Origin of the sequence: Hymenobacter sp. NBH84 (assembly GCF_014217645.1) — a bacterium.
Taxonomy (GTDB): Bacteria; Bacteroidota; Bacteroidia; order Cytophagales; family Hymenobacteraceae; genus Hymenobacter; species Hymenobacter profundi.
This window is the reverse complement of record NZ_CP043644.1, coordinates 47,501-105,171: the sequence shown is the minus strand read 5'-3', so window position 1 is coordinate 105,171 and position 57,671 is coordinate 47,501. Positions and strand designations below refer to the sequence as shown.

Sequence of the window (57,671 nt, the reverse complement as noted above, 5' to 3'; positions counted from 1 at the left end):
TTGCCCGAAATTCTCTTTTCTAACTCTACCTTACTCAATGCTTTCTCAACGCATTTCTTTGAGTCTGGCCCTGGCGGCCGGCTTTCTGGGCCTCGCCTCCTGCAACAAGGGCGGTGGCGATTTTCAGAAAACCAAGTCTGGTATCGAATACAAAATCTTCAAGAAGGTAGGCAACAAGTACGAGCCCCGCGAAGTAGCCGTCACCGGCGACCCTACCTACAAAGAGCGCATCGGCAAGATTATGGGCTTGCACATTGAGTACCGCACAGCGAAAGACTCGCTGCTGATGAGCTCGCGCGTGCAGCGCATGGGCATCCCCGCGCCGTTCCCACTGGACTCGGTGCAGCAGAAAGGTGCGGAGGCCGAAGCCTTTGCCATGCTCCAGCCCGGCGACTCGGCCGTGTTCAAGTTCAACGCTGACACGCTGGCTATGAAGAACTCGGGCCGTCCGGCGCCGCCCTTCATCAAGAAGCAGGGCAACACCATCACCATGCTGGTGAAAGCTGAGAAGGTACAAACCCGCGACGAGGCTATGGCCGACCAGCAGAAGCAAATGATGGACGCGCAGGTGAAAATGCAGGCACACGCCAAGGAGCAGCTGAAAAAGGATGATGTGATTCTACAGGAATACATCAAGAAAAACAACCTGACTGCCCAGCGCGATACTTCAGGCGTGTACTATATCATCACGCAAGCCGGCACCGGCGCCAAGCCCAAGACAGGCCAAACCGTTTCGGTGCAATACAAAGGCACCTTGCTCAATGGCAAAGAGTTCGACTCTTCTGCTAAGGGCAACGGCGGTAAGCCAATTGAGTTCCCGCTGGGGGTAGGCCAGGTGATTCCGGGCTGGGACAAGGGCATTGCCCTGCTACCCAAGGGCTCGAAGGCCGTACTGCTGATTCCTTCGTCGCTGGCCTATGGGCAGCGCGGCGCGGGTGCCGACATTCCCGCCGATGCGCCTCTGCGCTTCGATGTAGAGTTGGTAGACGTGAAGCAACAATAGGTAAATAACCGCCGCTGGATGCAACCCGGCGGCGGTTATTTTTCTCTTACTGGTATGATGAATACTTTTTCTTTCTTCCGCGCCTCGCGCTTTGTACTCGGTTTGCTGGTATTGCTACTGAGCGTTTCGTCCTGCCTCAACAACGACAGCAACGACGATTATCTTGAGGACTTGAAACGCCAAGCTGCCCAAGCTAAAATAGACGACGAAGCTACCATTCAGAAGTACTTAGCCGACAATAAGATCACGAAGTTTGATAAACGCGCTTCGGGTATGTATTTCGTGCAGGACAGCACTGCCCTAGGTACTGGCGATATGCCGAAAGCTGGTCAAACTGTTTCGGTGCGCTACACCGGCTATTATTTCACTACCCCCCCCAAGGCATTTGATGCCTCTGGCGCTACACCTTTTCCTTTCACGTTGGGCATCGGCCAAGTAATTGCGGGCTGGGACGAAGGCATTGCACTGATGCGCAAGGGAGGCAAGGCTACCTTACTTATTCCGTCAGAATTGGCATACGGTGTATTTGGTCGCTCTACTATTCCGCCGAATACACCGCTACGCTTCGAAGTAGAACTGATCGACATTAAATAAGCTAAGCGGCTACCTTTTACTTTTTTTCTGATGATACGACCTTTCCTGCATCGCCTGTTTCTCTGCGCTTCGTTGCTGGTAGCTGCTGGCAGCGCTACGGTACTTTCTGGCTGTAACAACACGCCTAGCTACCTTAAGCAATACGAAGACCACCGCGAGCAGCAAAAAACCTTGGACGATGCTTCGATTATGAAGTATCTCACGGACAACAACATCAAAAACTTCACTCGTACTGAATCGGGCTTGTATCTGGTGCCCGTTACAGACGCTCCCGCGGGCACTGAGTTGATTAAGGAAGGTCAGCGGGTGGAGACGCAATACATTGGCCGGTATCTCGAAAATGGCGTAGTGGGCACTAAGTTCGATAGCTCCTACGACAACCGCACGCCCTGCCAGTGCTTCCAGGTAGTAGCTGGAGCCGGCAACGTAATCAAGGGCTGGGATGAAGCCTTGCTGCTTATGAAGCCCGGCGACCGGAAGCAACTATTGATTCCTTCCTACCTGGCCTATGGCTCTCAGTTATCGGGCGACCAACTCTCGAACGTTGGCAACGACCAGGTGCTGTATTTCGACATGATCGTGACCAAGCGCATCAACTAACAACGCATGATGGTCTATCGTTGGCGGGGTTTCTGGTTGTGCTTGAGTCTGCTTTTCAGCACTCTCACTGTTGTAGCACAAACTCCACCAGCTGATACCGTGCAAACCGCTAGCGGCTTGCGCTACTTGGTAGCAACGCCCGGCACTGGCCCTACCCCCCAGCCCGGCGATAAGCTGGTAGTGGAATATTCCGGCTTCCTGCCCAGTGGCAAGGTGTTCGATTCGTCGGCAGTAGATGGGCATCCGTTGCGCCTGCGAGTAGGGCGCGGCGAGGTCATTAAAGGCTGGGACGAGGTGCTCTTGCTCCTCCCCGCCGGCACCCGCGCCCGCGTCTGGATTCCGGCCGCGCTGGCCTACGGCGCGAAAGGCGCCCGCGACCCCGACGACGACAGCCGCTACCTGATTCCACCCAACACCGACTTAGTCTTTGACCTAACCGTGGTGAAGGTGCGGTAAGTAAAGTCTGTCATCCTGAGCAAAGCGAAGGACCTTTTCATGTTAGAACGAGTCGTTGTGACGAAAATCGTTCTAACATGAGAAGGTCCTTCGCTTTGCTCAGGATGACAGACTTATTTTTTACTCATTCACCATCTCACAACTTCGCCACTACTCCGCCAGCACTTCCGATAGCACGGCTAGAGAACGGACATCACCCAGGTGTTCGATGTGGAGCTGGTAGTAACGAATAAGCAGATTGAGCAGCTCGCGGCGCACCCGGCCATTGGGCACTGTGGCGTGGGTAGGGTCGTGCAATAGCTCGTCGAAATACTGGTCAAACTCCTGGAAGCGCAGCACGGTAGGCGTGCTGGTGCCGCTACCCGTAGCAGGCACCGCCGAGGCGAAGGCAACCTGCGTGGTTATCTCCTGTCCCGATTCTATCCCAAACCCTAAGTAGGAAGCCAGGCGCAGCAGGAAAATCAAGGCAAAGTTTTCGTAGCCCGTTTGCTGCTGATCGAAGGCCAACAAGGCGTCGTGCAGGAAATGAAACAGTGGCTCATTTTCTTCCTCTTCCTGCACCACCCGTCCTACAATTTCCGACAGCACCAACACCACGCTACTCTTCTGCACATCAAACGGAATGCTGCGGTAGGACTCAGCGCAACGGTACTCCGAGAGGCGCGTTAGGCCGCCCTGCCGCGAGGTGTAGGCCACCAGATCCAGCAGCGTAAACGGCTGAAACAGCGCAATACGCCCGGGAGGTTTAGCCTTGCGCACCCCATTCACCACGTACGACTGCAACCCCAGCCGCTCGGTATACACCCGGGCAATGATAGACGTTTCGCGGTAACGCATGTAGTTAAGAACAATACCGCGGGTTTTGATGAGCATGATTTCACTTAAAAGAGTAAGAGTAGCTCACGTCCTTCAACTAGGAAGAGCGCAAGCTTTTGATATCTGCTTTAACATCCTTTGGAATAGACTAATTCCTAATTCTCTACTACCGCAATTTTGCTGATGCAGCCGTTTTTGCCATCGGCGTCGGAGGAAAGAACCAGGTACACGCCGGACTGCACGCGGCGGTTGTTGCTATCCAATAGATTCCAGGTGACGGTGCCGCCGTTGGCGCGGGTTTGGTAGACAAGGGCGCCGGTGACGTCCGTTATTTTCACAATGGCATCGTTTACCAAGCCCGAAATCCCTACCTCACCCGTGAAGCTGGTGCGAACGGGATTAGGGGTCACCTTCACACAGTCAGGCTTGCCTTCCGTGACGGTGGCCGAGCCGCGGTACGTCACCAGGCCCGCATCGGTGGCCACGAACACCTCGCCAGTGCGGTCGTTCACTGATACGTCGTTGATGCGGTTGGAGGGTAGCGGGCTGTTGTCGGTGGTGAAGTGCAGCAGCGCCTCGTCGGCATCGGCATTGAACAGCCACAGACCATTATCGGCCGTGCCGAACCACTTGCGGTTGGCCCCATCTGTGGCGATGCACAGCACGGTTTGGCCGCGTAAAATGGCAAAGCCGGTATCCGATTCGCCCTTACGCAGGAATGGCACCCGAAAAGTTGCGCTGGGGTCGAAGGCTTGGCTGGGGTCGTCGAATACGGCCACGCCCACTTCGCCACTGCTGCCGCTGGCTACCCAGATGGCACCTCGTCGGTCCTTCACTACATCGTAGAGATTGATGAGACCCGGCGTAGAGTTATCGGGGGCGGTAGCACTCGTGAAATAGCGCACGGCGCCGGTAGCGGGGTCGTAGGCCACTAGGCCCTGTCCGCCCTGGCGGGCCTGCGTGGCCCAGGCCACGTTGTCGTCGTCGAGAGCGAGGCGGTCGAGGTTTTCGGAGCCGGAGAAGTAGGGCAGCGTCCGCCAGGTATTGCTGGTAGGGCTAAAGACGAACAGGCCCGAATTGTTGGTGCGCTGGTGGCGGTTTACCACCCACACGTCGCCGTTGCCGTCCAAGGCCACGTCTGTGATGCGAGCATAGTTCGGATTACTGATGGCACTCAGCAGCGGGCTGTTGCCGTTGGCAGGGTTGAACAGCCGAAAATTACCCGCGCCCTTCCATTCCAGCAGTCCCTGCCCATAGCTACCCACGAAGAGCGTGCCGTCGGCGGTGCGCACACCGTGGGTCAAGTCTTTGGGATTGGGATATTGCGTAGGGTCGGGTAGGGTGGTTGATGTGATATTGGCCCAGCGGCCATCATGATATTCATAAAAACCAGCGTACAGGTCGCTTTGCAGGTAGCGGTCCTGGTAGCCGCCGCTGAACACATCGGTGATGCCGCTACGAGCATCGCTATACACGCCAAAGCTGAGGGAGCTGGCCGGGGCGTTATTTACAAAGCTCTCCGCCTGCTGCCCATCGGCCGCAAGGCGGACGAGGCCATTGCGATAATCAGCCACGTAGTAGGCGCCATCCCGCGCCCGCAAAGCCGCCCGTGGGCTTTGAACAGGCGCGGCAGCGAGCGGCCGAACCTGTCCGGCAGCAGTCAGCACGCTCACTTTTTGGTTATCGGTGATGATCAACCCAGCTGCCGAAGGGGTGAGTTGGTTGAAGGTGCCAGCGCTGGTGCCGGGTACCGCCTGCCAGGTTTGGCTAGCAGGTAGGAAGCGGTAGAGCTGGTCACCGTTGACGCCCGCGTACACGGTGCCGGCTTGCGTAGCCAGTGTGCGGTATGGGTCGCCGGCGCGCGCGGGTAGGACGATGGCCCAGGCACGAGAATCGAGCAGGTTGGCGGCCAGCGAGCCGCGCAGGATGCCGCCCGATGTGGCGGCCAACAAGTAGCCATCGGCCACGGTGGTAGCATACACTTGCACGGCAGCCCCGCCAGCACCAATAGTGGTGTAGGTTTCGCGCACTTCCAGCCGCGCCATATCCAGCACCAGCAGCCCAAAGCTACACGATAGATAGGCCATCCGGTTGTTGAAAGAGATGCCGTAAATGGCTTTAATACCCGTGATTTGCTTACGCAGGATATCCGTCAGGTTCTGGATGGAGCCGTCGGCTTGCAGCACGTCGAGGTTGCCGTTGGCGTAGGCCACCAGTGTCTGGCGCGTCAGAGAATCGTAAGCCACGGTTTGCACGCCTACATCGTGTAGGCCGTCGCGACGCGAGAGCAGAGCCGTAGTATTCAGCTCTTTATCGTAATAAAAAAAGGCGTCTTCGGCGGCTACATACACGCGGTTGCCAGCATCGGCCAGGGCCTTGGCGCGGTTGCTGGGTAGGTGCAGTTGCCAATCGCCATAGCCCACGCCCGACTGCGCCCAGGCAGACGGCAGGGGTAACAGGCCCGTAAGCAGAAGCAGTACACAGCACAGGGTGGGTAGGAGGTGGCGCATGCGGAACAAGGTACATACTACGCCTTTAGCTTGTAGCTATTGGCTGTGGGCTTTTCGATTGGTCAGCCGGCTTCTACCTACCCCTTAGCTTTCCTGTCGGGCAGCTGGGCGGGTGGTGGGCACTTTCTCCTGCATTCCGGCTTGAAAACACGGCCGGCAGCGTGCTTCGTACGAATCGGTTTCGCCGAGCAGCACCTGCGCCTCGGATGCCGCAATACGAAACGAGTAGGCGGCCACCTCGCCGCAGCACACGCACACGGCGTTTACTTTGGTCACGAACTCGGCCACCGCCATCAGGGCCGGCATGGGGCCGAAGGGCTTGCCAGTATAGTCCATGTCGAGGCCAGCCACGATGACACGGGTGCCCTGGTTGGCCAACTGATTACACACATCAACCAGCGAGTGGTCGAAAAACTGTGCTTCATCGATGCCCACCACGTCGCAGCCGCTAGCGAGCAGCAGTATTTCTTCGGGCAGTTGCACGGGGGTGGAGCGGATGCTGGTGGCGTTGTGCGACACCACATCGTGCTCGTGGTAGCGGGTATCGAGGGCGGGCTTGAAGATTTCGACCCGCTGGCGGGCAATTTTGGCGCGATTGAGCCGGCGGATCAACTCCTCGGTCTTACCCGAAAACATAGAGCCCGCCACCACTTCAATCCAGCCCCGATGCGGCGCTTCGCGGCCATTGCCAACGCGAGGTTCGATGAACACAGTCGATGCGTGAATGAATGAGTGAATAAGAGAATTTGCCTGGAGGCAAACGGTCAAATTTACAACTTTGGCCGGCAGGCGGCAACAACGTTGTTTTTGCAGTTGAGGGGGTGAGTGAGGTTGTGGGAGTGAGGGTAGGAAGTAAGAAGTTTGTCATCCTGAGCGGAGCGAAGGACCTTATCACGGTGGAACGAGTCGTTGATAGGATGGTCGTTCAACTGGCATAAGGTCCTTCGCTCCGCTCAGGATGACAAACCTCTTACTTCCTATCCTCACTCCCACAACCTCACACCCTCCTACCTCCTACCCCCACACCCACCTACCCTTCTCCATACTGCACGTGCGGCAGCTTGGTGGCTTCGGGCACGCGGCCTGCCACTTCGCCGGTGGGTAGGCGGGTCTGGCAGGTGAGACGCTCGTGGCTGAGCAGACGGCCAGCACGGCGGTAGCGCAATTCTACATCGGTAGGCGGCGTTAGTAGTTCCAAGCCCGTTATAACCTGAATGCGGCAGCTGGTGCACCGCCCACGGCCCCCGCAGGCGTGCATCCAGTCGTGGCCGGCGGCGTGCAGGGCCGCTAGCAACGTAGCGTCGGCTGGCACCGGCACGGCCGCACCAAATAGATTTTGCACAGTCAGAATGGGCATCTTTCCCTAAATTGCCATTGAATAAGGCTTTCAATGAAGGACAAATATAGCTCCGCGAAACGCGAACAATACGGCCGCCGCCTGGCGGCACACCTGTGCAACCAGCACTTCCTTGCCCAGCCCGACGCTACTCTGGACGGTCCCGCTGTGCTGAAATTTACACCCCTCCGGCAGGTCAATCTGTTTGTGGTGCAGCAATTACTAGGGCAGTGGACGCAGGAAATGGCCCGGCTGCGCAGCCCCTACTTCGATTTCGAGGCCGCCGACGTGCGGCAGGCCCTCACGCAGTTCATGAACACCCTGTCGCGGCGCATTAAGCTGAACCGGGCCACGTTTGAGCCGCTGCTGGCTACGGCCGTGGCCGATACGCTGGGCATCGCCACCGACCCGGAGCAAATTTTCGAAGGTAAAATCCTGGGCACCAGTCCCAGCGTGACCGTGGAGCAGCTCCACGACGCGCTGCGCTACATTGATGTAGACAAAGCGTGGTTTCAAACGTTTATCGACTCGCTGGTGAAGGGCGCACCCCTGGAGCGCACCTTTGTGCTAGAGCGATTTCAGCAGTATCAGCAAGCCAACCACGCCCGCCAACGGCCCCTGGAAAAGCTAGTGGAAGAGCTAAGCAACCTGCTACCCCTCACCGCTGCTGATCTGCGCGAGGATGGCCCAGTGGCTGAGGCTCCACCTCGCCCGGCCCCTACCCCACCGCCGGTTATGGCCGCACCGACACCACCGCCGGTTATGGCCGCGCCGACACCACCGCCCGCCTTACCACCGGTAGCACCAGCGCCCCCTACCCCGGTGCCGGCATCTACGCCAGAGGTTCCGGCCGCGCGTCTCTACGAAAAGCTCAAGAGCGAACATACGTCTGCGCCAAGCCTAAGCACAACGCTACGCACCGAGCGCCACGCGGCAACGCTAGCCGAAAAGCCAACGCGCGTGGAATCGTTGCGGGAAGCCATTTCCATCAACCAACGATTCAGCTTTATCAACGAGCTGTTCAACGGGGAGAACATGGAGTATCACGCCGCCATTCAGCACCTCGACACCCTACCCGACGCCGACGCGGCCAAACGCTACGTGACCGATACGCTGGCTAAATCGCACGACTGGACCCGCAAGGAAGAGCACGTAGGGCGCCTGCTCAAGCTGATTGACCGCAAGTTTGCCTAAGCCACAGCCCTGCCTCGCACCCCTACCTTAGGCACGAGGCAGGGCTACGGACGGACGGTAGCATCAGGAACAGCTTTCGGCTGCCCAGCGTTGCGCCAACTACCAGCAGCGGAAACACAGGCACGGCAAAACGAGCAGCGCCCAAAGGCCCCGTGAGGAAGGCAACGTAGAGTAGTATACCAGCGGCACTCAGCCGTACAAAGAGCGCGTACTGCCTTTGAAAGAGGAAAAGGCCGAATGTCAGCAGGCGCACCACGTTCCCAACGGCTACGAGTAGCAGTGCCGACAAGAGCCCTAGGGGTAGGCGCCAGATGTAGCGCGCCATCCCTTTGTAGCCATAGGCGGTGTATTGCCCCAGCAAGCCCCTACCCTCTTGGCCGGGCAGTTTAAAGAAATGAACGAGGTCGAAGCGGCCGGGGTCCAGAAAGCAGTTCACCATGCCTGTTAGGTGAATACGAGCGTAGGTGACAGGATATTTCCACAGGACGGCCATGCTCCGGGCTCGAATATGCTGTTGCTGCTGCGCAAAGGTTGCGTAGCAACGATGCGCTTCAGCCTCGACGGTATCAATAAAATGATCGGCCACGACAGCTCCTTCGGTACGGCGCAGCACGCCTTCCGTATTGTAATGCAGCAGATTGATGGTGGCAATACTGGAAAAATGAAACAGGCCCGTGCGTTGGTAATTCCAGCCTTGGTAGAGCAACGCCACTGCCAGTGGCAGTGCAGCGACTACCGCTACTGGTAGCCGTCGCCAACGCAACGCTGCCCAACTGCCTACTAGCAATACCACAATACTGAAAGGGTAGAATACTGGCTTCACCAACATAGCAGCCGTAGCAGTTGCCGCCACTGCCAGCGCGTAACGCATTTGTTGGGTTTCCCAGGCCGCCACGGCGCTCAGCCATAGCAGCACCACGCACGTCTGCAACAGCATCTCGCTCATCAGCACGTTGGCATAAATAAGCTGAGCAGGATATGTACACACGCCTAGCAACAGAAACCCCCACTGCGCCGGGAGCAGTCGAAACCGGTGCAGCCAGCGCGCCAGCAACCCCAGGTTGAGCAAGCTCAGAAGGTTCTGAACTACCAACGCCACGAAGGGGAAACGGGCGCTAGGCGTGTCCAACGCAAGCAAAAACAAAGGGTAGCCTGGTGGCCGGATGGTATATTCCTGCGGCTTTTTTGCGCCCGTGGCAGGTAGAGGCCGCGCATAAAACTCGCCCGCTTCCCTGATATTAACAGCCTCCGTTCTATAGCGGTCCGTATCGGGGAAGAAGTACGTGCGCTGGTGCAACTGCACACCGAAGAACACCATGTGCCACGCTACCAAACCCACCCAAAACCAAGTAGGTACCTGGCTGCGCGCCGATATGGAATGAGAAAGCGCGCGCCGGAACATCATGGGGTAGAAGTTGCAGTTGCCCTATCGAACCAAATCCTGCTTGCGGTAGGCATCAATGGCCAGCAGGATAAACAGTAGGGTAGTAAATGACCAGAGCGAGGAGCCGCCGTAGCTGAAAAAACGGCAATGGAATTCCTACCACCGGCGCCAGCCCAATGGTCATGCCGATGTTCACGGCGAAGTGGAAGAAGATGATGCTGGCTACACAGTAGCCGTAAGTGCGCCCAAACACCGATTTCTGCCGTTCTGCTACGTACACAATGCGCCACAGCAAGGCCATGAACAGCGCAATGGTGACCACGGAGCCCAGCCAGCCCCACTCCTCGCCCACAGTGCAGAAAATGAAGTCGGTGCTTTGCTCAGGTACGAAGTCAAACTTGGTTTGGGTGCCTTGCAGGAAGCCCTTGCCCACTACCCCACCCGAGCCAATGGCAATTTTGGACTGCGTCACGTTCCAGCCTACCCCCAGTGGGTCAGCCGAGGGGTTGATGAGGATTTCGATGCGCTTGCGCTGGTGCTCCTGCAAAACGCTATTAAAGAAGAAATCGACTCCAAATACCATCCCAATCACCACCAGCCACACACCAATAGAGAGTGGTAAATGGTGGCGTAGCAAGCGGTTGTTGAATACCAACACCAGCACCAGTAGCACGGTAAAAAAACCAATCAGCCAGAGCTTGGGTACCAGCAGCGCCAAAATTAAGATAGCCCCGCCGGCTGCCAGCAACAGCAGAATAAGCGGCGACATACCCTCGCGGAAGTACGCCAGCAGAAAGGCCCCGAACACCAGCGCTTGCCCGGTCTCGTTGGCCGCAATGATGAGCAACGGGGGTAGCAACGTGAAAACGGCCAGCATCAGTTGGTCGCGAAAATTCTGGTGGCGCAGGTTGATACCCGCCATGTAGCGCGACACGGCCAGGGCCGTGATAAACTTGGCAAACTCGGCGGGTTGTAGGCGCACGGGCCCCAACTCCAGCCACGAGCGGGAGCCTGCAATAGGTCGCGCAATAAAGGGCGTGACGATGAGCAGCACAATCATGCCCGCATAGAGTGCGTAGGCAAACGTGTCGTAGGCTTTGTAATCGACCACCAGCAGTACCACAATGAGCAGCACTGCCGTTCCGATCCACAGAATCTGCTTGAACCAGTTGAAGTTCATCAACTCCCCGAAGCTTAGGCCAAAGACATGGGTAGGCGCGTCGGGCGAATAGCTAGCCGCATACACGTTCAGCCACCCCACGAACACCATCAGCAAATAAATGCCCACGGTAACCCAGTCAATGCTGCGGGAGTAACGAGCGGGGGTTTTCAATGGAAAATAGAGAGGCTAAAGAACTGGGTAGGGGCGGCTTGCAGCCACCCATCCACAACGAAATAATAGTTGGAGTGTCCTTCCTCTCAACGGTTGAAGAAAGCTGGACGCCCCATCAAGGCGGCTGCAAGCCGCCTCTACTGCTAATGGTGCCGCTTCACGAAACGATCGGCGCTGCCGGGTAGCCACTCCTCCCACTTCTTGCGCACCACTTTGCCGCGTAGGTAGCGCTCTACCATCAGCGAGGCTAGGGGTGCAGCCGAAGAACCACCAAAGCCTGCATTTTCAATAAACACGGCAATAGCAATCTTGGGGTCTTCTACCGGCGCAAAGGCGGCGAAGGTAGCATGGTCGGCGCCGTGGCGATTTTGTACGGTGCCGGTTTTGCCGGCCATCGAGATGCCGAATTGCTCTAAGCTGGCCAGGCTAGCGGTGCCGCCTCTACCCACCACCATCTGCATCCCTGGAATAATCTGCTCGAAATAGTGTGAGTCCACGCTTGTTTTGTGGCGTTCCTGGAACTGGGGTAGCGGCCCGTTTTGACCCACGCTGCGCACAAAGTGCGGCGTGTAGTAGTAGCCGCGGTTGGCAATAATGGCCATGATATTCGCCATTTGCAGACTCGTTACTTGCAACTCGCCTTGCCCGATGCTGAGGGAATACACCGTTTTGTAGGTCCAGCGGTGGTAGCCATAGCTTTTATCGTAATACTCAGGCGACGGAATCAGGCCTTTCTTCTCGCCCAGCAGATCCACGCCCAGTTTGTCGCCCAGCCCGAAGGTTTGCACGTTGCGCTTCCACTCGGCCAGCCCCAACCGCGAATCCTCGAAGCGGTTGCGCGAGCGTCCGCGCATCACGGTGGCCTGCATCACCTGGTAGAAATACGGGTTGCAACTATTTTTGATGGCAATGCTCACGTTGCCGGGGTACTCGTGGTTGTGCGTGCAGCGTACCAGGCGCTGATTGCAGGGAAAACCCGTATTGGCCGTCACGGCGCCCGATTGCATGGCTACTAGCTCGTTCACCAGCTTAAACACCGAGCCCGGCGAGTAAATGGCCGTGAGAGGCCGGTCGATGAGGGGGCGTTCAGGGTTATTGAGCAGCTCCATGTAACGGTTGCCCAAACCCTTACCTGTGAGCATAGCCGGATCATAGGCTGGTGCCGACACGAAGGCCAAAATTTCCCCAGTTTTGGGGTCGATGGCGACTACCGTACCACGCTTGCCAGCCATCAGCATCTCGCCGTATTGCTGCAAGTCGATATCGATGCCGGTATGCAGGTCTTGGCCGGCCACAGAAAGCGTGTCGAACTCGCCTCCCCGGAAGGCGCCTTTCTCGATGCCGCGCACGTTCACCATGCGGTACTGCACGCCCCGGCGCCCCATCAACTCCTTCTCATAAAACGACTCCAGGCCGCTGATACCCAGAAAATCGGTAGGGCGGTACTTGGCGTACTTTTCCCGGTCTACCCAGGTGGCCGGTATAGGCCCCACATAGCCTAGGGCATGCGCCATGCTCTGGGTGCCATAGGCCCGCGCCATGCGCGCTTCGATGCGGAAGCCGGGAAAATCAATCAGGTTATCCTGGATGGAAGCCAACTCGGCGGTACTCAGGTTCTGCACTAGCGGCGAGGCTTTTACGCGCGAGTATTTTTTGGCGGCCAGCAAGCCGGCGCGCAGGTCCTCAATAGGTAGTTGGAGCAGCTGGCAGAAGCGTACTGTGTCCAGCTGCTTTACCTCACGGGGCACCACCAGCAGGTCGTATACCGGCGTGTTCTGCACCAGCAGCTTGCCGTTGCGGTCATACACCAACCCGCGGTAGGGTACCTTCACGATGCGCTGCAACGTGTTGCGGTCGGCAGCCAGCTTGTAGCTGCCATCCAACACCTGGATGTAAAAGAGTCGACCCGCGAATAGCATTGCCACAGCCAGGAAAATGGCCTGTACTACGTATTTGCGTCCTTCTAAATATTGCAAAGCAAAGAAAATCTGAATGATACGACACGCTGCTTGCGTTAAGCAGCGTCGCAAAGATACAACCCCATTGGCGGTAAGAACCAGCCAAAATGCGCGTGCACACAGATGAGCTGCCTACCCGCGCCAAACAAATGGAGCAAACCAATCAATGCAGCGGATAGTTTCGTGTGCCGACATAGCCATGGCGTAGGCGCAGGGCCTCCTACTCCCTAGCGCGACCGGCGGCGGGTAGGAAAAAACACCAGCTGCACAATCAGCATTACCAGCGTGGTATAGATGGTGCTAACAAGAATTTTGGCCATGGTGAAGCCTATGGACAGAAAGCTGCCCAACTCCAGCAGAAAGAAGACAATGTGGTGCAAAGCAATGAGCAGTACTAGGTACACCATCATCCACTGCCAGCCCATCTGGTGAATATTCACCGAGTCGGCGGCGTCGTAGCCGTCGCGGGGGGTGAGTAGGCGCAGCACCCACGGCCGCAGGTAGGCCGTGAGCACAGCCGAGGCAGCATACAGCCCACCCGTATCCTGAAACACATCCACCGTGAAGCCCAGCCCGAAGCCTAGCAGCAGCTGCACCACAATGGGCGTTTCGATGGGTAGGAACAGCAGGAAGCCCAGATAGAAGAAATTCCAACCCAGGTCGAACAGCACGAAGTTGCTGTTGTCGAGCAGCAGCACGTACAGCCCCACAAAGAGCGCAAACCGCACCAACTGCCACGCAATGGTTCCGACTATGCTCATCGTTTCCCTCCTCCTACTACGGTGCCCGTGTGTGTTTCCAGGGTATCGCGCTCGGCCTGGGGCCGGCTGCGCACCACGTACACGTAGGTCAGGTTTGAGAAATTGACTGCCAGCCGCACCCGCACGGTCCAGAAGTTCTTGTCGGGTTCCTTGGTAAAGGTGTCGACGGTGCCCACCATCACCCCTTCCGGGAAGGTAGCGTTGTAGCCGGAGGTAATTACCGTATCGCCGCGCACCAGCTTGTTCTGGCGCGGAATGTAGTCGAGCAGGGCGTGGGTGGGGTCGTCGCCCTGCCACTTGATGCTGCCAAACGTACCATCGCGCTGAATTTTGGCCGAAATAGCCGTTTTGGAATGCAGCAGCGACGTGATGCGGGCGTAGTGCTCACTCACCGACTGCACCCTACCCACTATTCCGCTCGCGGCCAGTACGCCCATGCCGGGCTGCACTTGGTCGAGCGTTCCTACGTTCAGCGTCAGATAGTTATCCACGTCGCGCAAGCTATTGTTTACTACCCTGGCCGGAATCAGGGGGTAGCTAGGGTCGTTGTTGCTGAGGGCTTGGTTGCCCAGCACCAGCGAATCGGGGCGGCCCGTGCGCAGCAGGCGCACCTGGGCAAGACTGTCGCGGCGGATGGGTAGAGAATCGGCTACGCGCCTACCCAGGTCAGACAGGTAGAGGCGCTGGCGCAAGGCTGCATTTTCGGCGGCCAGGCTCTGGTTCACCGCTGCCAGCTCAAAATATTCCGACACCTGCGTACGCCATTCCAGCAGCTGTCCGGCATAGGTGTTGGCCGAGTTGAAAAAACGCCGCCCGCTGGTAGGCGCTATTGCGAATCAGCAGGTAAACGCTCAATACCTCCAGCAGCGCAAACACGAGGATGCCCCGGTAGCGAAACAAAAAGGCAAAGAGGTTTCTCATTGTTGAATTAGGAATTAAGAATTAGGAATTAGGAATTTTTAGCTTGATGCATCGCCCTACCATCATTCCTAATTCATAATTTCTAATTCATAATTAAGTAAGCAGTACGCTCTTGAAAGCCTGAATATTCTTGATGGCAGCGCCGGTGCCGCGTACTACGGCGCGGAGCGGGTCCTCGGCAATGTGAATGGGCAGCTTGGTCTTGGCAGCCAAACGCTTGTCGAGGCCGCGGAGCAGGGCGCCACCACCGGTCAGGTGAATGCCGTTTTCGTAGATGTCGGCCGACAGCTCGGGCGGGGAGATTTCTAGCGCCTTCAGCACGGCTTCCTCAATCTTCGCCACCGATTTGTCGAGGGCAATGGCAATTTCCGAGGAAGTCACTTTGATAACCTTCGGAATGCCCGTCATCAGGTCGCGGCCGCGCACCTCGAAGTCGGCGGGCGTGTTTTCCAGCTCGGTGAGGGCAGCGCCTACCTCAATCTTGATGCGCTCAGCCGAACGCTCACCAATCAGCAGGTTGTGCTGGCGGCGCATGTAGTCCAGAATATCCTGGTTGAACACGTCGCCAGCCGTCTTAATCGACTGATCGCACACGATGCCCGACAAGGCAATAACGGCTACCTCGGTGGTACCGCCCCCAATGTCGATAATCATGGAGCCGATGGGCTGCTCCACGTCGATGCCGATGCCGATGGCGGCGGCCATAGGTTCCTGAATCATCCAGACTTCCTTGGCGCCGGCGTGCTCCGCGGAGTCACGTACGGCGCGCTTCTCTACCTCCGTGATGCCCGACGGGATGCAGATTACCATGCGGTGCGAGGGCTGAAACAGGCGCGTGCGGGTGTCAATCATCTTGATCAACCCCTTAATCATTTCCTCGGCAGCGTGGAAGTCGGCAATTACACCGTCTTTCAACGGCCTGATAGTCTTAATGTTATCGTGGGTCTTCTCGTGCATTTGCTGCGCCTGTCGGCCCACGGCTATTACTTTATTGGTCGTGCGGTCTTTTGCAATGATACTCGGCTCATCCACCACGACTTTATCGTTGTGAATGATGAGCGTGTTGGCCGTGCCCAGGTCCATGGCGATGTCGCTGGTCAGAAAATTGAAGAAACCCATTGAGTGACGGCAAGTAGATGAAACCGGGCGTCTTGCACCGGAAAAAGTGGGGCAAAAGTACGCAAGTTTCCGCGAAGCCCTACTATAGACATAGGATTGCCGTGCGGCGCCATGGCCCAATTATTTCAGTTTAATACCAGAATCCTTCTATCCGAAGAATCTGCTACACCGGCGTAGCACCCGCTTTCCAACCCGAAATAATCGCTCTCAGGCATACTGGTCAGCAAACCGACTACCCTAAAAACACCCGAACGGTCCTGCGTCGGCAAGCTCGGCAGGACCGTTCGGGTGTTTAAGGTTATCTATTTGCGTCTCTACACCGTGCGGTCCGTAACGCAAATAGCTTCTAATGTTTGAAGTGACGCACGCCGGTCATCACCATGGCCATACCAAGCTGGTTGCAAGCCGCAATGCTATCCTGGTCTTTGATGGAACCGCCGGGCTGCACCACTGCCCGGATGCCGGCTGCGCCAGCAATTTCCACGCAGTCGGGGAAGGGGAAGAAGGCATCGGAGGCCATCACGGCACCTTTCAGGTCGAAGCCGAAGGCATGGGCTTTTTCGATGGCTTGCTTGAGGGCGTCTACGCGAGACGTCTGCCCTACCCCGGAAGCCAGCAATTGGCCAGCGCGGGCCAGCACAATGGTGTTGCTCTTGGTGTGCTTACACACTTTCAGGGCAAACTCCAGGGCTTCGGTTTCCTCGGGGGTAGGCGCCGAGTCGGTGACGGTTTTGAAGTCGTCGGCGGTTTCGATGGCGCGGTCGAAGTCCTGCTCAATCACACCATTCAGCAAGGTTTTCACCTGCTTTTGCGGGAAATCAACAGGCTTCTGGCGCAGCAGAATGCGGTTTTTCTTGCTTTGCAGTACCGTGAGGGCCGCCGCGTCGAACTCGGGCGCAATCAGCACCTCAAAGAACAGCTTGTTCAACTCCTGGGCCGTGGCTTCGTCTACGGGCTTGTTCACGATAATCACGCCGCCAAACGCCGATATCGGGTCGCAGGCCAGGGCATTGAGGTAGGCCGTGTGCAGGCTATCGGCTTGGGCTACGCCGCAGGCATTGGTATGCTTGAGAATAGCACAGGCAGGCTTACCCTGCTGGAATTCTTGCATGAGTAGCACGGCCGCATCTACATCCACCAAGTTATTGTAGCTGAGCTGCTTCCCGTGAAGCTGATCGAACAGCGCATCCAGGTCGCCGCGGAATGTGCCGGCCTGGTGCGGGTTTTCGCCGTAGCGTAGCGGCGTTTCCTGGGAGCTATTAGCTGATAGCTGTTGGCTATTAGCTTTTTCTTTGAAGTAACCGGAAATGGCCGTGTCATAGTGCGCGGTGGCAGCGAAAGCGGCGGCGGCGTACTGCCGGCGGTCTTCGAGGTCGGTGCCGCCGTTTTTCTCCGTCAGTAGCTGCGTGACGGCCTCATACTGGTCGCGGCTGCTCACCACCAGCACGTCGCGGAAGTTTTTGGCGGCGGCACGCAGCAGCGAAATGCCCCCAATGTCAATCTTCTCAATGATGTCCTGCTCGGGTGCACCCGACGCCACGGTTTCCTCGAAGGGGTAGAGGTCTACCACCACCAGGTCGATGGGCGGAATCTGGTGCTGCTCGGCTTCCCGCAAGTCGCTGGCCTCGTGGCGGCGGTGCAGAATGCCACCGAACACCTTGGGATGCAGTGTTTTCACGCGGCCCCCAAACACCTCTGGGAAGCCCGTCAGGCTCTCCACGGCCGTCACATCGGCGCCCTGCTCCTCGATAAACTGCTGGGTGCCTCCCGTAGAGTAGATGGTCACGCCGTGCTGCTTGAGCAGGGCCACCAGCGGCTCCAGGCGGTCTTTGTAATAAACAGAAACGAGAGCGGAACGAATCGGCTGCGACATGGTAGGGGTTGGTTGCGGACTGTGTGAATGACAGCACGAAGGTAGCCACGGCAAGCGGGCACCCCGGCGCCCTATATGTTACGGAATTGTTAAGCACACAGTAACCCCTTCATAATCAGCAGCAAATTCCATCCGTTTTCATAAAATATACAAGAACGTCATTCCGAGCTTGCTGAGGAATGACGTACTAACGACTTTACTTTTCATGCAAGCACAACACCCCGGATTCAAATACAGTACATGTTCACTACCACGCTATTTCTGTTGCATGTCTGCTCCCCTACCCTTCCCTACCACCGAAGAAATCACACCTGCCGAAGACGCCGCTGCCCGATTGGCCCCGCGCCTAGCGGCCCAAGCACCCGCTTCCGACCAGGAAGGTGGCTTTCCGGAACAGGAGTTTGACTGGCTGCGTGCGGCCGGCTTGCTCACGGCTCCCCTACCCACCCACCTCGGCGGACAGGATTTGGCAGCGGCTTCACAAACCTTACCCTTGCTGCGCACGCTGCGGCACATTGGGCGCGGCAATCTGGCGGTAGGGCGCGTGTACGAAGGCCACGCCAATGCTCTACAACTGGCCCAGCGCTTTGGCCGCACGGAGCAAGTAGCGCGTTGGGCCGAGGACGCAGCGGCCGGGCATTTGTTTGGGGTATGGAATACGCAAGCGCACGACGGCGTGCAGCTGGAACCGCTCCCCGATGGTCGCTACCGCTTGCAGGGTAGCAAAACCTTTGGCTCGGGCGCGGGCCACGTCACGCGCCCGCTGCTCACGGGTGCCCTACCCGATGGTGGCTGGCAGATGCTGGTGCTACCGGCCGATGCGCAAGTGCCGCAGCTGGATAAATCGTTTTGGCAGCCACTCGGGATGCGGGCTTCGGCTAGTTTTCGGGTCGATTTCACGGGACTAGAGGTGGGTGCCGAAGACCTCCTGGGCCAGCCCGGCGACTATTATCGCCAGCCGTGGTTTAGTGGGGGCGCCATCCGGTTTGCGGCCGTGCAGTTGGGCGGGGCTGAGGCTGTATTTGACGAAACCCGCCACTTCCTACAAAAAACTGGTCGCACCGACGACCCCTACCAGCGCCAGCGCCTGGGCGAGCTGGCTATTCTCATCGAAAGCGGCCAGCACTGGCTACGCGCCGCCGCCGAGCACGCCATGCGCCCCCACGCCACGGAAGCCGCCGAAACCACCGTGGCCTACGCCAACATGGTGCGCACGGCCATCGAAGAAATATGCTTGCGGACGCTCCAATTGGCCGAGCGGTGCGTGGGAGCCCGCGGCCTGCTCCGCCCCGAGCCCTTCGAGCGCCTCCACCGCGACCTGACCCATTACCTGCGCCAACCCTCCCCCGATGCCGCTCTAGCCGACGCGGGCCGCTTTGCGCTGGCTTCTACCACCCCTGCTTATTCGTTGTGGCATGGCTGAGTTTTCGTTTGATTCGCTACCCCTCCGCCCGGCTGATTTTGCGCCTACCCTTGGTTCCACTGTGGTGGTAGCGCCCCACCCCGATGATGAGTCGTTGGGATGCGGCGGGTTGCTGGCGCTTTTGCGGCAGGTGGGCGTACCAGTAAATGCTGTTTTGGTGAGCGATGGCACGATGTCGCACCCCCATTCGGTGAAGTTTCCGGCCGCGGCCCGGCAAGCACTGCGCGAGGCAGAGCTACGCGAGGCGCTTGCATTGCTAGGCGTCAGTACGGATGATCTATTGCTGTTGGACCTTCCCGATAGCGCCGTCCCTACCCCCGATCAGCCAGGTTTTGCGGAGGCCGTAGCTACCCTGCGTGCCTACCTTCAGCGTGTGCAGCCTGCTACCGTGCTCGTGCCCTGGCGCCGCGACCCTCATCCCGACCACCGGGCCACCAGCCAACTGGTAGCCGCGGCTTTGGCGGGCCTGCCCATCCGTCGGGTAGAGTACGTGGTGTGGGCCTGGGAGCGCGCCGCACCGGAAGATTTGCCGCAGTCGGGCGAGGCCACCGGCTGGCGCCTGGATATCAGCTCCGTACTGTCTCAGAAACAGGCCGCTATTGCAGCCCACCGCTCCCAACTTGCCCCCGGCGTTATCGACGACGACCCCAGCGGTTTTCTGCTTTCGCAGCAAATGCTTGCTCATTTCGCGCAGCCTTTCGAAGTGTATTTTGACGAATGACGTTTCTCGCGGAGGGAGGCACAGCATAAAGGTTCGCAGTATGCTGACGTATGCGCTATGCCAACCTTTGTGCTGTGCCTCCTTCCGCGAACCCCTGCGAGCAATAAACCAACCTCTACTCCTATGAACCCTAATCAGCCTAATACCCTACCCCCTGCCTACTTCAACGATGTGTATCGGGCCAACGACGACCCGTGGAAGTTCGAAACCAGCCCCTACGAGCGGGAGAAATATGCTACCACGCTGGCCGCCCTACCCCGCCCGCACTATGACCGGGCTTTTGAAATCGGTTGCTCGTTGGGCGTACTCACGGAGCAATTGGCACCGCGGTGTGGGCGTCTGCTGGCTGTGGATGTAGCGGAAGCCCCGCTGCAACGCGCCCGGCAACGGTGCGCGCAGTTGCCTCAGGTGGAGTTTCGGCTGATGCGCGTGCCGGAAGAATTCCCGCAAGAGCAGTTCGATCTGATTATGGTGTCGGAGGTAGGCTATTATTGGTCGCCCGAAGACCTGACCCGCGCCGCCGACCAGCTCCTGGCAGCCCTACCCCCTGGCGGACAATTGCTGCTGGTGCACTGGACTCCACCCGTGCACGACTACCCCCTGACCGGCGACGAAGTGCACGAGTTTTTTTCTGCAAAAAGCCGAGGCCAATGGCCCCTTGCGCCACGTGCATGGCCAGCACCAAGAAACCTACCGCCTGGACTTATTGGAGAAGCGGTAAGGCTACCCTTTACTCATTGCCGCCTCAATCGCCAATGGCGTATGCTGCTTCAGCAACGCCCGCAGTTCAGCAAGAGCAGATGACAGCGCAATCGGCGGCCACCGTTGTGCCCATTGCTGGCGGGTGGCCTGCTCCTGCTGTACGCATTGCCACAATGCACCAAACGTGGTAGCCTCCATAATGGCCTGGCACAGCGTCTTTTTGGTGAGACCAAGCATATCGGCTATCCTCGTGCTGACGGTGTGCAGGGTAGGGCTGAGCACGGCGCCCGAGAAAGACACGTCGTTTTTAAATGATTGCCAGAGTTGCCGCAGCTGCCGACGAGCCTGCCACTGAGTAGCTAGTTGTGGTCCGCTGGCTACCAGAGGTTCCTGCAATTGCTCGCTCAGCGCCGCCCATTCCCGCAATTGCCAGGATAAACCCACTGCCACCCGCCCTTCACGGCGCGCCGAGGTGGTCACGCGCACGGCAGGGCTATGTCGCACGCGCAAATCGTGGTTGCACAGTGCCTGGTACAGGGCTTCATCCTCCAGATAGGGCACCACCGGCAGTCCCCCTACTTGCTCATAAGCCGAAACCGTAAGGGCGAAGCTGGCGCCAAAGTGCTGGTGATGACGCGGCCACGCATCCACCGGATTGGGGTCAATCAGGTGCTCCAGCTGCGCTGCCAGCAAGCGGTAGGCTGCATCACGCAAGTGGTAGCGCCGCACGGGGCAATTTCGCTGCGTAGGTGCCTCGGCCATAATACGTCCGCATACGGCATCAGCACCCGCGGCTATTTCGGCAGCAATGCTGGCCAGCCAGGTAGGCGCAACGCGGGTATCGGCATCGGTGCTGGCAATGATGCCATACGGGCGCCCCGCACTGCGCAGACGTCGGGCTGCTTCATCCATCAGCAGGCGCCGGGCTTTTCCCACATGCGCCTCAGTGGGAGGTAGGGTGCGTTCTACTACGTGCAGCACCAGTTGTGGGTAGGCTTGTGCCAGTTGCCGGGTTACGTGTGCGGTGGCATCCTCGCAGTTATTGGCCAGCACAATTACCTCGTAGCTAGAAGGAGGTAGCGGCTGCCCCTGCGCATCCACTTGCGTAGCCAGCGCAGCTAGGGTAGCAGGCAGGTTTTCGGCTTCATCTTTAGCCGGGATAATAACGGCAAAGCGCAGTTCAGGTCGGGGTGGAACAGTCAGCAGCCCACAGTCGAACAACAGAGGCGAAGCAGCTACCTCAGGGGCAGCATGGAAGCGCGAGGGTAGTACGGGTGTCATCAGCGTACTCTACGCGGATTTCTTATCTGTGGCTACAAACAAAAGCAGCTTTCCCACTAGTGAGAAAGCTGCTTTCAAATTCACAATACCTGAATTGATTAATTAGGCGTTATAAGCCCGTTAGTTAATGTTTCAGTTTGTGGAATTGGCCACACATATATTCTATCAGATGGGGCAATAGCCTTTACAGTCCCTTTTGCTGGAATTGTGGCATTCAGACGCATAATATCGATGTTCCGAATGCCTTCACCCAGAAACTCAATACGGCGCTCCTGCAAAATATTTTCTACTGTAGCTTGTGCATAAGCAGGACTGCTAGAACGAGTACGTATAGCATTGAGCAGAGCCAATGCCTGTGGGTCACTAGCCCCTGCGGTAGTTGTACGCACACGAGCTTCTGCCAAATTTAATAGCACTTCGGCATAACGAATGACGGGTGCATTGTCTGTATAAGGTGAGCCAGTAGGGTATTTCTTACCAAGGTAGGGCAGGTTGTTCGAGGTAGTCACAAAATTAACGCGACGTGCATCTGTAGCAGGCCAAGCAGTAGTGTTACCAACGATACCATCTGGATTAAGGCTAAACTCGCGGTTGAAGTAAAAGCCTAGCTGGTTCTGCGTCCCTGGTGCATTTTGGGCTGTGAAAGGAAAGGACAAAATGCTTTCTGTCGTGGTTTGTGGAGGCGCGAATACAGTAACGATAGAAGGGTTCAGCGCATGATTTACCCCACTGGCTGCCGTAAAAGGTGACGTCGTTGAAACAATTTTATTGGCTTCCGTAATCACATTGCCGTATTGTCCCATCGTCAGGTATACCCGTGTCTTCAGCGCAATAGCTGTATTCCGATGCGCCCGAGTTACGTTCAGGGCAGCGTTACCATACGTAAGAGGTAGATTTTCCTCAGCAAAATTCAGATCTGCTATTATCTGCGCATATACTTCGGCTACTGTGCTACGTGCTAAATCGTTGTTGCCTTGTCCCGTTTCAGCTTGTAAGCGCAAAGGCAAACCAGGCTTACTACCTTCTCCATCAATGTAAGGACGCGCATATAACTGAAGCATAGAATAGTAGCTAAGGGCTCGTAGCAACCGCGCCTCTGCCTGATATTGCACTACTGTTGTGGTTGCGAAATCAGCAGGAAAAGTAGGTGCTATGTACTTAGCAGTGTTTGCTTCTAAGCCTGCTAAAAAAACGTTGATTTGGTTGATAGCTGCGTAAGCGGCATTCCATAAACTAACTACATCATTCGATGATGTTTCTGTTAGGGTATGATTCCATACCTGAAAAGCGGTGACAGAGTTAGTCGTCTGATTGATAAAATCATTTGCCCGAACATCGCCATACACAATGTAGCGTCCACCGTAAAAACCACCCGCTTTTATGTACGCATATAGGTTATTTACCTGCAACGAGATGCGGGTAGGGGTGTTAAATACCACCTCAGATACAAACTGCGTTTGAGGTAGTGGATCCAGTAATTCGTCTTTGCAAGATGTAGCACCCGCTGCCAGAAACAAGGCACCTAATGCTACTGTTGCTGCATTCTTTATAGAATTTTTCATTCGGAAGCTGTATTTAGAAACCAATGTTAAAGCCCACCGTGTAAGTACGAGCTTGCCCTACAGTGTTGCGGTCAACGCCTGCACCAGTGTTGCTGCTTTGTCCGGATCCAGTGTTACTCGAAATTTCTGGATCGATACCGGAATACTTGGTTAACAAGGCAGCGTTTTGCACTTGCACGTAAAGGCGCGCATTAGCAATACCTATCTGGCTAGCGAGCGTAGGGGCGAGCGAGTATCCTAGCGTTACGTTGCGCAAACGAGCGAAGTCCCCCTTCTCCACGTTCTCCGAAATAGCTAGAGCCGATCCATTCGATACGTTATCGTTGAATACTACCCGTGGCCATTTGCCATTGGGAGTTTCTGGGGTCCAACGGTCTAAAATATCTGAATCGTTGTTCCAGAAACGTTGGTCATGCAGGCCTGCTTTTGAGCCGTTATAAATATAGTTTCCGCCTGAGTACTGAATAAAGAAGTTAAAATCGAAGTTCTTGAAGCGGAAACTATTATCAATACCGCCATACCATTTGGGCAATACTGGCCCATAGTATACTCCATCTACTGCTTGGTTTGGTGCTGCCGTTGACTGACCTTCCAAGGTAGTCCAACCCGAACCACCATGCTCGTATTGGGCAATTGTCCCATCAGCTTTTCGAACTATACGACGACCATTAGCAGGATTCACCCCAAGCGAAGGAACCGCAAGAAGTTCACCCACGGAACGACCTACCTCTGTAAAGTTGACTGTTTCCAAGCCAGAAGTTGCCGTTGCTAATCGCTGGCCTTCAGTTGCCAGAGCCAATACACGGTTTTTCTGCGTGGTTATGTTACCACTAATCACCCAGCTAAAATCTCGTTTCTGAAATGCATTGGCCTTTATATTAAATTCAATGCCTGTGTTGCGCATTTGGCCCACGTTGGCAGCAATAGAGTTGCCCGGTATGCCCTTTGATGGAGCTTGCGGCACATTCAGAATTAGGCCATCTACGTTGTTGCGATAATACGAGAAGTCGCCTTGTAACTTGTCTTGTAGCAAGCCGAATGCAAAACCCACATCCGTTTTCTTACTAGTTTCCCAAGTCAACGCTACGTTGCCAGCGTTGCTATACCCTAGGGTAGGATTAGCACCATACAATCCTGATCCGTAAGTAGTTAAAGACACAAAATCACCAATACCCTGGCTATTACCTACTTCACCGTAGCTGCCTGTAAACTTCAGGAAACTAACTGCATTCGATAATCCTGAGTTTTTCCAAAAGTCTTCCTCCGAAATAATGTAGCCTAGGCCACTACCATAGAAGGTTCCCCACTTGTTTGCCCAAGCCGAATAGCCATCACGCCGAACGTTGATGGAAAACAGATACTTTTTAGCAAAGTCGTAGCTTAAACGGCTGAAATACGACACTAAGTAGTTTTCGTTCTGAAAGTTACCTGCTGCCGAAATATTAGTAAAATTACCTTGGTAGGTATCAAAGAAGTCATCTGCTACTTGGCTGCGGCTGGCACCCCACCGTTGAGATTCTGTTCGCTGCTGCTCGCCACCTAAAAGCAATGAAACGTTATGTTCTCCAAAAGAGCGGTCGTATTGTGCTGTGTTCTGCCAGCTCCACCGCTTGTTTGTGCGGTAGTAGTTAGTGGCAGAGCCCCCAATGTTTCGGATAGTACCATCGGCAAGTACTTCTTCAGCATAACCATCACCAGCAATACGTGTCTGGAATGATTTGTCTTCGTATCCTATGTTGTCAATACCATAGGTAGTCCGCACATTAAGACCCGGTATAACTTCCCAGTTAGCGTACACACTACCCTGAATCTGATTGTTTTCCGATGTGAAGTAGTTGTTATCTAAATCTACTACCAGATTATAGTAGGACAAATTCAGAGGACTACCATTGGGGTTAGAAGCAGTGTAGCTTGTAGGATTTATGTTGGCACCTGCACCAAGCCCCCCTCTAAATACATTGTAACTACCATCAGGATTGTATGGCGATACGTTGGGAGGTAGTACCAGTGGCAAACGGCCTAAGCCAGCAGTACCAAATGCAGAACCCTCTATCGAACCAGTACTAGGCGCACTATTGTAATTGTTCGAATAGCCAATCCGAGCACCAACAGAAAACGTCTTGTATACTTTGTGGTCTACGTTTACACGAGCTGACGTCCGCTTAAACTCATTATTCTGTAGCATACCTTTTTGATTGGTATATCCTACAGAAGCGTAGAAAGACGTCTTGTCTGTACCGCCTGAGAAATTCACTGAGTTGGATGTTGAGAAGCCAGTCCGGTATACATTGTCGTACCATCTTGTATCAACCAGATTACCATCCGCATCGGTTGAAGGGCGGAATCCTTCTATGTTTCGACCATTGCCTACGTTCGCATTCAAATTGCGCACGGCTTCGTTCTTGATCATCATATAATCCTCAGCCCTCAGCACATCGTATAAGCGCACTGGCTTTGTCCAGCCAGCCCACGAATCGAGCGATACTTTGCTCTGGCCCTTCTTACCACGTTTAGTCGTCACAAGGATAACGCCACCGGCGGCCCGCGAACCATAGATAGCTGCTGCTGCTGCGTCTTTCAGCACCTCAATACTTTCAATATCATTGGGATTAATATTGCTGAGAGGGTTATTAGGTGCGTTGGTAGCAGAGTTGTCGCCGCTGTAGGTAGGAATCCCATCGATTACATACAAGGGCGATGAGCTAAGCGAAATGGAGTTTACACCCCGAATGCGAACTACAGGTGGGTTGTTCAGTACTCCGTTAGGAGTAGTGATGTTCACGCCGGGCGCCTTGCCCTGCATGGCCTGCTCGAAGCTTTGCACGGGGCGTTGTGCTACATCTGCACCAGATATAGTAGCTACTGAACCCGTCAGTTCCCGCCGGGTTTGAGTGCCGTATCCAACTACTACTACCTCGTCAAGACCGGTAGTATTTGCGGCAAGTGTTACGTTAATGGCAGACTGACCGCTAACAGCAACTTCTTTGCTATCATAGCCAATAAAGGAATACACTAGTGTATTCGCATTAGCAGGTATAGATAGCGAGTAACTACCTTCCGCATCAGTAGAAGTGCCTTGACCACCCCCTTTTACAACGACGGTCACGCCCGGCAATGCCGAACCATCCGAGCCTACTACTTTACCAGTAATAGTTCGCACCTGCGCCCACAAATCGTGACTTGCTAATACGAATACTGTAAGTAGTAACAAGAGTAATGCTTTCCTCATGTGTACTTGTGTTGTTGGTTGATATTATTTCAATGAATTCATCTAATAAAGGTCATAATCATAACAACACAATAGATTAACGATAATTTTTTCATTTAAACGAACAAATTTCATGAATACAATCATCAATCTATACAATTTGAATTCTTTCCATAATTCACAAAAAGCCCCTTTAAACTATAATTAGTCGGGTTTCTCACTTTTGCTCAGATCCATAGCGCACAATTAATTTATTGCATATGTGTTCATTAAATACGAAATTATTCGTATTTAATGAACACAAAAAACCGTGCTATCTGCACTCAGCAGATAGCACGGTTTTAACTATATGCGAATTTTCAAATCCGCTAAAATGCTTCCCCTACTGCGAAGATGATACCGGAGTTGCCACCCGAACCTACTCCATAGTCTAAACGGATATTAAGCCGGTCGCGGCGATTGAAGCGGAAACGGGCTCCTACCCCACCAGCTAGCTTCGTGCCATCGAAGGTGTAATCGTTCAGGTCATACCCTACTTGGCCTGCTGCAATGAATGCCGCTATATCAAAGCGCCAGATGAGCTTCTGCCGGATTTCGGCCTGCACAGTAGTAAATTGACGGTCGCGGAAGCGGGCTTCGTAAATACCTCGCATTAGGTAGGCATTGTTATAAATAGCACCACCCAAAGTGCCCCCCATACCTCCTAACTCCCGGAAAGGAACATCACCGGAATGATACTGTCCCATGAATTGCAGGGCTAGAATAGTATTATTGGAGCCAAACAAGGGGTTAAAGTGACGAGCATCAATTTGGTAACGGGTGAACCGGTAGTCGCTACCCAGTGCTCCACCGTTAAACAGGATATGCGCGTCCACAAAGTTACCGCGGTACGTAGCCAGCACATTGTCGCGGCCATCGTAGAGTAGTGACGGCCCTACCCCAGAACTGATTGTGCCTTTGCGCTGCTCTCCCAAGCCACGAAAGTTGGCCAACTCATTATATACAACAGGCTGATTAGTAGTCGAATTGTACCGATCAGAATTCTGTAACTTCACATCACCCAAGTTGGTTAAGCGGTAACGCACACCCACAAACAGGTTTGGAGCCGCCCGAACCAAGGCCTTCTCATCGAATACGAATAGCGGGTACTGGATTTGGACCTTATCACTTTTGCGCGTGTTGTTGCCTACACCGAAATAATCGAATTGCAGATCATAGTAGCTCAACTCGCCCGAGAAATAGAATTTCTCACCGGGCGTGAAGATGGTGTGCGTCAGCTGAATAGTGGTCTGTTTCTTCTGACTAAACCACGCCAGCAAACGAGCATTAGACTTGCGCACGGTAGTATCAGTACCAAACCGCCATACAGGCAAAATAGCTGCGCCCACGGCAAACCCGGTTTCTTGCTGGTAGAAAGCAACAGGCACCGGAATAAAACTCGGCTTATCGCTGGGGCTGAAATCTAGCTTACGGGCGGAAACACGGCGCGGCGTCAGCAAAGACGTAGCAGGCTGGCGGTCGGCCAGCAGGCCCAGCGTAGGTGCCGGCGCTTCCGTAGGCTCCGCCGCTGATACCAACAAGGTAGGGGAAGCAGGAGGTGGAGCCACCACCGAGTAGGACGCCGTAGATTGAGCGGCCGCAGACAAAGCCAGTCCGGATAAGACTAGCGGCAGGTAGAAAAAGCGCATAAAAATGCCAGACAGAAAAAGGTGGAAGCCAGGAAGTCAGGCAACCCGAAGAGGTGGTGCCATGCAACGCATCTGACTAGGATTTCTGCACTAACGCAACAGTGCCTGCTACGGTTTTAGGCAATGGCAGATAAAGGAATGGACAGTACGCCGGCCAGCATAATCCATTTGCACCAAGCGCTGAGCTGCGCAAAATGCCGCCGACGGTCGGCGCGCCGCAATTGATAGCCCAGCGCTAGCATAGGGAGCAGGCAAAGCGCTATCAGCCAAGCGCCTAGCCATAGGTAGCCAGTCTGTAATGATTCGGATATAGCGCCGCTTGTTAAGAGCAACAGGCAAACCAGGAAGGCACCAGCTACCCATTTCGCCCGGCTCACGCCCCATAGGATAGGAAGCGTACGACAATCGTGCTGCGCGTCGCCGCGCATGTCTTCCACGTCTTTCACAATTTCGCGCACCATCGTGAGTAAGAAGGCTGCTAATGCATAGCCCCACGGCCCGGCCTGCCCCGTGCGGGCCTGCAATTCGGGTAGGAGCACTAGCGCAGCCGTGAGGGTAGCAATGCTAGCATTACCGGCCAGCGCCACGCGTTTGAAGCGCACCGAGTAGCCCCACAGCAGCAGTGCCGACCCCACATGCACCAACCCCAGCAGCGGCGAAAGCACACCAGCCACCACAATGCCAATACCCGATAGAATGAGATGGGCCATCATGGCATGGCGCCGGTTGATGAGGCGGCCAATAACAAGCCGGCCGGGCCGGTTCACGGCATCAATCTTCACATCGTAATAGTCGTTGATGATGTAGCCGGCAGCCGCTACGCACAGCGTGGCCAGCATCAACAGCAAAAATGGTGAGGCTAGCACTACTCGCCAGGAAGCAGCAGACAGTAACGTTGCCCGCACCAGCAGCAGGCACAGCCCCATCAGCAGCAGGTTGGGCAGCCGTATCAGGCGGGCCAGTTGCTGACTCCTTTCAACCCACGATAATTTTCCGGTAGGCATAGCTGGTTTTATAGAAGATACGCTGTACGTCATTGCAACACAACACCTATTATACAGTCAATCTATTGATAATCAGATTATTAATCTGTCAAGTAAGAGCCATCGTTCGTCCTATCACCCGCATGGCGTTATCCGCCTGTTTCTCCAGCTTGTGTGCATGCAACACACGAACTTCACAACGTACTATATTCCCTATTTACCCACTCGTTTCTTTATCACCCCTCCCTACCCTTAAGCATCTAAAAAGAAAGCCTCTCCAACTAAGGAGAGGCTTTCTATACTAATAGTAAGAGGCCAGTGGATCGGGTGACCCTACACTTTCTTTACGTTCACGGCGTTAACGCCCTTACGGCCTTCCTGGGTATCAAATTCCACGCGGTCGTTTTGCTGAATCTGGCCCCCGTTAAGGCCGGTAATGTGGACGAAGAAATCTTCCTTCGTGCCGTCTTCCGTAATGAAGCCGTAGCCCTTCGACTCATTAAAGAATTTTACGGTTCCTGTTTTCATGAAAAAAAGCAAATGGGGTGAATGGATGAGCGGGTAAAGTTAGAGGGATTTCGCAAAAACGCAACCCCTCTACCGCTGGCTTTATAAAAAGATAGCACTTTTACGATAAAGCCTCACAATCACCTCTTTCGCGCTTACCAGGTACCCTGGCTTTTCATGGTTGCCTCTAGTAGCTCCCGCACGGCCCCACGCCCACCGGCTCGTTGGGCCACGTAGTTGCTGATGGCAAGTACGTCGGGGGTAGCGTCGGCGGGGCAGGCGGCTACGGCACAGCGGCGCATGGTTTCCATGTCGGGCACGTCGTCGCCCATGTAGGCAATGTGCGCGGGGTCGATGCGGTGCACGTTGATGTAGGAGTTGAAGATCTTCATCTTGTCATCTACCCCTAGGTAGATGTCGTACACATCCAGCGACTCCAGCCGCCGCCGTACGCCTTCTTCTTCGCGTCCCGAAATAACCACCACGCGGTAGCCCTTGCGCAGCGCATGCCGGATAGCATACCCATCGTGAATGTGAAAGGCGCGGGCCTGCTCACCCGAGTTCAGGGCCAGCATGGTTCCATCAGTCATCACCCCATCCACATCCAGCACAAACATTCGAATGGCGGTCAGATCGGGCGTATTCGTTGCTTCCATAAGGTGAAATTGTGAGGTTGTGAAGTTGTGAAGGGAAAGTTTACCATTCTGGCCGCACCACTTGCGTAGGCTTCGCCACTAGCATCAGCAGAATAGCTGCTTCACCCTTCACAACTTCACAACTTCACTATTGATTATCACGCCACTCGTAGACCCACTTGGCCTGAATTTGCTCCAGGTGGCCTTCGTTGGCCTGCTCCCGGGTGCCCTCGAAGTTGGGTAGGGATAGTACCCAGTCGATGAGCTCGGTGAAGCGGATACGGTAGATTTTAGCCTCTGTGAAATCGTCGCCAAATTTCTCGTAGAGGGCCATGGCCACGTCTTCGTGGTCGCTCCACTTGATGGGTGGCTCGAAGTGATTCATAGGTGAAGTGTTGAGTGGTAAGGGTTGAGTATTAGGTGTTGAGCGCACTGAGTGCTGGCTACGCCAACTCAGTACCCTCAACACCTAATACTTCCAATCAGTGTCCCAGGAAGTTCTGGGGCGGAACCAGGATTTGCAGCTCGTCGGTGTCAGCTTGCACCACGCACTGGCAGGCCAGGCGCGAGTTGATACGGGGGTTGATGGCGCGGTCGATGAAATCCTCTTCCTTGTCCGAAATTTCGGGCAGAGAGTCTTCGCCGCGCTGCACGTACACATGGCACGTGCTGCACCCACACACGCCGCCGCAGTTGTGCTGCAACTGCACGCCGTTGTTGAGCGCCACGTCCAGTACCGACTCGCCCTCAGCGGCTACATGGGTCTGGTCGGGCTGCCCGTCCTGAAACTTGAAATGTATATTGACGACTTTCACGGGAAGTAGCTACGTAATTAGCAAAGAGGGGCAAAGGTACGGATGCCTCCCCCCGAATCAAAACTAGCCGGCCGACGGCTCCGCTGCCTGCTGAATACTGCGTGAGACAGTAGCGTACACCTCCTGCCACATAGGATGAGTCTGTAGCGCGGCCTGGTGCCGGGCCAGGGTAGGCGCATCGTGCCGGGCGGCGGGGCCGGTTTGCACCGTGAACGGAGGGTAGGCCAAGGCCTTTTCTACGGTTTCGCGCACCAAGGGTACGATGAGTTCAAACGGCAGCCCGGCTTCCTGCAACAGCGCGTGGCTAATGCCGAGCACGTGGTTGGTGAAGTTGCCGGCAAACACGGCCGCGGTGTGTAACAAAAGGCGCTGCCCTGAGTTGAGCAGACGCACGTCCTGGCTCAAGCTGTGCGCCAGCGTCAGCAGGGTAGCTTGGCTGGCCGCATCGGCCGCTTCCAGGCAGAGCGGGAGCGTGGTCCAGTCTACCATGCGGCCGGGGCTGAACGTTTGCAACGGGTAGAAAACACCCCCGCGCAGGTGGGGGTAGGGCGCGAATACAGCTAGTGGTAATGCGCCTGCCGTATGCGCGGCTAGTACATTGGCGGGCAGTTGCAGCTGTGCCAACAGCGGCTCCACGGCGGCATCGGGCACGGCCAGCAGCACTATTTCTGCTTCTAGCTGGCGCAAATCTGGGTTGGTGGTGGCGCGGGCGCCGGGCAGCTGCGTGGCCAGCACGGCGGCACTGGCTGCCGTGCGACTCCACACATGTGTGATGGTATGGCCCGCCCGCAGCAGCGCCGGCCCTAGGTGGGTGGCTACCCGGCCGGCGCCTACTAAACAAATACGCATAGTGAAAAGGCAGTTTGAAGCGGTAAGTTGCTGCTGCTTATTGAAAACAGCATCTAGTGGCAAGACGACGCGACCCCGTATTTTTTCGCCGAAGATGCTATCTTAACTATGGAAAGCACGTAGTGTTTACTGCTTTATTTACAGCAGCAACTTCATCCGCTTTACTTTCCTGCTCCGCTCTCAACTTAAACGCTTTTTACCGAAACACTTTCTACATGCAACATCTATACACTACCCCGACGGAGCGCCCTGCGCGGCGTCGATTGGGGCGCTTGCTGGGGCTGTGCGCGCTGGCGCTTGGCTTGCAGCTGCCGGCTCAGGCGCAATTGAATTACAACCAGTATACTGGAGAAAATGTAGCTGGTACTTACACTGACCTCGGCAGCACGGGCACAGTGATTGCCACGGCTAATACCGACGACGCCAACTCAGCTGCCCAGAACATCGGATTTAGTTTTCGATATAATAGTCAAGATTTCACACAGTTTGTGTTGAATACCAATGGCTACATGCGTTTGGGTAGTGCTGCACCGTCAACGGCTTACTTTTTCAGCGACCCAGATAAGATTACGGGCGGACCACTAAATAGCACTAACGCAGCTGACGTGAACCTGCTGCTGCCTTTTAATGAAGACCTCACTGCTGGCACGAGTCCCACTGAATACCGGACAGCCACTACGGGTGCCGCTCCCAACCGGGTATGCACCATTCAGTGGAAAAACGTGAGCGACAAAGCCCGCGGGACGAAAGCTAGTCAGTACACCAACTTCTCTTTTCAGGTGAAGCTTTACGAAACTAGCAATACTATCGAGTTTGTGTACGGACCAGCTACCAGCGGACCTACTGCTGTATCTTACAAAACGGTTGCAGTTGGCATCAAAGGATCTAACGCAACTCCTACGGCTAATGCAGAGATAATCACCCTCACAAAAGAAGCTGAACAGCCCTGGGCACAGGCTAGGTTCTTCACTGGGCCTGTCTTTTTCGATATTTTAAACACGGTGGTACCTGATGCTGGCCGTACTTACCGCTTCAACACGCGTAAGGCTAACGACGCTGCGACCGTATCCGTCTTTACCTATGGTCAACTCTCGCCCGAGGCTGCTCCCCACACGGCTCAGACAATCATTTATAACGCAGGAACCACCACTCTTACTAACGTGCCGGTAACACTAACAGTAGCAGGTGCCTCAACTTTCACCAGCACTAAAACGATTGCTTCGCTACCTGCCAATCGTCTAACGCTGGTAACATTTGATCCCTACCCTGCCACTACCCAGGGTGCTAATACCCTAACAGTAAGCGTGGGCAATGATGCGCTAAATAGCAATAATCAACAAACCACTACTCAAACCGTTACGTCGAACCAATTAGCGTATGAGACACCTAATCAATTCATTGATGATTACCTGCCGCTTCTAGGAACAAACGGGGCTTTTGCAGCTAAATACACTATTACTCAATCTACTACAGTAAATAGCGCAACGTTGGCGCTAATAAGCAACGGTCCTAGCAGTTCTACCTACCGCGTAGTACTCTATGATGCATTAGGCCCCAACGGGGGCCCCGGCAACGAACTATACGTATCACCCTCCCAGGCTGTTCCGGCCGGTAACAGGCGCGTCACGGTTACCATCCCTAATGTAGTGGTGAACTCCTCATTCTATGTAGGTATGCGTTTTGATCAGGACAGCGATGACTTTTCATTAGGAGCACAAATAGAAGACCCTCTCCGCCCAAACACTTTTTATTTTACGGCACCAGGAAGCAATTTGAGCACTTGGGAAGTTTTTGAAGACTTCGATAAATTTTATTATCTGCGGCCAGCCATTAGTGTAGGTTTTGGAGCGGTACCACCTTGTCAAACACCTGTTAACTTCCAATTCACAGCTGTTACGACCACTTCTGCCAACGTCACCTTTACGCCTTCGGCCGGCACTGGCCCATACGTAGCTGAATACGGTCCCGTAGGTTTCACGCCAGGTTCAGGCACTACAGCTGCTAGTGCTACCTCACCCATTACGCTCACAGGTTTGGCAGCAGCTACTACTTACGATGTGTATGTAAGCAAAAGCTGCGGCGGCACGGCCGGCACCAGCGCCCGCTACGGTCCATTGAAATTGACTACCGCTTGTCAACCAACGGCCGTTACTTTCCCATACACCCAGAATTTTGATGCGGCTAACACCCTTCCCTGCGGCTATACCATTCTTGATGCCAACAATGATGGCTATAGTTGGAGACTAACAAATATCACAGACCTTATCAGTAGTTCGCCTAATGCCATTGCCTATATATACAATGAGGATGATACTACAGTAGGTGCTAATGACTGGTTTTTTACCACAGCCCTACCTTTAACAGCGGGCCAGCAATATAATATGAGCTTTAAGTATCGGGTGGGTTCTTATGATGATGATGGAACAGTAATACCTGAAGGATTAGAAATACGCTATGGCACCGCACCTACGGTAGCCGCTATGACGGCAGGCACTTCTGTTTACAACAATACCAACCTCAACTCCACAGCGTTTGCTACAGTGTCGGCGCAGGCCATTCAGCCTGCCACCACGGGGCAATACTATATTGGTTTTCATGCCATTAGTAACCCTGACGCGTATGTTTTGGTGATAGATGATATATCCATCACCACCACCGCCCTACCCGTGAACCAAGCCCTTTCGCGGGCTATTGAAGCCTACCCCAACCCTACTACAGGCATACTGCGCCTGAACCTGAGTGCCAGCAGTGCCCGCCAGCGGCGTGCTACGGTGTTTAATACCTTAGGTCAGGTAGTGCTGACGCATCCGCTCAATACGGCGGCCGAGCAGCAACTCGACCTTTCTGCGCTCAGCAACGGCCTCTACACGGTGCAGCTACAGCTGGACAATGATGTGGTTGTGAAGCGCGTGAGCTTGCAAAAATAAGGTTGACTTGTTTCCAATTTTTACCAGAAGGGCAGTCTAGCTAGACTGCCCTTCTGCTTATATGAGGTCAGTGTCCGTGTTACAAACAGAAACCAGAACGTTCTACTCGTCCTCAAAAAACGGCGCTTCGCTGTAGAACTTTACGCATAGCCGTAGTAGCCTTGTCAAAGAAATTCAGCATCTTGACAAAGCAATTTTTCTTTGCCGATACCACCTCCTTTCACCTCTCATTCTGTTTCTATGGCGCAATCCTACCCTGACGATAAAGTTAGATTACGCGGGCGGCACTGGGCACTAGCGGCACTGCTAGCGCTAGGCACCACCGGCCTGCACGCACAAAACCTCAATTATCGAACATACGGTACGCAAACTGGCGTAACTGCCTACACTGATCTAGCTGATACCGGAACAGTAATTTCTACCCCTGATAAAGACGATTCCAACTCAGCAGCACAGGAAATAGGCTTCACGTTTCGCTATAACAACCAGGATTTCACGCAGTTTATCCTGAATACGAATGGCTACCTGAAACTGGGTGGCACGGCGCCCTCTCCCGCACTGTATTACGAAGCGGCGCAGACCTTCGCCCAAGGCGGTCCTTTTAAAAGCACGAATGCTGCCGATGTAAATTTGCTGGTGCCTTTCGCCGCTGATTTGCTGGGTCCTGATGCAGCTGAGTATCGGGTAGCCACCACCGGCACCGCGCCAAACCGCGTGTGTACCATTCAGTGGAAAAACGTGCAGGACAAGCCTCGCCAAACTACAACCACAGGAACAGGCGCTACGACCACCGTTGCGGAGCAATACACTGGATTTTCGTTTCAGGTGAAGCTGTACGAAATCAACAACGTTATTGACTTCGTGTACAATACGCCGACGGCTGGTGCTGGTGCTGCCGCACCTAAGGTGGCAGTAGTAGGTTTGAAAGGCTCGGGCAACGGATTTGAGCAAATTCTCAGCGTAGCGAAAAATACAAATGTCGCTTGGTCAGGACCCACCTTTGCGCAGGGTGACTACGGCGGTATTCCGTTCGTCTTTGCTAAAACCACATTGCCCGATGCTGGCCGTACGTACCGCTTTCGGCCCGCCGCCGCCACCGATGCCAGCGTAGCAGCCATCTACACGCTGGGCAAGCTACCTATTTCGGGTGTGGGGCCGCAGACCATCCAGGGCGCCGTCCGCAATGAGGGCTATACTACCCTCACCAATATACCGGTGACACTAACGGTAGCAGGCGCTAACTCTTTCACGAGCAGCAAAACAGTTGCCTCTATTGCACCCGGCGCCACCGCTACCATTGCATTCGACAGCTTCACACCTACTGCCACCGGCGACAATACCGTAACTGTGACTGCTACCGCTGCGGGCGACGTGACCACAGCAAATAACACCACTACCGTAGCCCAGCAAGTTACGGCAGACACCTACTCCCACGCTACCCCTGGCATACTGAATACAAACAGCTACGGCGGCACTGCTGCTGTGGCGTATCTATCTCGCTTTCAGGCTACTGATACGCGTAGTGTGCAAAGCGTGAATGTATACACCAACAATGCAGCCTCTGTGGGCCGCACGGTATACGCAGTAGTAGTAAATGCCCAGGGCGCTATCATTGCCCGCTCTCCCGACTACCAATTGCAAACGGCTGATATGGGCCGGTACAACACTTACACGCTCAGTACGCCCGCTATTGTCTATGGCACCGACTTTTTTGTAGGACTTGCTTTAACGCCAAACGCTACCTCCTACTTCCCGGTTGGCACTCAAGCAGAAAACCCTACTCGTCGCTTAAGCACTTATAGCCTAGCAATAGGTGCCGGCACTGCCCCAGCGGATTTATCGACCAGCAATGCGGGCAAGCTCATGATTGAGGCTGTAACGGCTCCCGTAACCTGCCTACCACCTACCAACCTACTCGTTTCGGCTACCACCTCCACCGGTGCTACGCTGAGCTTTACGGCGCCGGCTGGCACCGCGCCGGCTGGTTATAGCCTTGTATACGGTCCTGCGGGATTCGATCCGGCTACGGCAGGCACGACCGTAACGGGTACGGCTTCGCCAATTGCCCTTACAGGCCTGACGCCGGCTACCACGTACCAGGCGTATGTGCGCAGCACGTGCAGTAACACTAGCGCCAGCCTATTTTCGGCGCCGGTGACCTTTACTACGCTGTGCACGCCTCCCGCGCCGCTGGCCACGTTCCCGTACAATGAGAACTTTGATGGTGTAACAGCCCCAGCCCTACCCTGCGGCTTCACGGTACTCGACGCTAACACCGATGGCTTCACCTGGACCACTAGCACCGCCGCCGCCCGCAGTGGAGCCAACGCGCTGACGTACAACTTCAACAACCAAAGTATGACCACCGCTGCCGACGACTGGGTGTTTACGCCGGCTCTCACGCTCCAGGCCGCGCAGCAATACCTGCTATCGTTCTACTACCGCGTGGGTAATACGGCCACGCCCGAGCGTCTGGAAATTAAAGTAGGTACTGCACCTACCGTGGCTGGCATGACGACTACCATTTTCACTGGTAACAATCTCACGGCCACTACCTTCACGCAGGGCACAGCCCAGCCCATCCGGGTAACGACTGACGGCACGTACTACGTGGGCATGCACGTAACCAGCGCCGCTAACTCCTTCCGCCTGTCGATTGATGACGTGACGCTGACGGCTGGCCCGTTGGCAGTCAACCAAGCACTGTCGCAGGCCGTGGCAGCCTACCCTAACCCTACCAGTGGCCTGTTGCACATAGACTTGCGCAGCAGCAAGGCGCACCAGGCACAGGCTACTGTTATCAATTCTTTGGGCCAGTCAGTCCTGACCCGCACGCTCTCCACTAAGCAACCTGATGAGTTAGATATGGCTACGTTGGCAGCGGGCATTTATACACTAAAGCTTGATCTTGATGGCGAAACCGCTGTGAAGCGCATTAGTGTACAGAAGTAACCTGCTTTTCGCTTACAATAAAAAGGGCAGCCAAATGGCTGCCCTTTTTATTGTGGAGTACCTCAAATAGCGGAGCAGCCGCGTAGCGATTTTTTGGGTCTGCAGATGAGTTGATGATTATTACTGATCAGCGCTGTGTAGTGGTATAAAGACTCTACCCATTCTTGCACCGCTATGCGGCGCTTTGTGCGGGCAACGCTATTTTTCTACGAACCTTCCGCCACTACGCGGCTACTTCACAGCTTGGATTACGGAAATAGCTTCCGTGTATTTTCAGGTCAATATAGGGAAGTGTTGCCACCTGACGCAAAAAAGCCGGACTACCATTAGGGTAGACCGGCTTTTCAGTTCTGGCAAAGCGTGCGTTAGGCCACTTGGCGCGGACGCTGTACCGGCCGTGCCCGTAGTGGGGTGGCCTCGTCGTTGGTCGCGGGTAGGGCAGCGCTGGTGTCGCGGCGGCGCTTCACGAAGGCCATGCCGAAGCCTACTGCCATTAGCAGCGTACCGCTCCAGAGCAGGTTGATGAAAGGCTTCTCCATCGCTTTCAGAATGATGTAGTCCTTCTGAGCCGTGCTTACACCGAAGGTGAATTTGCCGGCCGTGGGGTCTACGTTCAGGAACGTGAGGCGCAGGCCCAGGTCTTCCGATTGGTCGGGCACGCGGCCTACCATGCGGTTGCGCACCACAAACATGGGGTGAATATGGTACTGGCGCTTCTCACCGTACACAATGAAGTCACCCTGAATGGCCAAGTCGCCTTCCTTCAGATTTAGACCAGCCGTTTGATGCGCGGGCTCTACGGCACGCAATACCGCAAAGTAGTCGTTGAGGTAGATGGTGTCGCCCACGCTCAGTACGTGCTCCGTCACCTCGCTCCAATCGGGGCCGGTGGTGGGCGGGGTAGCGCTTACGTGCGAATAGATATCGTGGTCCCAGAACTTCTTGATATCAGGCGAAGCCAGTAGCCCGCCCATTTCCTCGTTGGCCTGGGCACGGGGGAACAACTCGAAGGTTTTGCCGCTTTTCTTCTCTTTGTACTCGACGCGGTAGTAGGTGTTCTCGGGCAGAATTTCGAGCGTATCGCCGGCCTTGTAATACACTTTGCCGCCGCGCTTCACATCGCCGCGGGCAACGGCTTTGTACTCGTCGTCGGTACGGAAAAGTAGTTCTTTGTTGACGTAGCCAGGCACGCCGGGCACATCAAGATACTGACCGGTGTAGCTTACCTCATACGGCCCCATAGGCGCCCCCTCGTTGCGCCACAGCAGCACGTTATCGCGGTTCAACTCCTCGTTGAATTCCTTGGAATACACCAAGCCCGATACGTTGCCGGAAATGATGTTGGAATAGCCGGCTGAGGCCAGAATACCCAGCAGCATCAGCGCTACGCCAATGTGGGCCACGCCGCCGCCCGACAGGCTCACCTTGCGCCGTAGCAGCGTGAGCACCATGCTCAGGTTGGCCAGCACGCCGAACAGGGCCGCAGTTAGCAGCACGATATACACGGGCTTCATCTCCAGCTTGTTGTAGCGCACCAGCAAAATTACCAGGGCAGCGCCCAGCAGCGTGAGGATGCCCGGCACCGTGAGCGAGTTGGTGAGGCTTTCCTTATCGTTTTTCTGCCACCACATCACCTGCGCCAGCCCCGACAGGAATACTACGCCTATCCCCATCCACAGCTGAATTTTGGTGTAGTGCCCAATCTGGTCGGCGGGTAGGGCCAGGTTGGATTTGATGCCGATGAAGCCTAGGAAGGCGTTGTACACTGGAATGCTGGTAGTAACCAACACCTGAAACGCGCCCAGACATAGCACCGTAGCACCCACAAACACCCACAGCTCGGGATTGTAGGTAGTCAATTCTTTCTCCGAAACCGGGATAGAGCGCCAGCGCGCTACCAGCAGCGCCACAGATAGCACCGCGAAAACACCCAGATAAATCAGCAGCTGGCCCGATAGGCCCAGGTCCGTAAAGGAGTGCACCGAGGCGTTGCCCAACACGCCACTACGCGTGAGGAAGGTAGCGTACAGCACCAGCACAAACGTGGCAATGACGAGCACAAACGACGTGCGCAGGCCGGTTTTACCGCGCTTCCACAGGATGAGGCCGTGCAACGAAGCCACCAGTACCAACCACGGGATGTACACGGCATTTTCTACCGGGTCCCAGTTCCAATAGCCGCCAAAGTTTAGGGTTTCGTAGGCCCAATAGGCACCCATCATCACCCCTACCCCTAGCACCAAGCCACCTACCAGCGTCCAGCGGATGGCGGGCTGCACCCAGGCGGTCAGCTCGCGCTTCCAGAGGCCGGCCATAGCATAGGCGAAGGGCACCAGCGTGAGAGCAAAGCCCAGGAACAGCGTGGGCGGGTGAATCACCATCCAGTAGTTCTGGAGCAGGGCATTCAGGCCAGTTCCGTCTTTGGGTATGAAGTTGGGGTCGGTTTTGAAAACCGGAATATCTAGGAAGTCGCGTAGCAGAATAAACGGCGAGGAGCCAATCTTGACGTCGCCAATTACTACCCCCAGAATCATGGAAACCAGGAACAACTGCACGCCCGCAAACACGGCCATTACCGGTGCTTCCCACTTCTTACTATATCGGATAATGATGAAGCCCAGCACTACCTGCCAGAAAATCCAGAGCAGGAACGAGCCCTCCTGGCCTTCCCAGAAACAGGAAATCATGTAGTATACCGGCAGGTGGTTGCTGCTGTGGCTCCAGGCGTAGTAGTACTCGTAGTGGTGGCCGTGAATGATGGCGAACAAGCTGGCAATAACTGCCAGCACAGCCGCCCCGTGCACGAAGAATGCACCGCGAGCCAAGCGCTGCCAGCCCAAATCGGTGGCGCCCAGCGGCTGGTCTTTGGCCGCCATGTAGTAGGAATAGGCCGCTACGCAGGCCGCCGCAAACGCTACAATGACACTTGCGTGTCCCAGGTCACCGATGAACGTATTTAGCATAAACTGTTTGTTGAAAAGACTTGCTGCGTAGTGCTCTAAAGGTGCTCTACTTTCTTCTTTCAGTGGTAGACAAATGCTTCAGGCGGGCCTGATGCTGCCGTCGTTGCCACTGCATCATGGTTCGGGAGTCTCGCTGCCGGGTGGCAGCTTGCTTCTTGGCGGCGGAGGGCATTCGCTGCACGTAGGCCACCCACTGCTGCTGCAACAACAGCGGCGGCGCGTTGTTGGGCGCTTCGGCTACTATTTGGTAGAGGTAGCGACCAGGGGCCGTGAGCGTATCGGTGTAGGAGTAGCTTTGGTCGCTGCCGCCGTAGGTGGTGCGGCCCACCTCCAGTGCTGCCAACGGCTGGCTGCGAAACTCCGCTGCCTCGCGGCGCACCACCTGAAACCGGGTGGTGCTACCCAAAGAGTCGGGTAGAGTCCAGTGCATCTGTACTACCCTGGCATCGGTGGGCACTACGCTGCTCAATGAGGGCTCGGCAGCGGCAGGGCGGCCTTGCGGCTGCTGACTGACGGCCAAAGCAAATTGGCAAAAGTCTTTCAGGTAGCCATCCACATCCAGCAAGTAGGGCTGCCCGGCTTGCAGGCTATCCAACATCACAAATACATCGTCCTGGCTGCCCAACGAGGTACAGGACAATACCCGGTAGGTAGCAGGCTGGCAAGGAGTACCCGTAAGCACCACCAACTGCACACCGCGGGTATCACGGCACTTTTGCCCACTGATATTCACGTAGTAACGCCCTGAAACCGATGGAGTGAACTCAAACCACTGGTCGTTGTGGTACTCGATGCACTTACCCGTCAGCTTCTCGTCGACGCAGGCCCACTGTACGGTGCAGCCTGTTGTAGTAGACGTTACTTGCTCGTTCAGGCGCAGCACGCGGCGCTGCTCAATGTCATCGTTGGGTACCTGTGCTGTGGCAGTTAAAAATGGAGCGTTGACAATTAAAAAGCAGTAAAAAGAAGCCATACTTATGCGCGGCCAGAAGCGAAGTTTCGCTTCCACTATCCCGCGCATTATCTCTGGCTCACTCCGCATTTCAACTGTTTAATTCTCAACTTTTAATTAACCGACGCCGTGGCGCCTTTAATGTCTTTCTCCACGTATTTAGAGGGGCACTTCAGCAGGATTTTATCGGCTACGAACACGTCGTTGCGCATGGCGCCGGTAATTACTACCTGCTCCGACTTGTCAAAATCCTGGGGCTTGGGGTTGAAGTACACCACGCGCTGAGCGATGCGGTTGGTGTCCACCAAGGTGAAAGCAAAATAATTAGGGTCGAGGGTAGGGTTGTACTCCAGGCCCATAATCTGCTGGCCACTGCGCGGCAGGCGGCCTACCACGTGCACTTTGGTGTTCTTGCCCTCGGCGGCCAACTCGCGGGCCTCTTTAAACGAAACGTATTGGCTGACATCGGCCGAAGTAGTCATCAGAATACCAATGGCGGCGGCGATAACGGCCAAAATGAGAATGTGCGATTTCTTCATGGGTGCAAAAAAGCGGAAGACGCGGCGCTGCCGAAAAGCGACAGCAACTCAGAACAAGAAAGCCGGGTAGAAAAGTCCCCTACCCGTAAAAAGCGTGAGACTAAATCTGTTGCCCGCGGCAAAAGTACGCACGCAATCGGCAACTATTGTGGAAGAGTGCTCGTAAGGGCGCGCCTAGTCGCGCACTTCCTTCTCCAGATGGCTGATTTTGCGGTCCAGCGAAATCAAAAAAAACAACAGCCCGGCCAATACTACGGCAATAACGGCCACCACCACGTAGATTTTGCCACTCTGGCGCAGGGCGTCAGCCATTTCGGGCTGATCAGCAGTTTGGGCGGCAGCACGTAGTACCGGCAGTAGCAATGCTATGAAGAGAGTTACTATCCGCATCACCCTACCTCTCTTCATCAATCCAAGACCCTTGTTACGCAAGCTGTTTGTCATATACTTTTTGTTTGAGAAAGGCCACGCGGCTAGCCAGTTGCGCCAACCAAAATCCTAACAGCGTCCAGCCAATCACGGCGGGATAGAATACCAGACGCATATTGCTGTCCAGGTCGTACTTGGCAAACGCCGGGTTGCCGCCCGCGCCGGGGTGCAACGAGGCCGTCAGGCGCGGCAGGATGAAGAACAGCGGCATGGCCGCCGCAAAGGCGAATATGTTGTAGATAGCCGAAACACGGGCGCGTTGCTGCTCATCCTGGAAAGACGAGCGTAGCACCAAGTAGGCACCGTAAATAAGCATGGCAATGGCCGCGCCGTTGAGCTTGGGGTCGTTGGTCCACCATGCACCCCATGTATATTTAGCCCAGATGCTACCCGTAGCCAGCCCCACAAAACCCATGTAAATGCCGGTTTTAGCGGCTTCGTGCGAGAGAATATCCAGCTGGGGGGTAGGAGCGCGCAGGTAGCGCACCGAGTAATAGACCGAAGCCGTGAGCACCGCCGTCATGCCAAACCACATGGGCACGTGGAAGTAGAGGTTCCGAATGCTCTCGTTGAGAATTGCCAGCCGGGGCACCGGCATCAGCAGGCCCGCCACCGCCACGTATAGCAGCAGCACCACGGCCAGACCTTTCCACCAATTGTTTTTCATAAGCTACTTGCTGCTACACCCGAAGGCCACAGTCTTTGGTGAACGAAGAGAAACAGTATACAAATTCCGGAAGGGCAACATTAATTCTGCATGAAAAGCTGAGCACAGATCAGGAGCGCCACAGGAACGGAAAAAGCAGGTAAGAAACCGCTCCTACAATCATATTTAGTGCTACCAGCGTGAGCAAAGAGCTGCGGCTGGCATCGAACTCCAGCCCATCCAGGGCATTTTTAGAAACTTTGATGAGCAGTAGCAGCATCGGAATCATTAAGGGAAAGCCCAGAATTGCCATGAGCGTATGGCTGTTAGTGGCCTTAGCCGCAATGCCCGATACCAGCGTGAGTGTGGAGGCAAATCCAATGGCCCCTAGCGCCATATTCAACAAAAACAGCGGCACATCCTGCACCGGGTTGCCCAGCACCAACGCATAGAGCGCAAACCCTACCCCACCGAGCCCCAACAGGAGCAGCACGTTGTAACCGATTTTAGCCAGAATTACGGCCTGCGGGCGCACCAGCGCATAATAGTAGAGCTGTCGGCCGCGGCTTTCCTGCAAGAATCCTTTGGCTACGGCATTCACGGCCGTGAACAGCAGGATAATCCAAAACAACGCATTCCAGGCGGGAGCGGGCAGTTCCCCTCCCCGCAAGGCAAAGCTAATGTAGCACACGAACACCGTGCTGCCCACGTACAGCAACATGCCGCTGAGGGTAGCACGTTGCCGCCATTCCAAACGAAAGTCTTTCTGCATCAGATAGCCAATCTCACGAACGAGCTGCATGGGAAGCGGGGTAGAAAACGGACCGCAAAGATACGGCACGCGAACTTAGAGTAGGCAGGTCCATCGTCATCAAAGATGCTAGTTGCTTCTGACCTGCCCTAAAAACAACAGCCGCCACGATACGTCGCGGCGGCTGTTCCATCAAATTATTGCTTGTGCCAGGGTTTTAGAAATCGTACCCCAGCGTGAAGTAGAATTTCGGTCCCGAACGGTTGTAGTCCTCCTGCCCCCAGGCCACATCGGCTTTGCCGTAGAAACCCAGGATGGTGGTGCGAATACCGCCGCCGTAGCCAATCAGCAGCGGATTGCCGAAGGTGGTAACCGTACCGGAAAAGGCGTTACCGTTTCCGCCGAAGGGCTGCGTATTATAGGAGTTGTTGGTGTTGAAAGGATTGACGCCAGAATAAGCTGAGCCTCCATCTACGAAACCCGTTAGTTGCAGATTGCGGAAGAAGCCAGAGTAAATGGGCTTGTTGGAGAGGTACTGAATGATGGGTACGCGCAGTTCGGTGTTGAAGAGAATGTATTTCGGACCGTTGCGCTTGCTGTAGTTGAAGCCCCGCAGGTTCGTCACGAACTGCTGGTAGAACAGCTGGGTAGGGTCGTAGTTGGAAGAGGCAACGGTAGAGGGTTGCAGGCGCTGGGTTTGAGGCAGCGCTGGGTCGTTCTCGAATTTGTTGTTCAACCAATTGTCCATACCACCCAAACGGTATACCGACTGCGCAGGGCCGAAGAACTGCCCGTGACTCACGCGCGTCGCCCAAATAATGGACCGGTGAATTTTCTGGTAGTGGCGCAAATCCACGTACAGATTACTCAAATTCAGGTCGTTATTATCCATGCTCGTCATCTTCTGGTAGCCTATCTTCATGCGTGTGCCTTGCAGCATGTTCACGCCCGTAGCAATGGCATTGTCGAAGATCAACTCGCCGTTGAAGCCCAGGTAGTTCCGGTTGACATCTGCCTCACCGGGCAGGTCGTTCAGCACCAAGCGACTAACGTTCACGTAGCTCGGACCACCGCGCACGCTCAGGTTGTGCGTGAGGGGGTAAGCAATAGTAGGCGCAATTTCGTGGCGGCCGTAGCGCGTCAGGTAGTTCGACAGATCCGGCACGTTCAGGAAATACGCCTGCTTCTGGTACCGAATGCTCCAGTCATAGCGGTGCGTCAGGTTGGTGTACTCCGCATACATGTTACTGGTTTTCAAATCAGTAAGCGCAAATATACTGGCCCGTATCCGGTGGTTCTCGAACAGATCCGACATATTGGCCTGCCCAATCAAGCCAAAGCCCAGTAGCGGGTCCACGTACAGCGACGACACCACGTTGTCGATGCTGAAACGGTTGTCGTAGCGGTAGGGGCCGTTGATAGCCAATGCATTGGCTGGTGGCGGGGTTGGGGCGGCCGTCAGGGCCTTGGTTGTAGCCGAGGGGGTGCGACGACGCTGTGCGGTATTGTTGCGAGCCGTCGACATCGGAATATCCTCGTCGAACTTATAATCACTCACGTTCACCTGCTGGGTGCGGCGCGGTGCGGTGGAGCTTGGCGTAGCAACCACCGGAGCCGTCGTCTGACTGGTGTCGGGCGTAGCGGCAGGAGTCGTTACGGCCAGCGTAGAGTCGGTAGCAGTCGGGGCCGGGGCGGGGCGGCGCACAGCAGCTGGCGTTGCTGGCCGGCGCACGGGGGCTGGCTTGGGGCGCGAGCGGTCTTCCAATGTTTCCTGGCGCGCCGTTCTGTAGAGCTTCACGCCCTCGGGTAGCGGGTAGTTAGGGTAGAGAAATACCGCGTCGCGGGCACGGTCGGTGGTAACGAAACCCAGCGCGTTGGTCGTAGCATTATAGTCGAAGCTGCGGATATCAACCGGAAAACTGGTTACGGCCGCGCGCTGCCGGGTCGCCAAATTCAGCCGATACACGCTCCGAATCCCACTCTCTTCCCCCAGATACATGATTTCCGAATCGGAAATAGCGCGGGGAGTGCCTTCGTTGGAGATGGTGCTGACCAATGACTCCATTGGCCGGGGCCGACCATCGAGGTGGTACAGAAATAGGTCGTAGTTATTGACTACAGAGCTGAAATCGCCCCGCGCCGTGCCCGTGCTATCGAGCCAACGGTTGGAGCTGAACACAATGCCCTCGCCATTGGGTAGGAAGGTAGGCTCCACATCATCGAACACGTCGTCGGTCAGCTTTTCGGGCCGCCGGCTACCAGCGCGCAGCAAGTACAGATCGTTCTGCCCATCACGGGCGGCACTGAATACCAACGATTTGCCATCGGGCGAGTAGGCCAGGCTCATCACCTGCGTAAACTGCCGAAAAATGGACTCATCCTTCCGCCGGAAGGGTAAGGCATCGAGCAGGCGCTCCAAGGTGTTGGCGAAGCCACTACCACCGGCTTGCCGTAGGCGCAGGGTCATGTACCCTTTGTCCATCTCGGCCACGGCTACTTGGTTGTTGCCGCGCCACGCCAGCACCGGCAGGCGCGTTTCCACTTGTTGATCGGGGGTACGGTAGCCGTTGCGGTGAATAACGTCGCGGTGCGAGCCGTCGCGGTTCACCACTATCACGCGGTAGCGCCCGCCCTCATTGGCCACATAAGCCAAGCGTTGGCCGTTGGGACTGAGCACTGGCTGCGAGTAAATTACCGACTTGCGGTTGTTGCGCGAGGTTAGTTGCGCTTTCTCATTCAGCGGCACAAAAGCCGTTTGGGGTTGGGCGTTCAGCTGGCGGTAGTATTGCAGCCAGTCACGCAGAAAAATCTTGTACGGCACATTCAGCGACGAGCTGATGCCTACCTCCACATCACGCGTAATGCGTGTGAGGTTCAATATGTTCTGAATAGTGGTGTAGCCGTAGCGCTCCGCGATGTAGTTCCAGATGCTTTGGCCGGCTAGCTGGGGGTTGCGCAGGAAGAATGGCGCCGTGCGCGTGCCCTCGTATTGCTGGGTCATGTCGCGCATGTAGTTGTCCATGTCCACGCTCCAGCCCTCGGCGGCGTAGGCCGAAGCCCCACCGATAAACCAGTCGGGCAGTTGCAGCAGGTAGGTGCTTTGCAGCACTTCTTTCAGCGAGCCGCCGTACATCATGTCGTTGAGCAGCACGCGGGTTACCTGGTAGCTCACGTCGCGCTTAAACTGCGTTTGCTGGCCCTGGTAGGCAATCTGCACCTTGGTCATGCGCAGCAGCGAGGTTTCGCCACCCATCTGGTACTTATCCTGATCTAGACCAATGTTGCTCTGCCGCAGGTCGCCCACGGAGTTATAGAGCATGATGGTGGTTTTGGAATAGGGGTAATAGCCGATGAGCGAGGTGATGCGCTGCAACTCTTTCTCGGCGTACTCAGCGGCGCGGCGGGCTGCAATTTCACCCCCAGCGTAATAGTAAACGTTGAAGTTCTGGGTGCTCAGCTGCATCCAGTCAAACCTCTTGTATTGCAGGCGCACCCGCCCAAATGGTTCCTGTGCGGTTTGCGCCACGGCAGCGGAGGGGGCCACCCAGAAAGAACCCGATAACAGCAGCACAGCAAGTCCCAGCAACCGGCCTACCCGGCGGGGTAACAGTAAGGAATAGTGCTTCATATAGGAACCAGAAAGAAGAGTTCAGGAAGAAAAAAGCAGCGGCCACCGGAGCGGCTTTATACAACGCGTGATATCGGGAAATATTGACCTCCGGCCACAGGTCGGAGGCACTATTTTCCAAGTAATTAGCCAGCTGGTCGGCCAGCCCCGGCGCCAGCAGTACGCCTTTGGAGCCGAAACCGTTAAATATACTTAAAATAGGCAGTTCGGGGTGCCGCCCCAGCAAGGGTTTTCGGTCGCGCACAGCGGGGCGTACACCGGCCCGCTGGGCCGTGATGGTAAAGGGCAGGGTAGTCATGTCGGCGAGGCGCTGGCTTAGCTCGGCCGTGGCTTCCGGCGTGATGCCCTCCGCAAACGGCGGCCAGCGGTAGGTAGCTCCTACCCGGAAATGCCCCTCGCCCTGCGGCACCACGTAAGCACCTTTATTGAGCACCTGCCCGTCGGGTAGTCCGGGACACGCCACGTCCAGCACTTCGCCTTGGTTGGGCGTGAGCGGCAGCCAGTTGAAATACGGATTCTGAACGGCTCCTACCCCCTCGCAGCACACCACTTGCCGGGCCCGTACCTGGCCGGGTGCGTAGGTAGCGCCGTCGGCATCAAACACCAGCTGCGACCATTCGAATACTTCCTGACGCAGCCAGCCCTGAACCAGCGCTTCCTGAGCCAGCGTAGCCAGCAGTTCGCGCAGCCGCACGTAGCCGCCGTGCTGAATCTGGATGCCGCCGAACTCCTGCCGCACGCCCGCCAGGGGGGGTAGGGCGCCGGTTACCTCCGACACGTAATGCCGCCAGGGCGCATCGGCGCTACGGGCCACTACCGTGTTCTGCTCCGCCACCGACGAAAACAGCTTTTGGATAGGCGCTTGAATGAAAAACGTTTCGCCGTAGTGCTGCTCCATTGCTTGGTAGAAAGCGGTAGCGGCGGGTAGCAGCTCATCTATCTTCCAGGCCAGCGCGAAACGCTTGCCGGCCACAGGATTAATCAGCCCAGCCGCTACGTTGGAGGCCGAATTGGGGTGGCCGAGGTCGTAGACCAGCACCGTGTGGCCGCGCCGGCGCAGAGTGTGGGCCAGGGTAGCCCCCGCCAGGCCGTGCCCAATCAGCAGGTAGTCGTAGGTTGTCATGCAGGGGTAAAGTAACGCGAAATTGCCGGCGTTGGGTACGGGTGGTTGCCCACAACAAGCCGCGGCGGGCTTCGGTTCGCGTCAACTCTCGTAACTTACCTCCCCAATTTCATCCAGCGCGTGCTGGTTTCTTTTCTTTACTTTATGCTAGTTGCCGGCTTCACCTTTAATGCCTTTTCGGAGAATACCTATCTGCTCATTGATGAAGCCACCCGCCAGTGCGCCATCGTAGACCCCGGCTGCTACGACCGCGCCGAGCAGCAGGCGCTACGCGAGTACATTGAGGCCGAAAAACTACAGGTAGTACTGCTGCTGAACACCCACGCCCACATCGACCACGTGCTGGGCAATCAGTTCGTCATCGACACGTATAAAGTCCCCTACCTGCTGCACGAGGCCGATTTGCCCGTACTGCGCGCCGTGCCTACCTACGCGGCCAACTACGGCTTTCCGGCCTACTCCCCCGCCGAGCCCACGGGCACGCTCACGCCCGACAAAGCAGTACGCATTGGCGAAACCGAGTTGGAAGTGCGCTTTGCGCCGGGCCACGCCCCCGGACACGTGGTGTTCTACCACGCCCCTACCCACACCGTCATCGGCGGCGACGTGCTGTTCCAGGGAAGCATTGGCCGCACCGATTTGCCTGGCGGCAACCACGCTACGCTCCTGCAAAGCATTCGCACGCAGTTGCTTACCCTGCCCAACGAAACGGTGGTGTACCCCGGCCACGGCCCGGCTACTACCATCGGTGCCGAGCACCAGTCCAATCCGTTTCTGCAATAAAGGACTTGTTTGAATGGTGTTCCGAGCGCAGTGAGAAATCTCGCTTGATAGTACTTTCTATCTACCGTCAGCACGCGTCATTTCTCACTGCGTTCGAAATGACGCTCACATAAGACCTCAAGACCCTCCTATATGAAAAGACATATTCCCAACGCGGTTACCTGTCTCAACCTGTTTTCCGGCTGCTTGGCCGTTAGTCAGATTTTTGCCGGGCGGTTGGACTTGGCGGCTTACTTCGTAGCCCTGGCGGCGGCGTTTGACTTTGCCGATGGCCTACTGGCCCGCGCCCTGCACGTGTCGTCGCCGATTGGCAAAGACCTGGACTCGCTGGCCGATATGGTATCGTTTGGGGTAGTGCCAGGCGCCATGCTGATGCAGCTGCTGGTACGCGGCGGCACCGACCTGCCCGACTGGCTGCCCTACCTGGGTTTTATCGTGACGGTGTTTTCGGCCTTGCGCCTAGCCAAATTCAACAACGACACCCGCCAGAGCGACTCCTTTATTGGTCTGCCTACCCCCGCGTGCACGCTGGTGGTGGCCTCCCTCCCCCTCATCCTCCTCGACGACCGTTTCAACCTGGCGCACCTGATTCTTAATCCGTGGGTGCTGCTGGTACTTACGGCTGTGCTGTCGGGCTTGCTGGTGGCCGAGCTACCGCTGTTTGCGCTTAAGTTCAAGCACTTTGCGTGGTCGGGTAATGCGCTGCGGTTTGTATTTTTGGGTTTGGCGGTAGTATTACTTTTTCTCTTACAAGCCGCCGCCGTACCGCTTGTCATTTTGCTATACGTTGTGCTGTCCATAGCACGGCCGGCGCGAAGCTGAGCCTACTCTATATACAGTGCAATATTCCTGCGGCGCGGCTGTTATCCTTATTGCCTGCATTGCCCACTGAACTGAGTAAGTGGCAGGTGTGTTTCACGTGCGCTTTTCTTCTACTGTTACCTACGCCGCTCTTTATTTGATTCGAACTTCTATGCGCTTCCCTACTTCGCTTTTGCTCGCGTGCCTGCTGGTATTGGTTGCCTTAGTGCCGAGCCAAGCGCAGACGGTTTTCTCGCAGCAACTTGCCTGGCAAGGCTACACTACGCTCACTAGCCCCAACGGCCAGGAGCGCCGCGTGCCTACCTTTCGGGGCGCCACGTATGAGCCAGGGGCCCGAGCAGGGTTGTATACCCTGCGCATCAATGGCCGAGTGAGTGAAGGGCAGATGGAAAACGCGATGTATGAGGCTTTCGCCGCTACCGATGCGCGTGCTTTCGAAGGCGCCACGTTTCCCGCAGGCCCTACCCTACGATTTGGTATGGCCAACCGCCAGCCTATCACTTATGTAGATTTGCCCGCTGTGCGCCGCAACGCCCAATCGGGCCAGGTAGAGAAGCTGATTTCGTTTGACTACCGCTATGTGCTCGGTGGAGCGGGTACTACTGCCAACCGACCGTCACGTACCCAGCGCACCCATACCTCAGCTTCTGTGCTTCGCCAAGGCACATGGTATAAAATTGGGGTCCCCGAAAGTGGTGTGTATAAGCTTGATAAAGCAGCACTGACTTCCTTAGGCATCAGCGTGCAAAGCACCGATCCACGCCGGATTCAGGTGTTTGGCAATGCGGCCGGCGGCATGTTGCCCCAGCTCAATGGCGCCCCCCGCCCCGCCGACTTAGAAGAACTAGCACTCGGGTTCGTGGGCAATGCCGACGCAGTTTTTGACGACAACGAATACCTGACGTTTTACTCCCGCGGTCCGCACGTGTGGGAGCGAGACCCCATGGCCCCTACCCCGCGCTTTCGCCACGTGCAGCATCTGTATACCGACACAGCCTACTATTTCGTGACGGTAGGCACCGGTGCGGGGCGGCGCATCACCGCGGCCACCACCGCGGCCGCGCCCACTGCCACCATCACCACCTTCGCCCACCGAGACTACTACGAGCACGATATTGTCAATATTCAGAAGTCGGGACGGCAGTGGTTAGGCGAGCCGTTGGAAGGAGGCACGTTGGAAGTTCCATTTACAGTGCCAAACGCAGTGCTGGGCGCAGCAGTGCAGCTCACATCGTCGGTGGCCGCCTCTAGCCTTAGCGCAAGCACGGTACAGTTGGCCCTAAACGGACAGAACGCCGGTACACAATCCATCTTGGGTCGCTCGGCATCCTCCTACCCCGAGCGCGCCAATACGGCCGTCACGACGTTGGCTATCACCCCAACCTCTTTGGCGGCCGATACGCGCGTGCGGTACACCTTCAGTAGCACTGATGGGAGTGCCCGCGCCTGGCTCGACTACGTAGAGCTGAACACCCAGCGCCAGCTGCGCTACGTGGGCAGTGGCCGTCAGCTCGATTTTCGTTCTTTCAGCAACATCGCGCCGCAAGCGGTTAGCCGTTTCACAGTTGACAATGTGGGTAGCGCCACGGTGTGGGAAGTGACGCATCCGGCGCGCCCCGTGGCCTACCCGCTCAGCAGCGGCAACTTCGTAGCACCCACCGATTCGCTACGGGAGTTTGTGGCCTGGCAAGAGGCTGACCTATATACGCCGCGCCTGTTTGGGCGGGTAGGCAACCAAAACCTGCACGCCCTCAACCTCGACGGCAAAACGGATCTAGTGATTGTCACACACCCACTGTTTCTGAGCGAAGCCGAGCGCCTAGCTGCCCACCGCCGTACGCACGACGGCCTCACGGTGCAGGTAGTCACCACCGCGCAGGTCTACAACGAGTACAGCTCTGGCGGGCAGGATATCACCGCCATCCGCGACCTGATGAAGCAGGTCTACGACCGTGCCGCCAGCGGCAAACAACTCTACTTGCTGCTATTTGGTGATGCCTCGTTTGATTATAAATCGGACCCGACCAATGACCTTAATAAGGTTCCTACCTGGTGGAAGTTGCGCTACTACCTTGAGCCTCGTACGCTGAATGTCACCAACCCCACGCCCGATCGGGCCAATCAGAATTACGTGCCGGTGTACGAGTCGCGCGAGTCGTTTGCCGTTGTGGCGCCTCGCAGCGGGCAGCAGGGTGTCACCTTCTCCACCGACGACTACTTTGGCTTGCTCGATGACAACGAGGGCGAACTAAACGAAAGCTACTCGGCCACAGATGAGCTGATGGACATTGGGGTAGGACGCCTGCCGGTGCGGGTCTCTTCTGGTACGAACACGGCTGCTCTCACTGTCAACAAGCTGATTCGTTACGACGACCCAACCACCTACGGCAAGTGGCGCAACCGCCTCACCTTTGTGGCCGATGATGGCGACTATAATCTGCACACGCTCTACTCAGCCGAGCCACTGGCCAATGCACTAGTCGCCAACCAGCCGGCCTACAACGTGCACAAGGTCTACCTCGACATGTACCCGCAAATTGCGGCGTCGGCTGGGCAAAGCTCGCCGGCGTGCATGCAGGCCATTGATGAGTCGCTGGAACAGGGCACGCTCATCATGAATTACAGCGGCCACGGCGGCCCCGAAGGCTGGGCCGATGAGCGGATTTTAACTCGCTCGTCTATTCAAGCGCTCCAAAACAGTCAGCGCCTCGCTTTCCTGCTCACCGCTACCTGCGACTTCAGTACCTACGACGACCCCGACCGCACCTCGGCTGGCGAAGAGATGCTAACCAATGTTGAAGGCGGCGCCGTGGGTCTGCTGACCACTACCCGCTTGGTGTTTTCCAACAACAACCAGGCCTTAGCTGAGTCCTTCTACGCGGCAGCTTTCACACCCATCAACGGCGTCCTACCCCGCATGGGCGACATTCTGGCTGAAACCAAAAATAACAGCGTCCGCTCGGTCTACAACCGCAATTTTTCTTTCCTGGGCGACCCGTCTAGCCGCCTCGCCTACCCCGAGCAGACCGTAACCCTACGCAGCATCAACGGCAATACCTTCACCACCACACCTACTGACACGCTCAAGTCACTGTCGCGAGTGCAATTGGTAGGCGATGTGCGCGTGGGCGGAGTCGTTAATGCTAGCTTCAACGGCACCACGCGCGTAACGGTGTTCGAGAAACCCGAAACCATCCGCACGCTCGGCAGCGAGCCTACCGATGGCCCACAGCCTATTCAGGTACAGGAAAATATCTTATATGATGGACAGGCAACCGTGCGCAACGGGCAATTTTCCCTACGCTTTGTAGTCCCAAAGGACATCAACTACAACTACGGCTTAGGCAAAATCAGCTTTTACGCCGCCGACTCTGTGCGCCGCATAGATGCCCACGGCGCCACCCGCACCGTAGTAGGTGGCCTCGATGCCACGGCTGCCCTGGATACTATTCCACCTACCATTCGGCTGTTCATGGACAACGAGTCGTTTGTGTTTGGTGGCCTTACGGGCACTTCGCCTACCCTACTGGCGCACCTAACCGATTCCAGCGGTATCAACACGGCCGGTTCGGGCATCGGCCACGAAATCACGGCTACTCTCGATGGTGATGCCAGCAAGCTGGTTATCCTCAACGATTTTTACACGGCCGATGTCGACAAGTTTCAGTCCGGCAAAGTGCGTTATTTGTTCAAAGAACTAAGTACGGGTCCGCACTTGCTACGTCTCAAGGCCTGGGATACATTCAACAACTCCGGCGAAAAAGAAATTGAGTTTATTGCAGCCAGTACCGAGAAACTAGCCTTGCAACACGTCCTCAATTATCCCAATCCTTTTTCGCAGAATACCACCTTCCATTTCGACCACAACCGCACCGGCGATGAGCTAGACATTCAGGTACAGATTTTTACGGTATCGGGGAAGTTGGTGCGTACTTTGCGAACCACCGTGCTCGGTAGCGAGTCGCACTTGGCTGCGCTCTCCTGGGATGGTCGCGACGAATATAATGACCAACTTGCGCGCGGTGTATACGTGTACCGCGTGAGTGTACGTTCTATGCGCGACCGTGCCACCGCTTCAAAGTTTGAAAAGCTGGTTATCCTCAATTAAGCTCTTTTCCACTCTGTTTTCACTTCCTTACCGGCTCACTTCTCCTCTTCTGTATGTCATCTAAGTCTAAGACGCCCTTGCGCTTCTTTTTACTGTCGGGTTTGCTGGGCTTGGCAGGCACGGCTACTGCCCAGTTGAATCCCAATAAAACCATCACGACGGCAGTGCCGGTTCTTACCCTAAGCCCTGATTCACGTTCTGCGGCTCTAGGCGATGCCGGGGTAGCGCTCAGCCCCGATGCTAATGCGGCCTACTACAATGCTGGTAAGCTCGGTTTTGTGCCTTTCAACTACAGCGTTTCTCCGTCCTACTCTCCTTGGCTGCGTGGCATCACCGATGATATGGGCATTGCGCATCTCTCCGGTTACGCACGCCTTAATCCACGGGCAGCTATATCAGGCTCTCTGTCTTATTTCGATTTAGGCCAAGTACAGTTCCGGGACGCGAACAATGGCGATTTAGGTAACTACAACCCAAAGGAATATGCCGTTTCAGTTGCTTATGGTCAGAAGCTGAGCGACAACTTCGGTGTGGGTATTTCGGCACGCTTTATTCGTTCCAACCTTACTGGCGATGGTTTCGATGCCCGTCCTGCCAACGCAGCCGCCGTTGATTTGGGTGCCTACTACAACAAAGATCTAACGATTGGTGCCGGACAATACAACTTGGGATTAGGTGGTGCTATTAGCAACATCGGCAACAAAATCACCTATACCAACGCTACGCAAGCAGACTTTTTGCCAACTAACTTGAAGCTAGGCGCTGCCCTGACGCGTGAATTGGACGCGTATAACAAGATTACGTTCACAATTGATGCTAATAAGCTACTTGTTCCATCGCCCTACTACATACAAGGCGACACAACAACTGCACTAGGCCAACCTAGCATAGGTAAACGCATCAACCAAGTAAACGCAGATCGTCGCGCAAAAGGAGTTGTAGGCGGCATGCTTAGCTCGTTTACAGATGCTCCTGGCGGTTTAAAAGAAGAGCTACAGGAAATCCGTCTTTCTGCCGGTGTCGAATACTGGTACAACGATTTGCTGGCAGCGCGAGTAGGCTACATGTACGAAAACGAAGAAAAAGGCAACCGGAAATATTTGAGCTTTGGCTTAGGCATTCGCTACCAGGTTTTCGGTGTTGATGGCGCTTATTTGGTGCCGAACAGCAACCAAAACCCCCTTGCTCAAACTATTCGCGTATCCTTACACTTTAACTTTAACAAGGCCGAGGAAGCTTTCGGCCCATCCAACAACTAACCCGCTTTCATGCTCGACCGTACCGTCGCTCCTCCCGTTCAGCCGCTGGCCAGTGTAACGCTGCCCGCGGCTGACGTGCTTTCGCTCCCCAATGGTGCCCGCCTGCACGTTCTGCGTAACAGCGCTCAACCTGTCGTACGCCTGCAAATTATTTTCCCGGCTGGTAAGTGGTATGAATCTGGTCCCAGCGTCTCGTTGCTAACGGCTCGTATGCTGCTAGAAGGTACGCGCACACGCACTGCCCGCCAAATAGCCGATACGGTGGCTTTTTACGGCGCTTCACTGGAGTGTGAGCAAGGTTTCGACCGCGCCACTCTCACGTTGTATTGCCTTACCCGCCACCTCGAGCAGTTACTACCGCTTGTACTAGATGTTGCAACGGAAGCGGCTTTCCCTGAGCCGGAATTCGACTTATTGAAAACACGCACTATTCAAAATGTGCGTATTGAACGTCAAAAGAACGGCTACCTTGCCAGTGAGCGTTTTTCGAGCAATCTATATGGATCCGCATATCCATACGGCGTCACGTTTGATGAGGAACTGTTCCAAAAGATTCCTGTAGAAGCGGTACAAATTTTTTACCAAACAGCTTACCGCATGCCAGCCGCTGAGTTGTTTGTTTGCGGTGATATAAGCAGTACTCAGCAACAACTGATTGCCGATTTGTTTGGCCAGGTTCAAGCGCAAGCAGATGCTCCTATTACAGTTGCTTCTCTGTCGCCTGTTTCTTCCCCCTTACAAGATCAAGTAGTAGTTGCTGATAGCCTACAGTCCTCTCTGCGCATTGGCCGCCTTTGGGTTCCTCCTACCCACCCAGACTATCATCCTCTACAGGTATTGGTCAAGGTGCTAGGTGGCTATTTTGGCTCTCGCCTAATGAAGAATATTCGGGAGGACAAAGGCTTCACGTATGGCATCCATGCCAGTGTCAGCCTTCGGGAACACGCCACAAGCCTCGTCATTGGCACTGACGTGAATGCAGCAAGTACAGAAGCGGCTATTAAAGAAATACGATATGAGCTAACTCAGCTTCAACAAGAGCTAATTCCTACAGAAGAACTACAAACCGTCAAGAACTACATGATTGGGAAGTTCGCGAATGAGCTAAGTACAGTTTTTGAGCAATGCGATAAATACAAATCATTAGTATTCCTCAATCTGCCAAACACATATTACGCAGATTTCTTGAACAACATAAATACTGTTAATGACGATCAACTTCGTGTGCTAGCCCAAAAGTATCTCTCTCCTGAAGAAATGATTGAGGTAATAGCTGGACCAGCTATGTATTAACTCTACCCATACAAGATAAAAGCCCGATATCCATGTGATTTTCGGGCTTTTATCTTGTATGGGTAGAGTTAATACATAGCTTCCGTGCAGTCCCCGGCTTTTGCAGGAGGCGAGGTTATAAACGAGGGAGGCCCCGGCCGCATCCCCGGGGTGGGGACGCAGGGCCGGGGCCTCACTGCTGATAAGTTGGCGGCGACCTACTCTCCCGCCGGTGAAGGCAGTACCATGGGCGCTCCGGGGCTTAACGACTCTGTTCGGAATGGG

The 57,671-nt window shown here is 55.6% G+C and carries 45 protein-coding genes and 1 rRNA gene (1 of these 46 cut by a window edge); 15 read left to right on the top strand and 31 right to left on the bottom strand.

Features of this window, described 5'->3' with window-relative positions:
* Positions 1-37: 37 nt before the first annotated feature.
* The 4 genes from F1C16_RS00420 to F1C16_RS00405 are packed head-to-tail and all read left to right on the top strand — an operon-like array spanning position 38 to position 2,653.
* A complete protein-coding gene (locus F1C16_RS00420) occupies positions 38-1,003 on the top strand; it encodes an FKBP-type peptidyl-prolyl cis-trans isomerase (RefSeq protein WP_185282431.1) in 966 nt (321 codons plus the stop codon).
* A 54-nt stretch (positions 1,004-1,057) separates the two neighbouring features.
* Positions 1,058-1,597 carry an FKBP-type peptidyl-prolyl cis-trans isomerase gene (locus F1C16_RS00415; RefSeq protein ID WP_243900280.1) on the top strand — a complete coding sequence of 180 codons (540 nt, stop codon included), beginning with the start codon at positions 1,058-1,060 and terminating at the stop codon, positions 1,595-1,597.
* 30 nt (positions 1,598-1,627) lie between these two features.
* Entirely contained in the window at positions 1,628-2,197 is a 570-nt protein-coding gene (locus tag F1C16_RS00410; protein WP_185282429.1) for an FKBP-type peptidyl-prolyl cis-trans isomerase, read from the top strand.
* A 42-nt stretch (positions 2,198-2,239) separates the two neighbouring features.
* Complete coding sequence (locus tag F1C16_RS00405; RefSeq protein ID WP_185282428.1) at positions 2,240-2,653, top strand: FKBP-type peptidyl-prolyl cis-trans isomerase; 414 nt, start codon at positions 2,240-2,242, stop codon at positions 2,651-2,653.
* Between the two features lie 150 nt (positions 2,654-2,803).
* Here F1C16_RS00405 and recO read toward each other — a convergent pair whose 3' ends face one another.
* The 4 genes from recO to F1C16_RS00385 all read right to left on the bottom strand — a co-directional run bounded on the left by recO (position 2,804) and on the right by F1C16_RS00385 (position 7,336).
* Positions 2,804-3,526: a DNA repair protein RecO gene (gene recO, locus F1C16_RS00400; RefSeq protein ID WP_185282427.1), complete on the bottom strand. Its 723-nt coding sequence runs from the start codon at positions 3,524-3,526 to the stop codon at positions 2,804-2,806.
* 98 nt (positions 3,527-3,624) lie between these two features.
* Positions 3,625-5,979: a T9SS type A sorting domain-containing protein gene (locus F1C16_RS00395; RefSeq protein ID WP_185282426.1), complete on the bottom strand. Its 2,355-nt coding sequence runs from the start codon at positions 5,977-5,979 to the stop codon at positions 3,625-3,627.
* A gap of 84 nt (positions 5,980-6,063) precedes the next feature.
* Entirely contained in the window at positions 6,064-6,690 is a 627-nt protein-coding gene (locus tag F1C16_RS00390) for a thymidine kinase (protein ID WP_185282425.1), read from the bottom strand.
* 319 nt (positions 6,691-7,009) lie between these two features.
* Positions 7,010-7,336 (bottom strand): 2Fe-2S iron-sulfur cluster-binding protein, encoded by a 327-nt coding sequence (locus F1C16_RS00385; protein ID WP_185282424.1) that lies wholly within the window; start codon positions 7,334-7,336, stop codon positions 7,010-7,012.
* Positions 7,337-7,369: 33 nt separating this feature from the next.
* Here F1C16_RS00385 and F1C16_RS00380 point away from each other — a divergent pair, with 33 nt between their 5' ends.
* Positions 7,370-8,509 (top strand): hypothetical protein, encoded by a 1,140-nt coding sequence (locus F1C16_RS00380; RefSeq protein WP_185282423.1) that lies wholly within the window; start codon positions 7,370-7,372, stop codon positions 8,507-8,509.
* Positions 8,510-8,531: 22 nt separating this feature from the next.
* Here F1C16_RS00380 and F1C16_RS00375 read toward each other — a convergent pair whose 3' ends face one another.
* The 8 genes from F1C16_RS00375 to purH all read right to left on the bottom strand — a co-directional run bounded on the left by F1C16_RS00375 (position 8,532) and on the right by purH (position 17,858).
* Positions 8,532-9,914: a hypothetical protein gene (locus F1C16_RS00375; protein ID WP_185282422.1), complete on the bottom strand. Its 1,383-nt coding sequence runs from the start codon at positions 9,912-9,914 to the stop codon at positions 8,532-8,534.
* Between the two features lie 52 nt (positions 9,915-9,966).
* On the bottom strand, positions 9,967-11,226 hold the full coding sequence (gene rodA, locus F1C16_RS00370; RefSeq protein WP_308461645.1) for a rod shape-determining protein RodA: 1,260 nt from the start codon (positions 11,224-11,226) through the stop codon (positions 9,967-9,969).
* Positions 11,227-11,369: 143 nt separating this feature from the next.
* Entirely contained in the window at positions 11,370-13,202 is a 1,833-nt protein-coding gene (gene mrdA, locus F1C16_RS00365) for a penicillin-binding protein 2 (protein ID WP_185282421.1), read from the bottom strand.
* A 209-nt stretch (positions 13,203-13,411) separates the two neighbouring features.
* Positions 13,412-13,945 (bottom strand): hypothetical protein, encoded by a 534-nt coding sequence (locus F1C16_RS00360; protein WP_185282420.1) that lies wholly within the window; start codon positions 13,943-13,945, stop codon positions 13,412-13,414.
* A complete protein-coding gene (mreC, locus tag F1C16_RS00355) occupies positions 13,942-14,697 on the bottom strand; it encodes a rod shape-determining protein MreC (RefSeq protein WP_258048980.1) in 756 nt (251 codons plus the stop codon). The genes F1C16_RS00360 and mreC overlap by 4 nt, the downstream gene beginning before the upstream one ends.
* A complete protein-coding gene (locus F1C16_RS22890; protein ID WP_258048979.1) occupies positions 14,681-14,866 on the bottom strand; it encodes a hypothetical protein in 186 nt (61 codons plus the stop codon). Before F1C16_RS22890 ends, mreC begins: the two co-directional genes overlap by 17 nt.
* 93 nt (positions 14,867-14,959) lie before the next feature.
* Positions 14,960-15,985 (bottom strand): rod shape-determining protein, encoded by a 1,026-nt coding sequence (locus F1C16_RS00350; RefSeq protein ID WP_185282419.1) that lies wholly within the window; start codon positions 15,983-15,985, stop codon positions 14,960-14,962.
* Between the two features lie 346 nt (positions 15,986-16,331).
* Positions 16,332-17,858, bottom strand: coding sequence for a bifunctional phosphoribosylaminoimidazolecarboxamide formyltransferase/IMP cyclohydrolase (gene purH, locus F1C16_RS00345; protein WP_185282418.1), 1,527 nt, complete (start codon positions 17,856-17,858; stop codon positions 16,332-16,334).
* 268 nt (positions 17,859-18,126) lie between these two features.
* Here purH and F1C16_RS00340 point away from each other — a divergent pair, with 268 nt between their 5' ends.
* The 3 genes from F1C16_RS00340 to F1C16_RS00330 all read left to right on the top strand — a co-directional run bounded on the left by F1C16_RS00340 (position 18,127) and on the right by F1C16_RS00330 (position 20,806).
* Positions 18,127-19,281: an acyl-CoA dehydrogenase family protein gene (locus F1C16_RS00340; RefSeq protein WP_185282417.1), complete on the top strand. Its 1,155-nt coding sequence runs from the start codon at positions 18,127-18,129 to the stop codon at positions 19,279-19,281.
* Positions 19,274-20,002 carry a PIG-L deacetylase family protein gene (locus F1C16_RS00335; RefSeq protein WP_185282416.1) on the top strand — a complete coding sequence of 243 codons (729 nt, stop codon included), beginning with the start codon at positions 19,274-19,276 and terminating at the stop codon, positions 20,000-20,002. The genes F1C16_RS00340 and F1C16_RS00335 overlap by 8 nt, the downstream gene beginning before the upstream one ends.
* 123 nt (positions 20,003-20,125) lie before the next feature.
* Positions 20,126-20,806 (top strand): SAM-dependent methyltransferase, encoded by a 681-nt coding sequence (locus F1C16_RS00330; RefSeq protein WP_308461644.1) that lies wholly within the window; start codon positions 20,126-20,128, stop codon positions 20,804-20,806.
* Here the strand turns inward: F1C16_RS00330 and F1C16_RS00325 are convergent.
* From F1C16_RS00325 to F1C16_RS00280, 10 genes are all read right to left on the bottom strand, one after another.
* Positions 20,726-21,985, bottom strand: a complete 1,260-nt coding sequence (locus F1C16_RS00325) for a glycosyltransferase family 2 protein (protein WP_185282415.1) — start codon at positions 21,983-21,985, stop codon at positions 20,726-20,728. The genes F1C16_RS00330 and F1C16_RS00325 overlap by 81 nt on opposite strands.
* A 98-nt stretch (positions 21,986-22,083) precedes the next feature.
* Complete coding sequence (locus F1C16_RS00320; RefSeq protein ID WP_185282414.1) at positions 22,084-23,547, bottom strand: RagB/SusD family nutrient uptake outer membrane protein; 1,464 nt, start codon at positions 23,545-23,547, stop codon at positions 22,084-22,086.
* A gap of 13 nt (positions 23,548-23,560) precedes the next feature.
* Positions 23,561-26,776, bottom strand: coding sequence for a TonB-dependent receptor (locus F1C16_RS00315; protein WP_185282413.1), 3,216 nt, complete (start codon positions 26,774-26,776; stop codon positions 23,561-23,563).
* Between the two features lie 347 nt (positions 26,777-27,123).
* Positions 27,124-28,443, bottom strand: a complete 1,320-nt coding sequence (locus tag F1C16_RS00310; RefSeq protein WP_185282412.1) for a BamA/TamA family outer membrane protein — start codon at positions 28,441-28,443, stop codon at positions 27,124-27,126.
* 116 nt (positions 28,444-28,559) lie between these two features.
* Positions 28,560-29,447: a geranylgeranylglycerol-phosphate geranylgeranyltransferase gene (locus F1C16_RS00305; protein WP_185282411.1), complete on the bottom strand. Its 888-nt coding sequence runs from the start codon at positions 29,445-29,447 to the stop codon at positions 28,560-28,562.
* A gap of 312 nt (positions 29,448-29,759) precedes the next feature.
* Complete coding sequence (locus tag F1C16_RS00300) at positions 29,760-29,954, bottom strand: cold-shock protein (RefSeq protein ID WP_185282410.1); 195 nt, start codon at positions 29,952-29,954, stop codon at positions 29,760-29,762.
* A gap of 134 nt (positions 29,955-30,088) precedes the next feature.
* A complete protein-coding gene (locus F1C16_RS00295; protein WP_185282409.1) occupies positions 30,089-30,589 on the bottom strand; it encodes an HAD family hydrolase in 501 nt (166 codons plus the stop codon).
* Positions 30,590-30,716: 127 nt separating this feature from the next.
* Positions 30,717-30,953 carry a Fe-S cluster assembly protein IscX gene (iscX, locus tag F1C16_RS00290; RefSeq protein WP_185282408.1) on the bottom strand — a complete coding sequence of 79 codons (237 nt, stop codon included), beginning with the start codon at positions 30,951-30,953 and terminating at the stop codon, positions 30,717-30,719.
* 97 nt (positions 30,954-31,050) lie between these two features.
* Positions 31,051-31,383: a 2Fe-2S iron-sulfur cluster-binding protein gene (locus F1C16_RS00285; protein ID WP_185282407.1), complete on the bottom strand. Its 333-nt coding sequence runs from the start codon at positions 31,381-31,383 to the stop codon at positions 31,051-31,053.
* Positions 31,384-31,446: 63 nt separating this feature from the next.
* Complete coding sequence (locus F1C16_RS00280; RefSeq protein WP_185282406.1) at positions 31,447-32,232, bottom strand: Rossmann-like and DUF2520 domain-containing protein; 786 nt, start codon at positions 32,230-32,232, stop codon at positions 31,447-31,449.
* A gap of 215 nt (positions 32,233-32,447) precedes the next feature.
* Here F1C16_RS00280 and F1C16_RS00275 point away from each other — a divergent pair, with 215 nt between their 5' ends.
* Positions 32,448-35,159 (top strand): T9SS type A sorting domain-containing protein, encoded by a 2,712-nt coding sequence (locus F1C16_RS00275; protein ID WP_185282405.1) that lies wholly within the window; start codon positions 32,448-32,450, stop codon positions 35,157-35,159.
* A 240-nt stretch (positions 35,160-35,399) separates the two neighbouring features.
* A complete protein-coding gene (locus F1C16_RS00270) occupies positions 35,400-38,111 on the top strand; it encodes a T9SS-dependent choice-of-anchor J family protein (RefSeq protein WP_185282404.1) in 2,712 nt (903 codons plus the stop codon).
* A 365-nt stretch (positions 38,112-38,476) separates the two neighbouring features.
* Here the strand turns inward: F1C16_RS00270 and ccsA are convergent, their stop codons facing one another.
* The 8 genes from ccsA to F1C16_RS22760 form a co-directional block, all read right to left on the bottom strand.
* A complete protein-coding gene (gene ccsA, locus F1C16_RS00265; protein ID WP_185282403.1) occupies positions 38,477-41,074 on the bottom strand; it encodes a cytochrome c biogenesis protein CcsA in 2,598 nt (865 codons plus the stop codon).
* 46 nt (positions 41,075-41,120) lie between these two features.
* Positions 41,121-42,047 (bottom strand): hypothetical protein, encoded by a 927-nt coding sequence (locus F1C16_RS00260; protein ID WP_185282402.1) that lies wholly within the window; start codon positions 42,045-42,047, stop codon positions 41,121-41,123.
* Between the two features lie 92 nt (positions 42,048-42,139).
* On the bottom strand, positions 42,140-42,565 hold the full coding sequence (locus F1C16_RS00255) for a cytochrome c maturation protein CcmE (RefSeq protein ID WP_185282401.1): 426 nt from the start codon (positions 42,563-42,565) through the stop codon (positions 42,140-42,142).
* Between the two features lie 174 nt (positions 42,566-42,739).
* Complete coding sequence (locus F1C16_RS00250) at positions 42,740-42,928, bottom strand: CcmD family protein (protein WP_308461643.1); 189 nt, start codon at positions 42,926-42,928, stop codon at positions 42,740-42,742.
* Positions 42,929-42,989: 61 nt separating this feature from the next.
* The gene (locus F1C16_RS00245) at positions 42,990-43,661 is read right to left on the bottom strand and encodes a cytochrome c biogenesis protein (protein WP_185282399.1); all 672 of its coding nucleotides are present in this window, start codon (positions 43,659-43,661) and stop codon (positions 42,990-42,992) included.
* 109 nt (positions 43,662-43,770) lie between these two features.
* Positions 43,771-44,442 carry a heme exporter protein CcmB gene (locus F1C16_RS00240; RefSeq protein WP_243900279.1) on the bottom strand — a complete coding sequence of 224 codons (672 nt, stop codon included), beginning with the start codon at positions 44,440-44,442 and terminating at the stop codon, positions 43,771-43,773.
* A 166-nt stretch (positions 44,443-44,608) separates the two neighbouring features.
* Positions 44,609-47,917 (bottom strand): hypothetical protein, encoded by a 3,309-nt coding sequence (locus tag F1C16_RS00235; protein WP_258049099.1) that lies wholly within the window; start codon positions 47,915-47,917, stop codon positions 44,609-44,611.
* Positions 47,859-49,142, bottom strand: coding sequence for an FAD-binding oxidoreductase (locus tag F1C16_RS22760; RefSeq protein ID WP_219733362.1), 1,284 nt, complete (start codon positions 49,140-49,142; stop codon positions 47,859-47,861). The genes F1C16_RS00235 and F1C16_RS22760 overlap by 59 nt, the downstream gene beginning before the upstream one ends.
* A gap of 144 nt (positions 49,143-49,286) precedes the next feature.
* Here F1C16_RS22760 and F1C16_RS00230 point away from each other — a divergent pair, with 144 nt between their 5' ends.
* The 5 genes from F1C16_RS00230 (at position 49,287) to F1C16_RS00210 (ending at position 57,407) form a co-directional block, all read left to right on the top strand.
* Positions 49,287-49,925 carry an MBL fold metallo-hydrolase gene (locus tag F1C16_RS00230; RefSeq protein WP_185282397.1) on the top strand — a complete coding sequence of 213 codons (639 nt, stop codon included), beginning with the start codon at positions 49,287-49,289 and terminating at the stop codon, positions 49,923-49,925.
* 132 nt (positions 49,926-50,057) lie between these two features.
* Positions 50,058-50,747 (top strand): phosphatidylcholine/phosphatidylserine synthase, encoded by a 690-nt coding sequence (locus tag F1C16_RS00225; RefSeq protein ID WP_185282396.1) that lies wholly within the window; start codon positions 50,058-50,060, stop codon positions 50,745-50,747.
* Positions 50,748-50,883: 136 nt separating this feature from the next.
* The gene (porU, locus tag F1C16_RS00220; protein ID WP_185282395.1) at positions 50,884-54,855 is read left to right on the top strand and encodes a type IX secretion system sortase PorU; all 3,972 of its coding nucleotides are present in this window, start codon (positions 50,884-50,886) and stop codon (positions 54,853-54,855) included.
* A gap of 53 nt (positions 54,856-54,908) precedes the next feature.
* Positions 54,909-56,114 (top strand): type IX secretion system outer membrane channel protein PorV, encoded by a 1,206-nt coding sequence (porV, locus tag F1C16_RS00215; RefSeq protein ID WP_185282394.1) that lies wholly within the window; start codon positions 54,909-54,911, stop codon positions 56,112-56,114.
* Between the two features lie 9 nt (positions 56,115-56,123).
* On the top strand, positions 56,124-57,407 hold the full coding sequence (locus tag F1C16_RS00210) for a pitrilysin family protein (protein ID WP_185282393.1): 1,284 nt from the start codon (positions 56,124-56,126) through the stop codon (positions 57,405-57,407).
* A gap of 184 nt (positions 57,408-57,591) precedes the next feature.
* On the opposite strand, the gene rrf is transcribed toward F1C16_RS00210, so the two are convergent.
* A 5S ribosomal RNA gene (gene rrf / locus F1C16_RS00205) occupies positions 57,592-57,671 on the bottom strand (it continues 32 nt past the right edge of the window).

Bases quoted from the DNA above. Each gene is read 5' to 3' on its own strand.
- F1C16_RS00420 (WP_185282431.1), top strand. From the start codon at position 38: ATGCTTTCTCAACGCATTTCTTTGAGTCTGGCCCTGGCGGCCGGCTTT.
- F1C16_RS00415 (WP_243900280.1), top strand. From the start codon at position 1,058: ATGATGAATACTTTTTCTTTCTTCCGCGCCTCGCGCTTTGTACTCGGT.
- F1C16_RS00410 (WP_185282429.1), top strand. From the start codon at position 1,628: ATGATACGACCTTTCCTGCATCGCCTGTTTCTCTGCGCTTCGTTGCTG.
- recO (WP_185282427.1), bottom strand. From the start codon at position 3,526: ATGCTCATCAAAACCCGCGGTATTGTTCTTAACTACATGCGTTACCGC.
- F1C16_RS00395 (WP_185282426.1), bottom strand. From the start codon at position 5,979: ATGCGCCACCTCCTACCCACCCTGTGCTGTGTACTGCTTCTGCTTACG.
- F1C16_RS00385 (WP_185282424.1), bottom strand. From the start codon at position 7,336: ATGCCCATTCTGACTGTGCAAAATCTATTTGGTGCGGCCGTGCCGGTG.
- F1C16_RS00380 (WP_185282423.1), top strand. From the start codon at position 7,370: ATGAAGGACAAATATAGCTCCGCGAAACGCGAACAATACGGCCGCCGC.
- F1C16_RS00375 (WP_185282422.1), bottom strand. From the start codon at position 9,914: ATGATGTTCCGGCGCGCGCTTTCTCATTCCATATCGGCGCGCAGCCAG.
- F1C16_RS00360 (WP_185282420.1), bottom strand. From the start codon at position 13,945: ATGAGCATAGTCGGAACCATTGCGTGGCAGTTGGTGCGGTTTGCGCTC.
- F1C16_RS22890 (WP_258048979.1), bottom strand. From the start codon at position 14,866: ATGAGAAACCTCTTTGCCTTTTTGTTTCGCTACCGGGGCATCCTCGTG.
- F1C16_RS00350 (WP_185282419.1), bottom strand. From the start codon at position 15,985: ATGGGTTTCTTCAATTTTCTGACCAGCGACATCGCCATGGACCTGGGC.
- purH (WP_185282418.1), bottom strand. From the start codon at position 17,858: ATGTCGCAGCCGATTCGTTCCGCTCTCGTTTCTGTTTATTACAAAGAC.
- F1C16_RS00340 (WP_185282417.1), top strand. From the start codon at position 18,127: ATGTCTGCTCCCCTACCCTTCCCTACCACCGAAGAAATCACACCTGCC.
- F1C16_RS00335 (WP_185282416.1), top strand. From the start codon at position 19,274: ATGGCTGAGTTTTCGTTTGATTCGCTACCCCTCCGCCCGGCTGATTTT.
- F1C16_RS00330 (WP_308461644.1), top strand. From the start codon at position 20,126: ATGAACCCTAATCAGCCTAATACCCTACCCCCTGCCTACTTCAACGAT.
- F1C16_RS00325 (WP_185282415.1), bottom strand. From the start codon at position 21,985: ATGACACCCGTACTACCCTCGCGCTTCCATGCTGCCCCTGAGGTAGCT.
- F1C16_RS00320 (WP_185282414.1), bottom strand. From the start codon at position 23,547: ATGAAAAATTCTATAAAGAATGCAGCAACAGTAGCATTAGGTGCCTTG.
- F1C16_RS00315 (WP_185282413.1), bottom strand. From the start codon at position 26,776: ATGAGGAAAGCATTACTCTTGTTACTACTTACAGTATTCGTATTAGCA.
- F1C16_RS00310 (WP_185282412.1), bottom strand. From the start codon at position 28,443: ATGCGCTTTTTCTACCTGCCGCTAGTCTTATCCGGACTGGCTTTGTCT.
- F1C16_RS00305 (WP_185282411.1), bottom strand. From the start codon at position 29,447: ATGCCTACCGGAAAATTATCGTGGGTTGAAAGGAGTCAGCAACTGGCC.
- F1C16_RS00300 (WP_185282410.1), bottom strand. From the start codon at position 29,954: ATGAAAACAGGAACCGTAAAATTCTTTAATGAGTCGAAGGGCTACGGC.
- F1C16_RS00295 (WP_185282409.1), bottom strand. From the start codon at position 30,589: ATGGAAGCAACGAATACGCCCGATCTGACCGCCATTCGAATGTTTGTG.
- iscX (WP_185282408.1), bottom strand. From the start codon at position 30,953: ATGAATCACTTCGAGCCACCCATCAAGTGGAGCGACCACGAAGACGTG.
- F1C16_RS00280 (WP_185282406.1), bottom strand. From the start codon at position 32,232: ATGCGTATTTGTTTAGTAGGCGCCGGCCGGGTAGCCACCCACCTAGGG.
- F1C16_RS00275 (WP_185282405.1), top strand. From the start codon at position 32,448: ATGCAACATCTATACACTACCCCGACGGAGCGCCCTGCGCGGCGTCGA.
- F1C16_RS00270 (WP_185282404.1), top strand. From the start codon at position 35,400: ATGGCGCAATCCTACCCTGACGATAAAGTTAGATTACGCGGGCGGCAC.
- ccsA (WP_185282403.1), bottom strand. From the start codon at position 41,074: ATGCTAAATACGTTCATCGGTGACCTGGGACACGCAAGTGTCATTGTA.
- F1C16_RS00260 (WP_185282402.1), bottom strand. From the start codon at position 42,047: ATGGCTTCTTTTTACTGCTTTTTAATTGTCAACGCTCCATTTTTAACT.
- F1C16_RS00255 (WP_185282401.1), bottom strand. From the start codon at position 42,565: ATGAAGAAATCGCACATTCTCATTTTGGCCGTTATCGCCGCCGCCATT.
- F1C16_RS00245 (WP_185282399.1), bottom strand. From the start codon at position 43,661: ATGAAAAACAATTGGTGGAAAGGTCTGGCCGTGGTGCTGCTGCTATAC.
- F1C16_RS00240 (WP_243900279.1), bottom strand. From the start codon at position 44,442: ATGCAGCTCGTTCGTGAGATTGGCTATCTGATGCAGAAAGACTTTCGT.
- F1C16_RS22760 (WP_219733362.1), bottom strand. From the start codon at position 49,142: ATGACAACCTACGACTACCTGCTGATTGGGCACGGCCTGGCGGGGGCT.
- F1C16_RS00230 (WP_185282397.1), top strand. From the start codon at position 49,287: ATGCTAGTTGCCGGCTTCACCTTTAATGCCTTTTCGGAGAATACCTAT.
- F1C16_RS00225 (WP_185282396.1), top strand. From the start codon at position 50,058: ATGAAAAGACATATTCCCAACGCGGTTACCTGTCTCAACCTGTTTTCC.
- porV (WP_185282394.1), top strand. From the start codon at position 54,909: ATGTCATCTAAGTCTAAGACGCCCTTGCGCTTCTTTTTACTGTCGGGT.
- F1C16_RS00210 (WP_185282393.1), top strand. From the start codon at position 56,124: ATGCTCGACCGTACCGTCGCTCCTCCCGTTCAGCCGCTGGCCAGTGTA.